The organism is Klebsiella sp. 141162, from assembly GCF_050600755.1.
Lineage (GTDB): Bacteria > Pseudomonadota > Gammaproteobacteria > Enterobacterales > Enterobacteriaceae > Klebsiella > Klebsiella aerogenes.
This window is the reverse complement of the sequence record NZ_JAQIRI010000009.1, coordinates 114224-169489: the sequence shown is the minus strand read 5'-3', so window position 1 is coordinate 169489 and position 55266 is coordinate 114224. Positions and strand designations below refer to the sequence as shown.

At 57.8% G+C, this 55266-nt stretch carries 57 protein-coding genes and 1 pseudogene (1 of these 58 running past the window's edge); 11 read left to right on the top strand and 47 right to left on the bottom strand.

Annotated elements, in window-relative coordinates; all coding sequences use genetic code 11:
* Positions 1-133: 133 nt before the first annotated feature.
* The 23 genes from PGR23_RS20690 to dagR all read right to left on the bottom strand — a co-directional run bounded on the left by PGR23_RS20690 (position 134) and on the right by dagR (position 21056).
* Complete coding sequence (locus PGR23_RS20690) at positions 134-463, bottom strand: DMT family transporter (RefSeq protein WP_004204123.1); 330 nt, start codon at positions 461-463, stop codon at positions 134-136.
* A 17-nt stretch (positions 464-480) separates the two neighbouring features.
* Positions 481-894 (bottom strand): DMT family transporter, encoded by a 414-nt coding sequence (locus PGR23_RS20685; protein ID WP_047043812.1) that lies wholly within the window; start codon positions 892-894, stop codon positions 481-483.
* Between the two features lie 31 nt (positions 895-925).
* Positions 926-1594 carry a hypothetical protein gene (locus tag PGR23_RS20680; RefSeq protein WP_396279967.1) on the bottom strand — a complete coding sequence of 223 codons (669 nt, stop codon included), beginning with the start codon at positions 1592-1594 and terminating at the stop codon, positions 926-928.
* Positions 1595-1606: 12 nt separating this feature from the next.
* The gene (locus PGR23_RS20675) at positions 1607-2227 is read right to left on the bottom strand and encodes a phosphate propanoyltransferase (RefSeq protein WP_396279966.1); all 621 of its coding nucleotides are present in this window, start codon (positions 2225-2227) and stop codon (positions 1607-1609) included.
* The gene (locus PGR23_RS20670) at positions 2224-2622 is read right to left on the bottom strand and encodes a BMC domain-containing protein (RefSeq protein WP_396279965.1); all 399 of its coding nucleotides are present in this window, start codon (positions 2620-2622) and stop codon (positions 2224-2226) included. The genes PGR23_RS20675 and PGR23_RS20670 overlap by 4 nt, the downstream gene beginning before the upstream one ends.
* Before the next feature lie 12 nt (positions 2623-2634).
* A complete protein-coding gene (gene cutD, locus PGR23_RS20665) occupies positions 2635-3582 on the bottom strand; it encodes a choline TMA-lyase-activating enzyme (protein WP_045395444.1) in 948 nt (315 codons plus the stop codon).
* An 85-nt stretch (positions 3583-3667) separates the two neighbouring features.
* Entirely contained in the window at positions 3668-7054 is a 3387-nt protein-coding gene (gene cutC, locus PGR23_RS20660; RefSeq protein WP_396279964.1) for a choline trimethylamine-lyase, read from the bottom strand.
* 133 nt (positions 7055-7187) lie between these two features.
* Positions 7188-8369 carry a 1-propanol dehydrogenase PduQ gene (locus PGR23_RS20655; RefSeq protein WP_396279963.1) on the bottom strand — a complete coding sequence of 394 codons (1182 nt, stop codon included), beginning with the start codon at positions 8367-8369 and terminating at the stop codon, positions 7188-7190.
* A 17-nt stretch (positions 8370-8386) separates the two neighbouring features.
* Positions 8387-8644 (bottom strand): EutN/CcmL family microcompartment protein, encoded by a 258-nt coding sequence (locus PGR23_RS20650; RefSeq protein ID WP_396279962.1) that lies wholly within the window; start codon positions 8642-8644, stop codon positions 8387-8389.
* A gap of 24 nt (positions 8645-8668) precedes the next feature.
* Entirely contained in the window at positions 8669-10270 is a 1602-nt protein-coding gene (locus tag PGR23_RS20645) for an acetaldehyde dehydrogenase (acetylating) (protein WP_047043819.1), read from the bottom strand.
* 53 nt (positions 10271-10323) lie between these two features.
* Positions 10324-10602 (bottom strand): BMC domain-containing protein, encoded by a 279-nt coding sequence (locus PGR23_RS20640; RefSeq protein ID WP_004146125.1) that lies wholly within the window; start codon positions 10600-10602, stop codon positions 10324-10326.
* A gap of 12 nt (positions 10603-10614) precedes the next feature.
* Positions 10615-10899 carry a BMC domain-containing protein gene (locus PGR23_RS20635; RefSeq protein WP_002442227.1) on the bottom strand — a complete coding sequence of 95 codons (285 nt, stop codon included), beginning with the start codon at positions 10897-10899 and terminating at the stop codon, positions 10615-10617.
* Positions 10900-10916: 17 nt separating this feature from the next.
* Entirely contained in the window at positions 10917-11195 is a 279-nt protein-coding gene (locus PGR23_RS20630; protein ID WP_012542984.1) for a BMC domain-containing protein, read from the bottom strand.
* A 446-nt stretch (positions 11196-11641) separates the two neighbouring features.
* The gene (locus PGR23_RS20625) at positions 11642-12160 is read right to left on the bottom strand and encodes a FidL-like protein (RefSeq protein ID WP_023322003.1); all 519 of its coding nucleotides are present in this window, start codon (positions 12158-12160) and stop codon (positions 11642-11644) included.
* Positions 12157-12960 carry a winged helix-turn-helix domain-containing protein gene (locus tag PGR23_RS20620; RefSeq protein WP_063416117.1) on the bottom strand — a complete coding sequence of 268 codons (804 nt, stop codon included), beginning with the start codon at positions 12958-12960 and terminating at the stop codon, positions 12157-12159. Before PGR23_RS20620 ends, PGR23_RS20625 begins: the two co-directional genes overlap by 4 nt.
* Positions 12961-12981: 21 nt before the next feature.
* Positions 12982-13566, bottom strand: coding sequence for a TetR/AcrR family transcriptional regulator (locus PGR23_RS20615; protein ID WP_015704263.1), 585 nt, complete (start codon positions 13564-13566; stop codon positions 12982-12984).
* Positions 13567-13732: 166 nt separating this feature from the next.
* Positions 13733-14479 carry a 2-dehydro-3-deoxy-phosphogluconate aldolase gene (gene dagF, locus PGR23_RS20610; protein WP_047043821.1) on the bottom strand — a complete coding sequence of 249 codons (747 nt, stop codon included), beginning with the start codon at positions 14477-14479 and terminating at the stop codon, positions 13733-13735.
* Positions 14466-15575, bottom strand: coding sequence for a D-glucosaminate-6-phosphate ammonia lyase (dgaE, locus tag PGR23_RS20605; RefSeq protein WP_396279961.1), 1110 nt, complete (start codon positions 15573-15575; stop codon positions 14466-14468). The genes dagF and dgaE overlap by 14 nt, the downstream gene beginning before the upstream one ends.
* Positions 15576-15578: 3 nt before the next feature.
* On the bottom strand, positions 15579-16439 hold the full coding sequence (locus PGR23_RS20600; RefSeq protein ID WP_162182316.1) for a PTS system mannose/fructose/sorbose family transporter subunit IID: 861 nt from the start codon (positions 16437-16439) through the stop codon (positions 15579-15581).
* Positions 16436-17185 carry a PTS mannose/fructose/sorbose/N-acetylgalactosamine transporter subunit IIC gene (locus tag PGR23_RS20595; RefSeq protein ID WP_015368463.1) on the bottom strand — a complete coding sequence of 250 codons (750 nt, stop codon included), beginning with the start codon at positions 17183-17185 and terminating at the stop codon, positions 16436-16438. The genes PGR23_RS20600 and PGR23_RS20595 overlap by 4 nt, the downstream gene beginning before the upstream one ends.
* A 25-nt stretch (positions 17186-17210) precedes the next feature.
* Positions 17211-17696, bottom strand: a complete 486-nt coding sequence (locus tag PGR23_RS20590) for a PTS system mannose/fructose/N-acetylgalactosamine-transporter subunit IIB (RefSeq protein WP_213317795.1) — start codon at positions 17694-17696, stop codon at positions 17211-17213.
* Between the two features lie 10 nt (positions 17697-17706).
* Positions 17707-18135, bottom strand: a complete 429-nt coding sequence (locus PGR23_RS20585; RefSeq protein ID WP_020079721.1) for a PTS sugar transporter subunit IIA — start codon at positions 18133-18135, stop codon at positions 17707-17709.
* Between the two features lie 119 nt (positions 18136-18254).
* The gene (dagR, locus tag PGR23_RS20580; RefSeq protein ID WP_396279960.1) at positions 18255-21056 is read right to left on the bottom strand and encodes a transcriptional regulator DagR; all 2802 of its coding nucleotides are present in this window, start codon (positions 21054-21056) and stop codon (positions 18255-18257) included.
* A 179-nt stretch (positions 21057-21235) separates the two neighbouring features.
* Here dagR and fosA point away from each other — a divergent pair, with 179 nt between their 5' ends.
* Positions 21236-21655 (top strand): FosA5 family fosfomycin resistance glutathione transferase, encoded by a 420-nt coding sequence (fosA, locus tag PGR23_RS20575; protein ID WP_047078040.1) that lies wholly within the window; start codon positions 21236-21238, stop codon positions 21653-21655.
* An 11-nt stretch (positions 21656-21666) separates the two neighbouring features.
* Here the strand turns inward: fosA and PGR23_RS20570 are convergent, their stop codons facing one another.
* Together PGR23_RS20570 and PGR23_RS20565 are read right to left on the bottom strand one after the other, a co-directional pair.
* Positions 21667-23517 carry a 3'-5' exonuclease gene (locus PGR23_RS20570; RefSeq protein ID WP_213797739.1) on the bottom strand — a complete coding sequence of 617 codons (1851 nt, stop codon included), beginning with the start codon at positions 23515-23517 and terminating at the stop codon, positions 21667-21669.
* 318 nt (positions 23518-23835) lie between these two features.
* Complete coding sequence (locus tag PGR23_RS20565; RefSeq protein ID WP_045395466.1) at positions 23836-25248, bottom strand: PLP-dependent aminotransferase family protein; 1413 nt, start codon at positions 25246-25248, stop codon at positions 23836-23838.
* 177 nt (positions 25249-25425) lie between these two features.
* Between PGR23_RS20565 and PGR23_RS20560 the strand changes: the two genes are divergently transcribed.
* The 4 genes from PGR23_RS20560 (at position 25426) to PGR23_RS20545 (ending at position 28331) form a co-directional block, all read left to right on the top strand.
* Positions 25426-25590: a DUF1127 domain-containing protein gene (locus PGR23_RS20560; RefSeq protein ID WP_064571553.1), complete on the top strand. Its 165-nt coding sequence runs from the start codon at positions 25426-25428 to the stop codon at positions 25588-25590.
* A 148-nt stretch (positions 25591-25738) separates the two neighbouring features.
* Positions 25739-26203 (top strand): MarR family winged helix-turn-helix transcriptional regulator, encoded by a 465-nt coding sequence (locus tag PGR23_RS20555; RefSeq protein ID WP_045395468.1) that lies wholly within the window; start codon positions 25739-25741, stop codon positions 26201-26203.
* Positions 26204-26209: 6 nt separating this feature from the next.
* Positions 26210-27277, top strand: a complete 1068-nt coding sequence (locus PGR23_RS20550; RefSeq protein ID WP_316423456.1) for an HlyD family secretion protein — start codon at positions 26210-26212, stop codon at positions 27275-27277.
* Entirely contained in the window at positions 27267-28331 is a 1065-nt protein-coding gene (locus PGR23_RS20545; RefSeq protein ID WP_045395472.1) for a DUF2955 domain-containing protein, read from the top strand. Before PGR23_RS20550 ends, PGR23_RS20545 begins: the two co-directional genes overlap by 11 nt.
* Before the next feature lie 116 nt (positions 28332-28447).
* Here PGR23_RS20545 and PGR23_RS20540 read toward each other — a convergent pair whose 3' ends face one another.
* From PGR23_RS20540 to PGR23_RS20525, 4 genes are all read right to left on the bottom strand, one after another.
* Positions 28448-29263: a PoNe immunity protein domain-containing protein gene (locus PGR23_RS20540; protein WP_396279959.1), complete on the bottom strand. Its 816-nt coding sequence runs from the start codon at positions 29261-29263 to the stop codon at positions 28448-28450.
* A 106-nt stretch (positions 29264-29369) separates the two neighbouring features.
* Positions 29370-29609: a DUF2164 domain-containing protein gene (locus PGR23_RS20535; RefSeq protein WP_045395479.1), complete on the bottom strand. Its 240-nt coding sequence runs from the start codon at positions 29607-29609 to the stop codon at positions 29370-29372.
* Positions 29610-29633: 24 nt separating this feature from the next.
* On the bottom strand, positions 29634-30878 hold the full coding sequence (mdtM, locus tag PGR23_RS20530; protein WP_396279958.1) for a multidrug efflux MFS transporter MdtM: 1245 nt from the start codon (positions 30876-30878) through the stop codon (positions 29634-29636).
* A 56-nt stretch (positions 30879-30934) separates the two neighbouring features.
* Positions 30935-32227 (bottom strand): DUF445 domain-containing protein, encoded by a 1293-nt coding sequence (locus PGR23_RS20525; RefSeq protein WP_430915652.1) that lies wholly within the window; start codon positions 32225-32227, stop codon positions 30935-30937.
* 54 nt (positions 32228-32281) lie between these two features.
* Between PGR23_RS20525 and PGR23_RS20520 the strand changes: the two are divergent.
* A pseudogene (locus tag PGR23_RS20520) lies at positions 32282-32644 on the top strand (ISNCY family transposase); the annotation flags it as partial.
* 166 nt (positions 32645-32810) lie between these two features.
* Positions 32811-34181: an NAD-dependent succinate-semialdehyde dehydrogenase gene (locus PGR23_RS20515; RefSeq protein WP_396279957.1), complete on the top strand. Its 1371-nt coding sequence runs from the start codon at positions 32811-32813 to the stop codon at positions 34179-34181.
* A 57-nt stretch (positions 34182-34238) separates the two neighbouring features.
* Here the strand turns inward: PGR23_RS20515 and yjiA are convergent, their stop codons facing one another.
* The 14 genes from yjiA to PGR23_RS20445 form a co-directional block, all read right to left on the bottom strand.
* Positions 34239-35195 (bottom strand): GTPase, encoded by a 957-nt coding sequence (gene yjiA / locus PGR23_RS20510; protein WP_396279956.1) that lies wholly within the window; start codon positions 35193-35195, stop codon positions 34239-34241.
* Between the two features lie 11 nt (positions 35196-35206).
* The gene (locus tag PGR23_RS20505) at positions 35207-35410 is read right to left on the bottom strand and encodes a YbdD/YjiX family protein (protein ID WP_002887451.1); all 204 of its coding nucleotides are present in this window, start codon (positions 35408-35410) and stop codon (positions 35207-35209) included.
* Positions 35411-35519: 109 nt separating this feature from the next.
* On the bottom strand, positions 35520-37670 hold the full coding sequence (locus tag PGR23_RS20500; protein WP_045395482.1) for a carbon starvation CstA family protein: 2151 nt from the start codon (positions 37668-37670) through the stop codon (positions 35520-35522).
* 300 nt (positions 37671-37970) lie between these two features.
* Positions 37971-38483: a 4-hydroxyphenylacetate 3-monooxygenase reductase subunit gene (locus tag PGR23_RS20495; protein ID WP_002887467.1), complete on the bottom strand. Its 513-nt coding sequence runs from the start codon at positions 38481-38483 to the stop codon at positions 37971-37973.
* Positions 38484-38502: 19 nt separating this feature from the next.
* The gene (gene hpaB / locus PGR23_RS20490; RefSeq protein ID WP_396279955.1) at positions 38503-40065 is read right to left on the bottom strand and encodes a 4-hydroxyphenylacetate 3-monooxygenase, oxygenase component; all 1563 of its coding nucleotides are present in this window, start codon (positions 40063-40065) and stop codon (positions 38503-38505) included.
* Positions 40066-40290: 225 nt separating this feature from the next.
* Positions 40291-41181, bottom strand: a complete 891-nt coding sequence (hpaA, locus tag PGR23_RS20485; protein ID WP_004182836.1) for a 4-hydroxyphenylacetate catabolism regulatory protein HpaA — start codon at positions 41179-41181, stop codon at positions 40291-40293.
* A 9-nt stretch (positions 41182-41190) separates the two neighbouring features.
* Complete coding sequence (gene hpaX, locus PGR23_RS20480; RefSeq protein WP_396279954.1) at positions 41191-42549, bottom strand: 4-hydroxyphenylacetate permease; 1359 nt, start codon at positions 42547-42549, stop codon at positions 41191-41193.
* A gap of 21 nt (positions 42550-42570) precedes the next feature.
* Entirely contained in the window at positions 42571-43368 is a 798-nt protein-coding gene (gene hpaI, locus PGR23_RS20475) for a 4-hydroxy-2-oxoheptanedioate aldolase (protein ID WP_047037808.1), read from the bottom strand.
* 10 nt (positions 43369-43378) lie between these two features.
* Positions 43379-44182, bottom strand: coding sequence for a 2-oxo-hept-4-ene-1,7-dioate hydratase (hpaH, locus tag PGR23_RS20470; protein ID WP_002887487.1), 804 nt, complete (start codon positions 44180-44182; stop codon positions 43379-43381).
* A gap of 137 nt (positions 44183-44319) precedes the next feature.
* Positions 44320-44700 (bottom strand): 5-carboxymethyl-2-hydroxymuconate Delta-isomerase, encoded by a 381-nt coding sequence (locus tag PGR23_RS20465; protein ID WP_015368431.1) that lies wholly within the window; start codon positions 44698-44700, stop codon positions 44320-44322.
* A 9-nt stretch (positions 44701-44709) separates the two neighbouring features.
* Positions 44710-45567 carry a 3,4-dihydroxyphenylacetate 2,3-dioxygenase gene (gene hpaD / locus PGR23_RS20460; protein WP_396279953.1) on the bottom strand — a complete coding sequence of 286 codons (858 nt, stop codon included), beginning with the start codon at positions 45565-45567 and terminating at the stop codon, positions 44710-44712.
* Between the two features lies 1 nt (position 45568).
* Complete coding sequence (hpaE, locus tag PGR23_RS20455) at positions 45569-47035, bottom strand: 5-carboxymethyl-2-hydroxymuconate semialdehyde dehydrogenase (protein ID WP_008807572.1); 1467 nt, start codon at positions 47033-47035, stop codon at positions 45569-45571.
* Positions 47032-47796: a fumarylacetoacetate hydrolase family protein gene (locus tag PGR23_RS20450; RefSeq protein WP_020079698.1), complete on the bottom strand. Its 765-nt coding sequence runs from the start codon at positions 47794-47796 to the stop codon at positions 47032-47034. The genes hpaE and PGR23_RS20450 overlap by 4 nt, the downstream gene beginning before the upstream one ends.
* The gene (locus tag PGR23_RS20445) at positions 47793-48425 is read right to left on the bottom strand and encodes a fumarylacetoacetate hydrolase family protein (RefSeq protein WP_004894500.1); all 633 of its coding nucleotides are present in this window, start codon (positions 48423-48425) and stop codon (positions 47793-47795) included. Before PGR23_RS20445 ends, PGR23_RS20450 begins: the two co-directional genes overlap by 4 nt.
* 287 nt (positions 48426-48712) lie before the next feature.
* On the opposite strand from PGR23_RS20445, the gene hpaR reads away from it, so the two are divergent.
* Entirely contained in the window at positions 48713-49153 is a 441-nt protein-coding gene (gene hpaR, locus PGR23_RS20440; protein WP_047078031.1) for a homoprotocatechuate degradation operon regulator HpaR, read from the top strand.
* Positions 49154-49156: 3 nt separating this feature from the next.
* On the opposite strand, the gene PGR23_RS20435 is transcribed toward hpaR, so the two are convergent.
* The 4 genes from PGR23_RS20435 to PGR23_RS20420 are packed head-to-tail and all read right to left on the bottom strand — an operon-like array spanning position 49157 to position 52713.
* Positions 49157-50419 carry an NAD(P)/FAD-dependent oxidoreductase gene (locus tag PGR23_RS20435; protein ID WP_047078030.1) on the bottom strand — a complete coding sequence of 421 codons (1263 nt, stop codon included), beginning with the start codon at positions 50417-50419 and terminating at the stop codon, positions 49157-49159.
* On the bottom strand, positions 50400-50663 hold the full coding sequence (locus tag PGR23_RS20430) for a (2Fe-2S)-binding protein (RefSeq protein WP_047078029.1): 264 nt from the start codon (positions 50661-50663) through the stop codon (positions 50400-50402). Before PGR23_RS20430 ends, PGR23_RS20435 begins: the two co-directional genes overlap by 20 nt.
* The gene (locus PGR23_RS20425) at positions 50660-51769 is read right to left on the bottom strand and encodes an NAD(P)/FAD-dependent oxidoreductase (RefSeq protein WP_430915651.1); all 1110 of its coding nucleotides are present in this window, start codon (positions 51767-51769) and stop codon (positions 50660-50662) included. Before PGR23_RS20425 ends, PGR23_RS20430 begins: the two co-directional genes overlap by 4 nt.
* A complete protein-coding gene (locus PGR23_RS20420; RefSeq protein WP_047078027.1) occupies positions 51766-52713 on the bottom strand; it encodes a 4-hydroxyproline epimerase in 948 nt (315 codons plus the stop codon). Before PGR23_RS20420 ends, PGR23_RS20425 begins: the two co-directional genes overlap by 4 nt.
* Positions 52714-53023: 310 nt before the next feature.
* Between PGR23_RS20420 and PGR23_RS20415 the strand changes: the two genes are divergently transcribed.
* The 3 genes from PGR23_RS20415 to PGR23_RS20405 form a co-directional block, all read left to right on the top strand.
* The gene (locus PGR23_RS20415) at positions 53024-53848 is read left to right on the top strand and encodes an AraC family transcriptional regulator (RefSeq protein ID WP_023288209.1); all 825 of its coding nucleotides are present in this window, start codon (positions 53024-53026) and stop codon (positions 53846-53848) included.
* A gap of 151 nt (positions 53849-53999) precedes the next feature.
* Complete coding sequence (locus tag PGR23_RS20410; protein WP_320482978.1) at positions 54000-54920, top strand: dihydrodipicolinate synthase family protein; 921 nt, start codon at positions 54000-54002, stop codon at positions 54918-54920.
* 14 nt (positions 54921-54934) lie between these two features.
* Positions 54935-55266, top strand: partial view of an aldehyde dehydrogenase (NADP(+)) gene (locus tag PGR23_RS20405; RefSeq protein ID WP_047078026.1) — the 5' portion only. 1273 nt of this gene lie beyond the right edge of the window; only the first 332 of its 1605 coding nucleotides appear in the window; its start codon is at positions 54935-54937; its stop codon lies beyond the right edge, outside the window.

Here is a 55266-nt window from a genome sequence, read left to right as displayed (position 1 = left end):
GGCCTGATGGTGCCCGGAATCGCGCTACCGACAAATGCCGAGGCGATGTCCATGTAAATCACGGCTCTCACCCAGCATGGTGAATGAGCCGGGCAAGGCGTAGCCGCCGCCCGGCAAGATAAACAAACCGTTGTTACATGGTCGAGAAGACGTTCATGATCACGCCGCCGGAGATAATTAGCGCCATGGCGATAATGGCCGCCAGGTCCGGCTTCTGCTTATAGAGGATCATGGAGCAGATCGTCACGCCGACGATACCGAAGCCGCACCACAGCGAGTAGGCTACGCCCACCGGGATGGTGCTCATCGCGCGGGTGAGGGCGAAGTAGCACAGGCCGTAGGCGCAGACCACCAGCACTGAAGGCGCCAGCTTGCTGAAGCCGTTGGTCTTTTTGATCATCGAGGTGCCGGTGATTTCGGAGCCGATAGACAGCGCCAGCCATAAAAATCCGAGATTAAACATAGGGTATTCCTTTCCTGTTAGTTGGCGATTTTCTTATCCATGGAGGCGACTGGCGTGACGGGTGCAGCCTCTTCGCTCTCTTCGGAACCCATCTTCGAGAACAGGTTCATGATAACGATGCCGCTGGCGATCACCGCCATGCCGATGATGGCGGCGGTATCCGGGTGCTGGCCGTAGAATGCCATTCCCAGCGTCGAAACCACCAGGATACCGGTGCCGGACCAGGTGGCGTACGCCAGGCCGACCGGGATATCTTTCACCGCCCTTGAGAGCGAGTAATAGCAGGTGCAGTAGAGCGCAATCAGCAGGCCGAGCAGCAGCATTTTTGTGCTGCCTTCGCTGCTACCGAACATTTTTAACGTCGAGGTTGCTGAGGTTTCGGAGAGGATAACCAGCAGCATCCATAACCAGCATTTTGTTTTCGAAGACATCGTTAAGCTCCAGGTTCATAGTTGGGTAAGGTCATATCTTTCTGTTTTTTAAATAATCAATGGCCGCATCGGTCAGCTGCGCGTGCGGAGCCGCCGCCAGCGCCGGATTATTCACCACGTCTGTGACGGTGAGATAACGGCGCGGTTCGCTGCTGGTGGCGGCAGGCGCGGTGGGCGCGTCCAGCGTCGCCAGCAGCTCATTCATGGTGCCGAGGAAGACGCCGCAGGCTTCCAGACGAGCCAGCGTGGCCTGCAGATGCCCGGTATAGGCGCTGTCGGCCTGCGCGCCGCGTAGCTGGTTGAGTTCGCTGAGCGGATCGCAGTGATAGCGCAGCGCCAGCACGGGAATACCCTTCAGCAGCGCCTCGTGCGCGCAGCGGGCGAGCGGGCTGCTGCGCGTGCCGTTCAGCAGGTCTGAAGCCAGCGGGTAATCGAGAAACGGCAGCAGTACCGCCCGCCACGGCGCCGACGGCAGGGCATCCTGCCAGGCCGATGACGGGATAATCTCGCCTACCTCTCGCCATGCGGCGGCGTCGGCGAGACCATCCTCCAGCGCGAGGCGCAGCGGGTAGCCGCAGCTTGCCAGGCGCTGGCGGATTGCCGCGCGGTAGCCGTCAGCGGCGGTCACCATCACCAGTACCGGCGGTTGCAGGCGCTGTAAAATCCGCGCGACTAAACCTTCAATCTGTTCGTCGGTCATGGCGAGCCTCCGTTAGCCGATGAGCGTCACCTGCGCGCCGTTTTTCAACCCGGCGGCATTGGCTTCTTCGGTGTCAATGTGAAACTCCAGCGCGAAGTCATCGCGCACCCGCACCACCACTTCATCGAAAGTCAGCTGGCGCTCGCCGTTGCTGCGCACGCTGACCTTCTGGCCATTGCTAACGTTGAGTCGGCGCGCGTCCTGCGGCGACATATGAATATGGCGCCAGGCGCAGATCACCTGCGAATGGAGTTCAACGTGGCCAGCGGGCCCAATCAGCAGCGCGCTGCCGGCATTCTCCAGCTGGCCGGACTCACGAACTGGCGCCTTAATCCCCAGCGTGAAGCAGTCGGCGCGCGACACTTCCAGCTGCGATAGCGGGCGGGTTGGCCCCAGCACGCGGACGTTGGTCAGCGAGCCCTTCGGCCCGACAACGGTCACGCACTCCTGGGCGGCGAACTGCCCCGGCTGGCGCAGCGGTTTGAACGGCGTCAGGCTGTAGCCTTTGCCGAATAGCGCCTCGACGTCCTTTTGCGCGAGATGAACGTGGCGGTTGGAGATCCCCACCGGGATCGCCGGCGCCGTTGCGCTCAGGCGAACGGTGATTTTTTCGCGAAGCAAGGTGTCGATCATGACTTCTTCCCTTTCTTCAGCGCCGGATGCTTATCTTCCGCTTCGTTCGGGGCGGCAGGCGGAACGATGGGTTCCGGGGCGGCGATAACCACAGGCTCGGCCGCTTTTTTCGCAGGCGACGGGTTGCCTTTGAGGTTGCTTAACGCTTCAACCACGCAGCGCTCCGGGCGGGCAATGACCAGCGACTTCACGGTGTGCTCGGCGCCAGCCACCGCCACGCCGCGCTCGATAGCGGTGTGGATGGCGCTGATTTCCCCTTCAAAGCAGACGCTCACCAGCCCGGAGCCTGGTTTGCGATAGCCAATGCAGGTCACTCCCGCAGCTTTACAGGCGGCGTCGACGGCCTGAATGGCGGCGACCCATCCTCGCGTTTCAATTACGCCTAAACTTTTCATGGTCGGCTCCTGTTAATGGCGGACTAAGCGAATATCAAAATCAAATTGCTGGAAGAAGGTTTCCAGCCGGTCCAGTTCGTCCGGTGAATAAGACGGGTCCTGGGTAATCGGGTAGGGCATATCCAGGCGTTCGTATTTTTTGCGCCCCAACTGGTGGTACGGCAGCATGTCGATGCGGCGGATATTCCCGCGCTTCGCCAGCTTCTGTACGTAATCAATGGCGCCGGTAATGGCGTCGAATGAGTCGTTGTAGCCGCGAATGAGCGGCATGCGCACAATCACATTGGCGCCGGAATCCACCAGCCATTCGAGATTGCGGCGGATCCCTTCGTTGCCGATGCCGAGCATCGCCTTGTGGTGTTCGCTGTTAATCTGCTTTATGTCGAACAAGAAGGTGTCGGTGACCGGCGCCAGCTTCTGGTAGTTGGCAAGCGGGGTGGTCCCCTGGGTTTCGACGGCGGTGTTAATCATCATCTTTTTGCATTCGCTAAATAAGGCGACGGCAAAATCGGTCTGCAGACTCATTTCGCCGCCGCCGATGGTCACGCCGCCGCCGGAGGAGATGTAGAAGTCGTAGTCCTGCATGATGATCTCCATCAGCTCGCTGACGGTGACGTCCTTGCCCATAATGTCCAGCGCGTTCTGGGTGCAAATCTCTTCGCATTTGCGACAGCCGATGCAGTCTTTGTTGCGGTCGACGAAGTGCTTCATTTCGCCGTTTTCTTCCGCCCGATAATGAATACCCGCCGGACAGACGCTGACGCAGTCGCCGCAGTTAATGCATTTGTCGTGCGAGAACATCACCTGGAACTGGCTGCTCAGCCCTTCCGGGTTGGCGCACCACGGGCAGCGAATGTTGCAGCCCTTAAAAAACACCAGCGTGCGAATGCCATCGCCGTCATAGATCGAATATTTCTGGATATTGAAAATTCGGCCCGTTAATTCTTGTTTTGCGATCACGCTTGCCTCCCGCTCCGTCCCGTTACGGGACGGAGAACTTCCGGTTATTTCTCAAATACAGCTCATTTAATTCTCTTTAAGAGAACTAGAACTTCTCAATCACCGTTCGGCTGATGATCTCGTCCTGGACCTCTTTGCACAGCTCAACGAAGTAGGCGCTGTAGCCGGCGACGCGAACGATCAGGTCGCGGTATTTCTCCGGCTCCTGCTGCGCCTTCTTCAGTACTTCGTTATCGACGTAGCTGAACTGCATCTGGCCGTTGCCGAGAATCGAGGCGGTACGCAGCAAGGTAATCAAGCCGTGGCGACCTTCCGGGGTATCCAGCAGCCCTTTGAGGAACTTGAAGTTGTGCACCATGCCGATGTTCATGGTTTCCACGTTCATCTTGCTGACCGACTTGATAATCGCCGTCGGGCCTTGTTTATCCGCGCCCTGAGTCGGGCTGATGCCGTCGGAGAGCGGCATCCACGCCAGGCGGCCGTTAGGCGTGGCGTTGGTCAGCTCGCCGATTGGCGTATTGTTGGAGATAGACAGGGTGCCGTGGCTCAGGGTCGAGTAGAGCATTTTGTATTTACGGCACTCTTTCTCGGTCCATTCGGTAATATCCAGCGCGTACTGGTCGACGTAGTTATCGTCGTTACCGTATTTCGGCGCGTTCAGGCAGTCGCGGCGCAGCGCTTCGTAACCTTCAAAGTTGGCCAGCAGCGCATCGCGGATCTGCTCAAGGGTGTATTTCTTCTCTTCGAACACCAGCTTGCGGATCGCTGCCATCGAGTCGACGTAGGTCGCCAGGCCGGAGAAAATCAGCCCCGGACCGTGGTTGACCATCGCGCCGCCTGCGGCGACATCTTTGCCGCTCTCCATGCAGCCTTCGACCAGCAGCGACATCAGCGGCTTCGGCGCCACATCGCGGTGGACGCGCTGGCTGATGACGGTGCCGATGGCCGACAGGCGCACGATGTGGGCGATCTGCTGTTTCACCGCCGCGTCGAAATCTTCGAAGGTGCGCAGGTCGCGCAGGTCGCCGGTATCCAGCCCCTGATAGCTATCGAACAGCACCATCCGCCCGCGGTTGAGCACGAATTCGATAGCGATAGGCCACTGGGTGTAGCCGGTGGAGGTCCACTGGTAGATGCGCCCGGATTTTTGCGGCTCAACGCAGCCCATCAGGCAGTAGTCGCGGGCGTCTTCAAAATCGAAGCCTTTGCGCAGCATCATCTTGATGTGGGAGTCATCAAAGTGGCAGGCCGGGAAGCCCATTCCTGCTTTCACCACGTCGACGATTTTTTCCATGTATTTCTGCGGCGACTGGTTGTGGATACGGCAGGCCAGCGACGGCTGATAAACCTTCACAAAGCGCACCGCGTCCATAATCAGGTAGGTCAGATCGTTACAGGCATCGCCGCCGCTACGTTTCTGGCCACCAACGGTGAGGTTGATAAACGGCTGATAACCTGCGAAATATTTCGCTCCCAGCTCGCTCGACATCCACATCAGTTCGGCACATTTGATGATGAACGCCTGCAGCAGCTCCAGCGCGCTGTCGTGGGTCAGACGGCCTTCGCGGATATCGGCTTCGAACATCGGGTAGCAGTACTGGTCGACGCGCCCCAGCGACAGCCCGGTCTGGTTCTCTTCGATTTCAAACAGTGACTCGACGGTCCAGATACTCTGCAGCGCTTCCTGCAGGGTCTTCGGCGGATTGGCCGGCACGTTTTCGTTGACGTCGGCGATGGTCAGCAGTTCGGCGCGGCGCTGGGCGTTTTGCTCTTTAGCCGCCAGTTCGCGGGCGTGGGCGGCGATGCGGCGGGCGTAGTTGACCACCCCTTCACAGGTTTCAATCGCCGCTTTGTAGTAGTAGATACGGTCGATATCTTCCGGGTTTTCCATGCTCAGGTTGGCCAGATGCGCCTCGGCATCGGCTTTAATGCCGTTCATCCCTTTGGTGAACAGCAGCACGTCGTAGCCCGGGCAGGTATCGCCGCCGCCGTTAATCTGGTGATAGGAGAGGTCGCTGACGAAGGTCTCGCCGCTGAAGGCCCAGACGCCGGCCTCACGGTATTGCGCTTCGCAAATCTCATCCAGCGAACGGCCTTCCCAGAACGGGACGATCTCTTCGCGAATGGTTTTTTTATCCGCTTCGCTGATTTCAAACGGATCCTGCGGACGGGTGCTCATGGTGTCGAGCTCATCGCGCACCCAGCGCCAGGCGATATCCGGCGAGAAGGCGCCCGCGCGCGGCTTGCCGCACGGATGGCCGACGATCAGCTCATCGTCCTGAATCAGAATCGGCGCGGTTTCGCAGGCGTGGCGGAAGGCTTTCGCCCGTAGCAGAATGGTTGGCATGCCCGGGTTGGCTTTGACCACTTCAGTAAAGGCCAGCGCGCGGTAGATAGAGACGCTCGGGCGTACCGTCAGGTAGTGGTTACGCAGGCGCTGCATACGCGGAGTTAAGCCTTCCATCGCCGGCGTGTCGGCACAGGCGGCGAAAGGCGCGTGGCTGACCTGTTGCGCGCCGCTAAACAGACGTACCGGCAGATTCAGCGCGCTGAGGTTGCGCTGGGCGCTGATAAACATCGCCGAGAGTTCGTTCACTTCGGCGTTATCAAAAGAGGCGCCGTGCAGTATGGCGTCGAGCATCGGATAGCCGTCAATGGCGCAGGCGGCGCGGACTTCGCTCAGTTCAGCCAGCTTGAACCACAGGCACTCCACGATTTCATAGGCCTGCTGGGTATTCAGCGCGCCGCTGTTGATATCGCGTTGGAAGTAAGGTAGTAGCGCTTTATCCGCCCCTTGCGGGTTAACCGCATAGCTGCCGTTATCCAGCTGTAACGCCAGCTGGAACAGATAGAACGCCTGGCAGGCTTCTTTGAAATTACGCGCCGGGTGGGCCGGAACGTGGTGCAGAATGGCCGCGCTATCGAGCAGCTCGGCTTTGCGATAAGCATTGGTTTCTGCGGCCGCCAGCTGTTCGGCGCTGTTGGCCAGATTTTGCGCCAGCGCTAACAGGGCGTCGCAGGCGTAGATGGCGGCGCGGCAGCCGTTGACTTCATCCATACCGCTGCGGCTAACGGCGCTACCGAGGGCGCGGGTTTTCTCTTCCAACTGGTGCTTAATCGCCAGCACGCCTTTTTCGACGACCAGGTTGTAGTCCGGTGAATCGAGATCGCTGTTGAGGTTGAGGAACTGGAATACGGATGGCCGATGCGCGGCGCTTTCATCATGGAAAATCGCCCCGTGCGGTTTACGGGTCTGGTTACCGACGATCAGTTCGTCGGCGCTGATGGTCAGCGGCAGCTGGCGCATCAGTTCATAGAAACGGCGAGCCGGTTTGACGGCGGCGGGAATGCCTGCGATATCGCTATCCAGCGCGCTGAGGATCGCGGCGTGCTCGGTGCACAGGGTGCTTGCCTGTGAGCGTAAACGGTCTGCCAGCACTTTGACGCGCGGCGTTAAGCTGTAGTGTGCCATGTAGTATTCTCCAGATGTTCTTTTTCCGCGGCTGATGACAACCCGGTTGTGGATACAGTGTCCGTATTCCTGCCGGGTGGCGGCTGACGCCTTACCCGGCCTACAAATAACTCAGCGATCACCCGGTTATTTGTTACCCGTAGGCCCGTGCAAGCGGAGCGCCGTCGGGCGATTCCAGGCAACCGGACCAGGCCCGGCGATAAAGCTCGGTTAACGCGTTAGCGTCCGGCGCGCGTGGGTTGGTTGGGGTACAGCTGTCGCGCAGCGCCTGGCCGACCATCTCCGGCAAACGGCGTTCGAATTCAGCCGCCTCAATGCCGGCGTTGCTAATGCCGGAGGGCATGCTCATCTCTTCTTTTAAAGCCTGAATGGCGACCAGCAGGCTGGCGACGCCCTGGCGCGGCGAGGCGGCTGGCAGATCAAGCAGATGCGCCAGACGGGCATATTTCGTTGCCGCAAGGGTGTCGCACTGGCCGTTGAAATCGGCGTTCCAGGCGACGACTTGCGCCATCAACAGGGCGTTGGCGCGGCCATGGGGTACGCGGAAGACGCCGCCGAGGGCGTGCGCCAGGCTGTGGGTTATTCCAAGCGACGCGTTGGTGAAGGCCATCCCCGCCATGCAGGAGGCGTTATGCATCTTTTCGCGCGCCTGCAGGTTGTCGCCGCTGCGCCAGCAGGTTGGCAGATAGCGGAATACCTGCTGCACCACTTTCTCCGCCAGCGCGTCGGAAAAGTCGCTGGCGGCGCGAGAGACGTAGGCTTCCAGAGCGTGACACAGTACGTCCATGCCGGTGTCGGCGGTAATTGCCGGCGGCACCGAAGCCACCAGCGCTGGGTCAAGAATGGCGATATCCGGTAGTAGCGACGCATCCACCAGCACCAGCTTCTCCGCATTGGCTTTCACCACCGAAAAGGCGGTGACTTCCGAGCCGGTGCCGCTGGTGGTGGGGATGGCGACGAAGCACGGACGGGGACGGTTGTCCTGCGGACGGGTCTGCGCCAGGGAGAAAATAACCGCTTTGGCGGCATCGATTACCGAACCGCCGCCGAGCGCGATAACCAGATCCGGATAGTGGTTATCCATCAGCTTCATGCCGCGCACCACGGTGGCGATATCCGGATCCGCCACTACGTCGTCCCACATCTGCCAGGCGATCCCGCGCTGGCGCAACAGGGCGGTGACGCGCTCGGCGAGGCCAAACTTCACCATCGCTTTATCGGTCACCAGCAGTACGCTGCGGGCGGAAAGTTCGTTCAGCACCGAGAGGGCGTCCTGACCGAAGCAAATCCGCGGTTTCAGTAAAAATTCACTCATTGGGCTATTCACTCCTGTTAGGCGTCCCGAAACACGTTCTCGACAATGGCGACCACCGACATCGCTTTGTAGCGGTCTTTATTGAGCGCGAAGTACTCTTCCGCCAGCACGATGTCGTGCATGCCGGCGCCGACGTTATCGACGGCGACCCAGATCTGGTCTTTCATCGGCTGCTGTTTGTCATCTAAGCGGGTGATCAACAGCAGGTTGCTGCCGCGTAGCTCATCGCATTTCTGCGTGGCGACGACATGGCCGGTTACCTTTGCGAGAATCATCGTTTATCGCCTTATATCAGTGCGTTACTTAGCGAGGCGCTCCAGCACCTGGCGAATAACGCGTTCCACGTTTTGTTCGTTGATTTCACCTTCCATACTGGCGGCGCCTGCGCTGGCGAAACGGTCATCGTTGCCTGCGGAGCACGCAGGCGCGGCATTGGCCGGAGCGTTGAAACGCACGTCATCAAGAATGCTGCGCTGCGGATCGCTCGCCGGAGTAACGATGGTCGGCTGGGGCTCAGGGCGGCTGCCCGGCGCGCGAAGCTCGTCAATCGAACGCACGCCATAGCCGACTTTGCGGATATTGAGCAGGTTCATCGGGCCGACGTTGTCGGAGCTGGAGCCGCCGCCGACCGCGCCGCAGCCGAGGGTCAGCGCCGGAGAGATGTTGGTGGTCGCGCCGATACCGCCGAGCGCCGCCGGAGTATTAATCAGAATGCGGTTGACCGGTTTTTCGAGGCAGAACTGGCGGATGACGTCCTGATTACGGGTGTGGATCACCAGCGTATGGCCCAGTCCTTCGTTGGTCAGCAGCTCCACCACGCGGTGGCAGGCGGCTTTCCAGTCTTCTTCCACGTACAGGCCGAGTACCGGGCACAGTTTTTCGCGCGAGTAGGGGTTTTTCGGCGATACGGTGGTTTGCTCGGCGATCAGCACTTTAGTGCTGGCCGGTACGCAGAATCCCGCCATCTGGCTGAGGTATAGCGCGGTTTTGCCGACCACTTTCGGGTTGATGGTGCCGTTCGGGCGCAGCAGCAGCGCCGCCATTTTTGCCGCCTCATCTTCATTCATGAAGTAGACGCCCTGCGCTTCCAGCTCGCGGTGAACCTCGTCGTAAATGCAGCGTTCGACGATAATCGACTGCTCGGAGGCGCAGATCACGCCATTATCGAAGGTTTTACTGGTGACGATATCTTTCACCGCGTGGTGGATATCGGCGCTGCGTTCGATAAACGCCGGGCCGTTACCCGGGCCGCCGCTGATGGTCGGGGTGCCGGAAGCGTAGGCCGCCCGCACCATGCCTTCGCCGCCGGTGGCGAGGATCAGCGACACGTCTTTGCTGTGCATCAGTTCGGAGGTGGCTTCGAGCGTTAACTGGGTGATGCCGTCAACGCTGCCTGCCGGGGCGCCGGCCGCTTCTGCCGCGCGTTTGACGATTTCAATCGCCTTCCAGCTGCACTGACGCGCGCCCGGATGCGGGGAGAAGATAATGGCGTTGCCGGCCTTGAGGGCGATCAGCGCTTTGTAGATAACCGTAGAAGTTGGGTTAGTTGAGGGGACCAGCGCGCAAATCACGCCGAGCGGCACGCCCACGTCCATCACTTTTTTTACCGGGTCGTCATGAATGATGCCAACGGTCTTCATATCTTTGATGGCGTCGTAGACGCGCAGCGAGGCGAAACGGTTTTTCAGCACTTTGTCCTGCCAGTTGCCAAAACCGGTCTCTTCCGCGGCCATTTTCGCCAGCGCTTCGGCGTGGTGCGCTGCTTCCTGGGCCACGTTTTTCACGATGGCGTCGATTTGCTGTTGCGAAAAGGTGGCCAGAATCGCCTGCGCCTTTTTGGCGTTGCGCACCAGTTCCCGCGCGTTCTGCCGGGACTGCAAATCGTTATCCAGTTCAATCATGAGTCTATCCTTCATCAGACGAAAAGAGTGGAGACGGGGCGCGCCCTGTCAGGTCATGCTTTGTGCTGCGCCGCGATTTTTTCGATGTCGTTATGTGGACGCGCAATGACGCGAGAACTGACGACTTCGCCAATGCGTTTCGCCGCTTCCACGCCGGAGTCGACCGCCGCGTTGACCGCGCCGACGTCGCCTTTCACCATTGCGGTGACGAGGCCGGAACCGACGTTTTCATAGCCGATAAGCTCGACGTTGGCGGCTTTACACATCGCGTCCGCGGCTTCAATGCAGGCCACCAGACCTTTGGTTTCGATAAGACCAAGCGCTTCTTTCATCAGGATTCTCCGTTAGTCCGCAATCTTGTAATGCGAGACGATTTTGTTGATGTCGTTATGCGGACGGGCGATAACCAGCGAGGTCACCACTTCGCCGATGCGCTGCGCCGATTCCACACCGGAATCCACCGCCGCTTTCACCGCGCCGACGTCGCCTTTCACCATCGCGGTGACAAGGCCAGAGCCGACGTTTTCATAGCCGATAAGTTCGACGTTGGCGGCTTTACACATCGCATCCGCCGCTTCAATGCAGGCCACCAGACCTTTGGTTTCAATCAGACCTAATGCATCACCCATTTGCGTTCTCCTGGCCTTCAGGCCTTGTGTTTAATGACGATTTTGTTGATGTCGTTATGCGGACGCGCGATGACCAGCGAGGTCACCACTTCGCCGATGCGCTGCGCGGATTCCACACCGGAATCCACCGCCGCTTTTACCGCGCCGACGTCGCCTTTCACCATCACGGTGACAAGGCCAGAGCCGACGTTTTCATAGCCGATCAGTTCGACGTTGGCGGCTTTACACATCGCGTCCGCTGCTTCAATACAGGCCACCAGACCTTTGGTTTCGATAAGCCCCAATGCATCACCCATCGTGATTTCCTCCAGAACAGGTTTTGTTATTCGGGAAAACCGTCCGCGTAACGGCATCAACACGCGGAAGCGGCGTTCGGGGTTCACTATAGGGAATGGGGAAAGAAGTGAAATTTAAATCCATGAGGATGAATATTTTAGGTTTTTACTCTGTGATTTAGCCTTATTTAGCCTTCCATTTATCTGTTCGTTCTGTTTTATGCGTGTTGATTTTTATGATGATATGGCGCTTTTTTAGGCTATTTATCGGCGGGAGATGAATGTTAATAAGATGCTAATTACTTGCCAGCGGTTAGTAATATAGCCACGTGATAATTGTGGGTATGCGCAAGTTTTGGCGTCGAAGCTAAATGCAAAACGTGCGCTTTTAGCATCGTGGAAAGAGGGGGCAATAACGGAGCGTGAGCGAGGGCGCATTTTCCTCGCGGCGATACAGAGGGGACGGGTTAGTTAAGCGTGCTGCCGGACTTCAGCGTGCAGATGTAGAGCGGTGAGTTGATAGAGCTCAGCAGGATAGCTTTGTCGTTAAGCTTCTGCGCGTTGAGGAACAGGCCATCGTGGCTGTCGGACATCTCGCGCATGAAGTAGTCAAAGATGACATTCGGCGATTCGTCGATGGACGAGGCGCTGGATTCCCATTTTTTAATGCGGTAGTGGCGTTCGGTTGCCGAGATACGTTGGCTGGTGTAGCTGAATTTGACGTAGCGCTGCAGGTAGAGCCAGCCGGCGGCGGAGTCGGTATAGCCTTCCACCACCATCGAACCGTTACCGTTGGCGGCAAAATTAAAATGGATATTGCCGTTCACATTCTCTTTTTCCATGTTTTCAAAACGCATGATCGCTTTGGTGGAGCAGCTCATCACGCCGTCGTTGGCATCCGGCAGCAGGCGCCAGGCGCTAAACCCGGCGGCGGCGATAAATGCAAGGGCGGAGAGGGCGAAAAAGGTGCGGGGCGCGAGTCTCATTGCGGCTTCCAGGAGTAGTAAAAGTAGTTATCGCAATAGCTAAATGGGTTGTCTTCGTGCATCGCGCAGTGGGCGAGAAATACCCGGCCCAGGCCGTTAGTCTCCAGCCGGTCGCCGTAGAAGAAAACGAAACGCTCCCCCGGCTTGCAGCTGAGCTTCAGCCGCTGACGCACCTCATCAAAATTCTTACCATAGGCCGTGGCCGAGACCGAACGCAGCATTTCATCGCTGGCCAGCAGTTCGCACTGGCTGTGGCTCATCAGCGTCAGATTGATTGGCCGGGCGACGTGGGTGCCGGCGAGACTAAATGCCACCAGCAGCAGGGCGATGAGCAGCAGACAGCCGCCGGCCAGATACCAGCACATACCGCGCGCATGTAGAGAAGCGGTGGGCGGCGTTGGCGCCGCAGCGGGGGCGGCTTCATCAGGCGTATCGCATGTGAGAACGGCATCGGCGGGCGTCGGCTCGGCGTCGAGCAGTTCGATGCTGAGATCCTGATTCAGCTGCAGCATGCCGCGCGACACGGTGACAATAATGTTATCGATATCGTAGTGGCGGAAGGTTTTGCGCAGCATGCTCAGGTATTGATTGAGATTGCTGTTGGATGAGGTTAAGCCGTTATCGTCCCAGACCTTTTTCAACACTTCATCGCGACTGACAACGCCGGTATGGCGAAGAAAGAAATAGAGCAGCGCGTTGGCGGTAATGGATAGCTGACTATCCGGCTCATTGCCGCCCGGTAATGTTAGGGTGCCGTCCGTTGCGTCATAAATGAGACGGGCATTGATGTTGTAGCGCATCGCGGCCTCACTCTACTCGCTTCACGCGGGAAGCGTCATTTTTGTCAGATCGTTTACCAGCGCCTGGCGGTGTTCGCTGCTCATGGTGCGCCCTTCGGTCAGTTCCGATAACCAGATGCCGTCGGCGGCGTAGCGCACCAGCGTGCCGGTCGGGCCGTTGTCGAGCGCATCGCCCTGCGCCAGATGATCCAGCATCCAGTCGCGCCAGCATTTTCGCAGCACCGGTTCGTCCGGCATCGCCAACGACAGCACCATCAGCTGGCGGCTCTCGTGGGTATCCGTCAGCTCCGGGTTGGACAGATAGCGCAAATAGGCGCGGGTAAAGCGTCCATAAGCGATGTTATCGGCGGCCATCAGCTCGCTAATCGCCTTTTCCATAATCGCCAACAGCCGGGCGAACAGGGCGAAAATCAGCGCCTGTTTATTGGGAAAATGGTGCATGAGCCCGCCTTTGCTGACACCAGCTTCGCGGGCGACGGCGTTTAGCGACAGGGCGGCAATACCATCCCGACCGGCGATCATCGCTGCGGATTCAAGCAGTTGACGATGCAGACGGACGGGGTCTTTTTTACGATGCTGGGCTTCCATGTTCATGGCCCGAATCATACCGACCAGACGGTATGATTATTCTTGATCGCTATCAATATGAGAGGGCGCTTCGGACGGCGGGATGTCGTTATTGCGTGGAGGCTCACAGATTGACAGTGACCTTCAGCAGATCAGGAAGTTAGCGCGTGCGGTAATAGTGGCCTATACCGCACGCGCGGGGGGATTAATCGACCAGTTCCTTGACGATGTTCATCAGAGCATGGACATCTTGCGGGCGGGTATTGCCGCTTTGCGGATCGATAATGGAACTATAAATATGCGGCATGACCTGCGCGACGCCGGCCTGCAGGCAGGTTTGTAGAATCAGCGCAAAGTTATCGAGATCGATGCCCCCGGTGGGCTCAATCAGCGTCATACCGTTTTCTACCGCGCTTTGGGCGAGCGCTTTCAGCTCCGCCAGCGACTTTTCGCCGCCCATCGGGAAAAATTTAGCCGCATGCGCGCCCATATCCTGCATCATTCTGACCGCCGCATCGCAGGATACCTGGGCCGGAATGCCCTGGGCGCTGCGCACGCCGGTGGAGATGCGTACTTCACCGGGCGTGCCGCTGGGGCTGACCAGCGCATTAATAAAGGTTTGCTGGCCGCCGGTCGCCGCCAGCGCCCCGGCGGCAAAGCCGCTGCCGGTGAAGGTCTGGTTGACGTGAGCGGGGTGGACCTGCGCGGCGATCATTGCCGCTTTGTAAAACTGCGCCGGATCGCCGGCGCCGAGACCGACGGAAATAGAAGGCACTTCCGCCATCCAGCGGCGCACTTCTGCAACGCCTTGTTCGACGCTGGTAAATTGCGCCGAGAGTACGCCAATCACCGCGTGCCCTTCAGCGGCGTCATAGATTTCCCGGGCGTTGGCGATGTCCTTCGCCAGCACGTTAATCGCCACCCGCTGGCGATAAAAGTTAATCCGCTGCATGCTGCGTAATCTCCTGTAAGCGCGTGACGATGAGCGACATTTCTCCTTCTCCGACGGTGCGAGGGTCAAGGCTAAAATGACCCTCATGCAGATAGTAGCGGCGGGCGTAAATAGCGATATCGCCGCCGCGTAGCTGGGCTTCAACCTCACGGGCGCTCAGTCCCAGTTCATTGGCGTCGACGCTGACCCGAATGCGCCAGATGGCGCGCCCGGCTTCATCCTGCTCGATTACGGCGCGCAGGCCGCGTAGCGCGGATATCGTTTCGGCGTACGGGCGCAGCGCGGCGGCGTCGGGCGCCGGTGCCGCCGTCCGGTAACGGTCCAGCGCGTAAACGAGACCGACCATATTCTCTTTGCCGATTTTCATCGCCCGCGCGATGCCGTGGTGCTGGGCTTTACAAGCGGCGATCCAGTTGCGCTTGCCGCTAATAAAGCCTGAGGTTGGGGCGTTAAAGGCTTTCGCCCCGCTGTAGATAACCATGTCCGCGCCGCTGGCGACCCACTGGCGCAGATCCTCTTCGGCGGCGGCATCGACGATCAGCGGCAGATTATGCTGGCGGGCGACCTGCACGAAATCGTCAATACCGAGCATCCCTTTTTGCACGCAATGGTGCGATTTCACATACAGAAGCGCCGCCGTGCGTGCGTTCACCGCGCTCTCCAGCTGCCAGCGTGCCGCCAGATTGCTGGAGCCGACTTCGACAATGCGCCCGCCGCCGAGGCGGATAGCGCTGGTGATTGGTGCGCCGTAATCGACATTATGCCCGCGCAGTATCACTATCTCGTTCGGCCACTGGCTGCTGTCCGGCATCTGCGCCACCTTTTCCGGCTCGCCGCGGGTGATCGCCGCCGCGACGGCGATGGCGATACCGGCGGAGGCGCAGGAGGTGATATAGCTGTCTTCCGCGCCGGTGTGGGCGGAAACCAGTTCGCCCGCGCGGTCGGTTAATTTATCGATTTCGACGAAGGCTCCCGCCGCCTGCGCGGTGGCCTGCATCACTTGCGGGTCGACGGCGGACACGCCGAGGATGGTCATTTTGCCGCAGGCGTTAATCACCCGTTTTAAGCCCAGTTGCTGGTAGATATTGCCGTTCATGATTTACAGCACTCCCAACAGCGAGCAGACGATGCTGATAGCGACTATCGACAGTAAAATGGTGGTGTAGCGCGGCCCTTTTTTCAGTAAGTAGAAATAGATAGCGAACACCGCCGCCAGCGGCAGCAGGCCGGGGGCAATCGAGTCGAGGATCTGCTGGACCACCACTTCCGAGCCTTTAAGCGCGCTGATTTTCAGCGGGGTAGTGATTTTGACATAGCTTGCCGACAGCGCGCCCATCATGATGAGACCCAGCACGTTGGCGCCGTAAATCAATTCTTTAATTCGCCCCCCTTGCAGCAGGCCGATAATGGAGTCACGGCCCAGGGTGTAGCCTTTATGCACCAGTCCGTAGCTTATCGCCATGGTGATCGCCGGGTAGAGGATCAGCGGGGCGATCCCGCCGAACGCGCTGCCGCTGGCGGCGAAGGGGATGAAAATGGCAATCAGCAACGGCATCACCGCGGCCCAGATAATCGAGTCGCCCATCCCGGCCAGCGGGCCCATCAGGCCGGTTTTTATCCCGGTGATTGAAGCGTCGCTGATCGGCTCGCCGCGGGTTTTCTGCTCCTCCATGGCGATGGAGATACCCTGGATAACCGAGCCGAAAGTTTGCTCCGAGTTAAAGAAGTTCAGGTGGCGTTTGAGCGCCTCGGTCTGCTCCTCTTTTTCCGGGTACAGCTTTTTGATAATGGGCGTCATTGAGGCGCAGAAAATCAGGCTCTGCAGACGTTCGTAGGAGCTGGATACCTCCGCCCCCAGCCAGTAAATCAGCCAGGCTTTGGTGATATCGGCTTTGCTCAGCGCCTGGGTTTCGCGGGCGCGTTCAACCAGTTCATGTTCCATTACATCGCTACTCATCATGCAGCTCCTTCATTTTTGGCCAGGCCTTTAATCAGGAAGGCGACGCAGGTACCGAAAATCGCCATCGCCATGATGTCCACCTTCAGGTAGAGCACCGCGAAAAATCCGCCGATAAACCACGGCAGCAGGCTCTTTTTGCCGATCACCATGATGGTGATGGCAAATCCCAGCGCCGGCAGGATACCGCCCATAATTTCAAAGGAGTGGGTCAGCCAGTGCGGCATCAGTTTGAGGAATTTTTCCACTACGCTTTGGCCAAAGTAGTTGGCGGCGAAGACCACCGGGAAGCGCAGCACCAGCCCCAGCAGCGCCGGATAGATAAAGGCGCAGCGCATGATGCCCGCCATGTTGGCGCTTTCGGCGTGTTTGTCGGCCATGTGCACCCACGCGGCGTTGAGCGTGCGGCGCAGCTGATCGAGGAATACCCCGATGACGCCAAACGGGATCGCCAGCGCGATCGCCAGGTTGGGCTCCATCCCGGCCTTCACGGCGATCGGAATGGCGATACAGGCGGCCAGCGCCGGGTCCGACGGCACGTTGCCGCCCGGCGTGGAAGTCACTCCAAGATAGACCAGCTGCATACCCGCGCCGATGATCATCGCGGTTTTCATATCGCCCAGCAGCAGGCCGACGAATACTGCGATCACCACGGGTTGCAGCAACATGGCGGAGAAGGTATAGCCTAAACGTAATCGGGCGAACCAGTAATACAACCCCATCAGGCTCGCAAAAAGTAAGGTATCCATAGTTTTTTACCTTTTTATCAACTGGTTAGAATTTTTTCAGGATGTCGTCCAGTGACTGTGGTTTATCTTCCGGGATGGTCTGAAAGAACACCTGAATGCCGCTATCCTTCAGAGCGCCGAGGATGCCGACATCTTTTTCATCAAGGGTGATGTTCTGGAATACGGCCTTGCGGTTCGGCCCGCCGCCCAGCCCGCCAACCTGAATCGTCTGCACGTCAAAGCCCAACTGGACGGCTTCCTGAATGGCCGATAGCGACGGGAATAGCACCAGCACATTGCCATCGCCGAGCTGATTCTCTTTCCAGGCGGCGGCGAAGCTGGCGTTGCCGTAACAGTCGACTTTGATGTTCGGCGGCGCGGCCATTAAATAGATATTTTTCATAAACGGATCGGCATCCAGCTCGTCGCTGACCACGGCGATACGATTGGCCTGCGACTGGCCGACCCATTTGGTGACGACCTGACCGTGGATCAGACGGCTATCGATACGACATAAAACGATTTTTGCCATGATGGGCTCCTTAAGAGGTTAACTGGTTCACGTGGGCGACAACGTCGCGGCAGCTGCTGCGTCCTGCTTCGACCAGCGCATCAACGCAGCCGGTGAGCGGACCCTGTTCGCGCAGATCCAACGCCTCCAGCAGCAGCGAGGCGTTGAGCCCGCAGACGACGGCGATGGGGTAATCCGCGCTCAGGCGCGCGGCGACGTTGGAGGTGGTGCCGCCGAGAAAATCGGTCAAAATCAGCGATCCTGCCGGCATCGCCTGCACGGCCGCTTCGACGCGCTGATAAAACTCGCCGAGGGTATCGACCGGCATAAGCGCTATTTCGCTGACGCCGGCGATTTCGCCGGTCACCATGCGCAGACTGTCGCAAAGTTGCGTGCCCCAGCCGCCGTGCGTCAGCAGCAGAATTTGGGGTAACTGGGTGGTAGGTTCAGTGGATGACAAAGTGGCCTCCTGGCGCCGAATCGTTGACGCACTAATAAGAGCAAAGCGCGTGCCACAATTTGTGTCATCTACCGAAGAGGACAAGGCTGGCGGGCCGCAAAGCCGCGCCAGAACAGGCGTTAACTAAATAATAATTCGTAGATATAAATGTACTCGGCATCGGATAAACGGATGGCGTAGGCCTCCTCAACCGGATGGAAAGCCGATTTGATGACACTAAACGCCTGAGCGTCCATATCCGGCCGCGTTTCCAGCGCCATCTGTAACGGTTTACGGTTGATCACGATACGCTCGACCATACAGCAGCAGTGGATCAGAAAGCGTAGTGTCACCTGGCGGTTAGGCGCGATGGCCAGCGTGTTCCTGAGCTGATTCAGGATCCCTTCCATTTCTTTTAATATGCGCTGCGGATTGAGCACCGAAATATGGTTGATAATGCTTTCCATAGTCAGGGCGCTGATAAACCGTGAAGCGCTGCGCTCCATCTCCAGACGGCGCTCGCTGCTGGACAGATCGGGGGTCAGCAGGCTGAGCACCAGCTCCGGCCCCTGCTCGGAAAACAGCTCCTCCAGCGAGATAAACGGGATATCGGGCAGCCCCGGCTGGAATGTCCCGACAATACCCGCCAGCCGTTCATGCGCCCTGATTGCCTGCTGTAGGCGCTCCGGGCTGCGAACTTCGTTGTAATCGAGGATCACCATCCGGGTATCCTGCGACATCAGCTCGCCAAAGCTCTCCTCCAGCACCTTTTTGATTTTTTCCGCCGTGCCCATGCCGGTAATGCAGGAGATAACCAGCACCTTGCCGGCGTTCTCCTGCTGCGGCGTGCACAGCTGGCTAGCGATGCCTTTTTCCTGCATCAGATTGACCAACCGCGGCAGGTCGCCGGTTTCGTAGCTGAGATCGAGACCGATCTCCAGTAGGCTGGTCAGGGTGATATTCGGCATCAGCAGGACATCGATCTGGAACAGTTTGCTGATGGTGCTGCCGAAATGGACCAGCGATCCGATGTCGACCATCAGGATCAGCCGCTGCCAGCCTTTGCTGTGGATCAACTGGATCAGCTTTTCCAGCGTATCGTGCACCGATTGTTCGAACGGCATGTCGATAGCGTTGAACAATTCGCGCTCCAGCACCCGATTGACGTATTGCGCCATGCTGGTGGCCGTGGTGGCGCCATGGGCAATGAGGATCGCCCCGCAGTCCGGGCTGGCGCTGATGCGCTGGCGGTAATGGCGGCACTCTTTGAGGAACAGGCACAGCCAGACCACCTCGGTGGCCGGACACTGGATATGCAGCAGATCGTTGATCTTCTTGCACAACAGAGTGGCGTTATCGTATTCATCTTTGCAGCGATCGAGGATCAGGCTCGAAGAGTATAACTGCGGGATCAGGCCGCGTTGTACGTAGCTGATGAGAGCGAGAAAGTGTTTACGCAGCGGGTTGACCAGGTTTTCCGGCAGGGCGAAGCCGAGTACCTGCTCAACGTAGCCGATAAGCAGGGTCACGCGCTCCTCAATCCGATCGCCATAGCGTGGCGCGTGGCTGGCGTTATCGCGGCTGTAGAGGCCATATTCAAAAATCGAGCTGAGCTTATTTTTAAGAATCGCCAGCGTCTCGGCGGGCGGCACGTTGCTATTGCGCAGGTTAACGTATTCGCGGGTCAGGAAGCTGTAGAACAGATCGCTCTCCTCGACGCTGTCATCGGCCGCCGAACTTTTCAGCTGCGGAAGAGTTCGGGCATCGATGTTCAGCAGGGGACGGCCGTTAAACAGCGCATCGACCAGCTGTCGTTGCTCCGGCGTGGCATTGATCAGGCCGTCCGCCAGTTTGCTGTCCAGCAGCAAAACTTCGTTATTGGCCGCCATTCCCGACGCCCATGCCTGGGCGCATAAAAACTGGATATCGCTTTTGAGCTGACCGATGTTGCCTTCCAGCGGCTTGTTCAGCAGCCACAGCAGCAAAGGTTTATCTACGCTTACCGTGCGTTCGATCTTGCGACTTTCACGCTGTAAAAAGCCGATGATCAGTTCGATTTGCTCTTCTACCGTACGCTGGCGGATGCCGGGTAGATCGATGGCGACCTGGATACGCCGCTGAAAGGTACGTAATAGCGATGAGCTGACGGGCTCGGTGGTGGCGCAGATCAGACGTACGGCGATATTGCGCGCCGGACCACTGGCGCCGAGCGGGCGATATTCGCCTTTATCCAGCAGCGAAAAGAGCTTTTCCTGCCCTTCATAGGGCAGGCGATGTACTTCATCCAGCAGCAGATAGCCGCCGTCGGCCTGTTCGATTAGCCCGCTTTTGTTTTCCGTCGCCCCGGTAAAGGCGCCCTGACGGTGGCCAAAGAGATGCGATGACAGCAGCTCCGGGTTGTTGGCGTATTCCGCGCAGTTGAAGTAGACCAGCGGCGGCCGTTTTTCGCCGCCATGCTCGCAGGCGTAGCGGTGCATCAGTTCGGCAAAAAAGGTTTTGCCGACCCCGGAAGGGCCGGTCAGCAGGACGTGCAGCCCGTGGGGATACAATACCGCGGCTTTCCCTTTTTCCACGGCATCGTGCAGGCTGCGATCGTGGCCGATCAGCATGGCGAACGGGTCGACAGCCTCATTGTTATCTTGCGGCTGCGGCAGGAGATCGGCGAGAGTCGCCGGCTCGCGTTCGCTTTCCGTCAGCGTACGGTCGAGCAGCGTTTCCGTCGTCCGGCGATGTAAAAAGAACACCGGGCGGCCGCGCGTTTTAATCACCAGCCCGTCACTCCACAGCTGATTGAGATCTTTACTCACCGAGTTGCGCGCCAGCCCGAGGTTAAAGCCGATTTGCTCTGCAGTGAAGGCGTTTGAGCCCCTGGCTAAATCGTCCAGCGTGACGGCCTGGCTCAGCCTCTCCAGCTCCCGCAGTACTATCTCAATACGTCTCATCTCGTTACCGGGTTGTTCAATGTCGATAGTTGAGAACATACACTATTACGCGGCGTCAGAAAGAGACCGGGGGCGAAGTTGGCGGCCATAACGATATCTACAGAGTGTCCTTTCACTGCCACAATGGTGGTTTAGGGTGGGATTGGATATGGTTAGCGCATCTCACCGGAGGAACAGATATGTTGAGCGGATTAAATCACCTGACCCTGGCGGTCAGCCAGCTGGCGCCGAGCGTGGCGTTTTATCATCAGCTACTTGGCATGACGCTGCACGCGCGCTGGGATAGCGGCGCGTATCTTTCCTGCGGCGATCTGTGGCTGTGCCTGTCGCTGGATCCGCAGCGGCGCGTCACTCCGCCGGAGGAGAGCGACTACACCCATTATGCCTTTAGCATCAGCGAGGCGGATTTTGCCAGCTTTGCCGCCCGTCTTGAGGTCGCTGGCGTAGCGGTATGGAAGCTAAACCGTAGCGAAGGCGAATCGCACTATTTCCTCGACCCCGACGGCCATAAGCTGGAATTGCACGTCGGCAGCCTCGCCCAGCGCCTGGCCGCCTGTCGCGAGCAGCCGTATAAGGGGATGGTGTTTTTTGACGAGTGATGTCGTTACTGCTATACATCCTCGGATAATCGGTTATAGGTCGAGATTAAATGACGGCTGAGTATATTTTTTTGATACAGTGTTACGAGTAAATTATTAGTCGCACGAGTGAAGCCAACATAGAGTCGTTTGAGCTCGTCGCTGAGATCATCCTCATTACCCATGATGTTCGAGCTATCAATCACTGCGACTGAATGGAACTCCAGGCCTTTACTACTAGGCAGGGGAATAATAGAAACAAAATTACGTTGTGGTGAGTAATTTTTTTTATCATCCTGATTTGATATAAAATAATACGGAATTTGTGATTGTATTAATTCATTTACTAATTCATTAGAAAGATGAGCAGTTGAAGGGCACAAAATAGCCATATCGTTCCAGCTAACACCTTTTTGATGCTGTTGATTTAACCATTTTATTGTATGAATAATTTCTTGTTGATGGGTATCGAATGAAAACATGATTGGATACTTACCAGTCAACCCACCAGCATCGGGTTTGTGATATTTAAATTTATCATCAATATGAGCATTCAAATAGTCAAATGTAATACTGGTAGCAAAATGAAGTATCTGTTGTGTATTTCTATAGTTAATATCAAGAATGGTTGTGCGACCCTGGGCTTTGATATCTACGCTGGAGAGAGTAAAGTCAAGAGAGCTCTTTTTCTGATAAATAGATTGTGCATCGTCATATAGAAATAATAAATAGTTGGTCTTGCTGTCAACCATTCCTGAAAGTATTTTTAACCAATCTTGTTTAAAATCATGCCCTTCATCAATCAATACCGCGCTGTATTGTTCTGCTTCGATTGTTCTATTTTGAAAGCCAGTAATAACAGCCTGCTCAAGGTTTTCTACAAAATTATACTTTGAGTTAGGAAGAATGTTTTTAATTTTAGCTTGCTTATAACACCAGGCATGAAAGTTTGTAATTTCTATTGGAACGTTAAGTCGGTGATTATTTATTATGGATTTTAATTTCTGGGCTAACATTATATTATAACAAACGACAAGAATAGGCTTATTTAACTCGTTATCTTTCGCCAGATGTAAACAACGATAAAGAAGGATTAAGGTTTTTCCTGAACCGGCTACGCCGTGAATTACTCGATGTCCCTCACCGAGACTTCTGGCTAGTAATTCCTGTTGCGTATCCATTATTTTTAGAATGTTCGGTGTTTTTAAAACGTAAGTTTTGGCGGGGGTATTCTCTATCTTATCGAGAGCATGAGTGATGCGGATCTCAGGATATAAATGCCAACGTATACGATCTATTTGGTGTTTGCTAATCCCTTTTGGGAATGAATGTTTGATGAGAGAGAATAAACGTAATGATATTTCTTCTGATGACATAAATTCTGTAATTTCATCTTTGCAAATCACGATATCAGAAGGAAAAATATCACTATCTAAAAAATATTTATCTAACTGTTTTCGTGTGATATTACTGAAATAGACACCATGCCCATAGGGCGCACAAAATTGTCCCTTATATCTATCGTCGTTTTGAATAAGCTGTGGGTCACGCTTGAGATAGTTAATTGCGCCATAAGAATATTGTCTAACTTGTTCTATTGGGTTGGTTAAAGGGATGTCGCCATTAGACGTTTCATATATAACCTGTGTTTTATTAGCCGATTTTATTTTTGAAACATACCAGTCCTTAACTTCAATGAAAAGTAGGCCTCTCTGAGGATCCATGATAATGAAATCTGGATGCGTTTGTTTTTCGCCTGTTGGAATGTCATACCAGCAAGTACAATTGCCACTCAGATTACTTTCTAAAATTCGTGCAAGGCGTTTTTCTCCGGCAGTAATTTTGTTACCGCAGCTACCGATGGTTGGAATGATTGTTGCCATTGTATTCTCAGCTAATTTTATAACTATGCTTGTGTTTTATAAGCAAATAGTCATGTCTTTAACGACTTTATTTAAAGTGTCACCATGTATTTATGGAGTAATATATATGTGTGTTTGCATTTTTGCACCACAAAAAATGTCATAAAACAATAAATAAAATATAATATCAGTGAATTTCTTGGTTGTTTGTATTTGTTATTTGAATGTATGGGGTAATATGTTTCTCTTCCCGGAGGCGGCGCTTGCCGCGCCTTTTCCGGGCTACCGGCCCTGTAGCCCCGGTAAGCGTCAGCGCTACCGGGGATAACAGACAAAGCCTCACTCCATCGCCACCTTCACCGCTTCCCCCAGCTTGACCATCACCTCTTTATGCTTCTCGATCGGCGGCAGGGCGCAGTTGATCCTTAAGCAGTTACGATATTTCCCCGATGCCGAAAACAGCGAGCCCGGCGCGACCTGGATCTTCAGCCGACACAGCTGCTTGGCGACGCAGACCATATCCACCTGCTCTGGTAGCTCGACCCACAGCATAAAGCCGCCTTTTGGCCGGGTGACGCAGATGCCGCAGGGGAAAAACTCCCGCAGCCAGCAGGTGTAGATCTCCATATTACGCTGATAGATCTGCCGCATCCGCCGCACGTGGCGGTGGTAATGGCCTTCGCGAATAAAGTTACAGGCCGCCAGTTGGGTTGAAGGGACGTTAGTGCCGCTGGCGGCGTACTTCATCTGCAGCAGACGATCGTAGTAGCGCCCGGGGGCAATCCAGCCGATGCGCAGGCCGGGGGCGATGGTCTTGGTAAACGAGCTGCAAAGTATCACCCGACCGTCGATATCCCATGAATGAATCGTACGCGGGCGCGGGTATTCCGTCGCCAGCTCGCCGTAAATATCATCTTCGAAAATCACGATATCGTGGCGCTGGGCAAGGGACAGCACCGCGCGTTTGCGCGCGTCAGGCATGATGTATCCCAGCGGATTGTTGCAGTTAGGCACCAGGATCACCCCTTTGATTGGCCACTGATCCAACGCCAGCTCTAAGGCCTCGATGCTGATCCCGGATTCCGGATCGGTTGGGATCTCAATGGCTTTCAGCCCCAGGCCGCGAAGTATCTGCATGGTGCCGTAGTAGCAGGGGGATTCGACAGCGACGATATCGCCGGGGTGGCACACCGACAGCAACGCCAGCGATAATGCGCTGTGGCAGCCGCTGGTGATCAGCAGATCGTCGGCGGTGACGACCGATCCGCCGTCGAGCATCAGGCGGGCGATCTGTTCGCGCAGTTCGCGACGCCCGGCCAGCTCGTCGTAGTTGAGCACTTCGCTGAGGTTATGCTGAATTGCCCGGCTCAGTTCGCGCCAGATAGGCTTAAGGCTCGGCTGGGTGACGTCCGGCGAACCGCCGCCGAAGGTAATGATCGATTTATCATTGCGCGCATCGAGCATGGTCAACACCTGGTCCCACTGGGTGATCTCCACCGGGCGCTGCACCGGGCGCGACATCGTCGGTACCGGCGCCTGAGCTTTACGCGGGGCGACGAAATAGCCGGAGCGCGGCTGCGGCACGATCAGCTGTTGCTGTTCCAGCGTCTGGTAGGCCTGCTGAACGGTACTGATGCTGACGCCATGCTCCTGGCTCAGGCTGCGCACCGACGGCAACTTTTCGCCCTGGCGATACAGCCCTTGTTCGATACGTTCTGCCAGCAGACTGGCCAGATGTTGATAACGGGTCATGCTGTATCCTTAGTAATTGCCATACAGATAGATAAACCAGTACAGATGGCGGTCAAAAATGGGGCATGGTGTACGTTTTAGCCAATCTGTATGTTAAAGAAAAGTGTTTTGTGAATCTGTATTGTTCAGGCCCGGATCCGTGAAGATAAAGCCTCTGGCAAGGCGAGGAGGTAGAGGATGGAATTTCACGAGAATCGGGCAAAACAGCCGTTTATCGGCTGGGTATTTCTGGCGCGAGCAATTAGAAAATGGTGGCTTCGTGGGCAAACGCGCAAAGTATTGCAGCGAATGAGCGACGAACAGCTGAAAGATGTCGGGTTGCGCCGGGATCAGATCAATTAAAAAGTGCTTTTTTGTAGCCCCGGTAAGCGTCAGCGCTACCGGGGAATTACATTCACAAAATTTATCAATTGATGCTTCTACTCCCATCGTTTCTTGATACTTACCATGATAAGTATTATTTTCCCCACAGCTAAGTGAGGAAAGTAACATGACCGAAGACGAACTGTTTGCCCGCCGCCCGATGGGGATGCGCATGGCGATGGTGGTGCGCCAGTGGCGCGCGATTATCGACAGCGCCATTACCGATACCGGCCTGACCCAGTCAAGCTGGACGGTGCTGATGCAGCTGCATCAGCTGGGGTGCAACGTCTCGGTAAGCGAACTGGCGGAAGTGCAGGGTATTGAGCTGCCGCCGCTGATGCGCACTCTCACGCAGCTGGAAAAGCAGGGGTATCTACTGCGCTCAACATCGCCATACGACAAGCGCATTCGTCTGCTTACGCTGACGGTAGAAGGCCGTACAGTCCTGGAAAAGCTGAACCGCGTGATTGAAACCTATCAACGGCGCGTGACGGAAACCATCCCCGATGCGGACCTCGACACCTTCAGCGCCACGTTAAATCAAATCGCCTGCAACTTGCGGATTATCCGCGAAGAAGATAACAAGATCTAAAACACTATGATGACGCCAGAACAAAAATTTGCCCGCTGGGTAAGGGTAAGTATTGCCGCTTTCCTGGCGATATTCGCCTGGTTTATCGTTGCCGATATCTGGATCCCGTTGACCCCGGACTCCACCGTGATGCGCGTGGTGACTCCGGTCTCGTCGCGGGTCTCCGGCTACGTCTCGCACGTCTACGTGCATAACAATAGCCAGGTGAAAAAGGGCGACCTGCTGTATGAGCTCGATCCCACGCCATTCATTAATAAAGTTGAAGCGGCGCAAATCGCCCTTGAACAGGCCAAACTGAGCAACCAGCAGCTGGATGCGCAAATCGCCGCCGCTCGCGCCAACCTGCGCACCGCGCAATATACCGCGCGTAATGACAAAGTCACCCTCGACCGTTACCAGCGCCTGAGCACCATGCAAAATGTGTCGCAATCGGATCTCGATAAGGTGCGCACGACATGGCAGACCAGCGAACAATCGGTCAGCGCCCTGAATGCGCAAATTCAGAACCTGTTGATCCAGCGCGGCGAGCGCGACGATAAGCGCAACGTAACGCTGCAGAAATACCGCAACGCGCTGGAAGAGGCGCAGCTCAATCTCGGCTGGACCCAGGTTCGCGCCGAGACCGACGGTATGGTCAGCAACCTGCAGCTTAACCCGGGAATTTACGCCACCGCCGCCACCGCCGTGCTGGCGCTGGTTAACAACAACACCGATATCGTCGCCGACTTCCGCGAAAAAAGCCTGCGCCACACGGCGGTGAATACCGATGCGGCGGTAGTGTTCGATGCCCTGCCGGGTAAAGTCTTCCCGGCGCACGTGACCAGCAGCGACGCCGGTATTCTTGCCGGTCAGGAAGCGGTGAATGGCCAACTGTCGCAGCCTGAGCAGTCCACCCGCTGGGTGCGTGATGCGCAGCGCATGCGGATCCACGTCGCACTGGATCAACCGCTGGATAAGCCGCTGCCGACCGGCGCCCGCGCTACGGTGCAGTTGTACAATAGCGACGGCCCCTTCGCCCGCACCTTTGCCGGCCTGCAGATCCACCTGGTGAGCTGGTTGCACTATGTCTATTAACACCCTGGCGCACGTCTTTACCCCGCATGGCAATATCGTCTACACGGCCAATGATTTTCGTCAGACGGTACGCATTGCCGTCGCCGGGACCATCGCGCTGAGTATTTCGACTTTCTACGACGTGCAGTACGGCGTGTTTTTCGTCGTTTATCCGCTGATGCTGATGTCGCTGGTGCCGGTGTTTAACCGTCACGTCGCCCGACAGTTTGTGTTCAGCGCGGCGGTCAATTGCGTCGAAATGGTGCTCATCGTCGGCTATCTGTCGCAGTGGCCGGTGATAATGACGTTAGTTGTCTTTGGTCTGTATGTGATGCGCTTTCGCTTTATGAGCCAGGGGCCGCTGTTCTTGCTGGGGTCGATGGGCGTGGTGTGCCAGAGCACGATGCTCAATTTTATGAGCTATCCCTCCAGCAACTGGCACACGCTGATGTTCTCCAATATGGAGGCCTGCGTGATGGCGGTGGCGCTGAGCGCATTGCTCCATTACCTGATCCCGGATGTCGAACCGCGTAAGCCGCCGCCGCGCATAGAGAAAGACGCCGCGCGGATCCGCCATGAATCGCTGCTTTCCGGCACGGTCGCGACCATTATCTTTGTGATCTTTCAGATCTGCGATCTGAGCGATTCGCTATCGGCGCTGATGGCCGGGGTGCTGATCCTGTTTCCGATGCACTATCGCGGCGCGGTGATAAGCTCGATATGGCGTGTGGCGGGGGTCGTGCTGGCTTGTCTGTACATTCTGGTGGTGCAGCTGATTATCTATGATTTCAGCAACCACATGATCCTGATGATGCCGCTGATTGGTCTTGGTCTGGCCTTTAGCGCCCGCCTGCACGTGATGGAAAAAGTGGGCGCGGGCGTGGGTTTCGCCAGCATTACTACTATCGGTATTATGTTTGGCCAGAACCTGCATCCGAATCAGGATCTGGTGTTCAGCGACCTGTACCGTATTACTTCGGTCACGGTCTCGCTGGTGGCGACGCTGACCATGGTGTTTCTGGTCCATCGGGTACTGAACTGTTTTGCGCCGACGCGTTTTGTGGTTACCGATTAATCCTCCTGCGGGAAGCGGGCGATGCAGCGCCACGCTTCCCGACAAGGTTAATAGACTTTCTTTCTGTTGAAGTGTTGCCCGGTTGATACTGCTTTGAAAAGCCGGTGATACCTTGATTATACGTGAGTATTCACGCGCAAACTGCGGGCATAATTAACCATATCTTTAGGATAATAAATGTAGTGATGCAACGTGGTGTCATCAATTCCCTTTAAATAAGCAACGGCAGCAGCTTCAAAGCACCAATAGCCGTGAAAAGAGCAACAGTCGCGAGAATCACCGTGCTGCCTGATATGAGAGCCAAAATAGGTATTTCCTGCTTTACGTAGCCCGTCATACCATCCATGCAGATAATCATTAAGATTTTTTAATGTGGCTTTCTCGGTTTTGGCATGAATGGCTTTAAATAATGGGGTTCTGAAGCTAAGCGTTCTGGGTGTGGTTGCCGTCGTGATTGGATAACCCGGGCGGTATAACGCAATCAGGCTATCAATAGATTTTTCAGTATCGTCATACAAACTAAGGTCAGCGGCGGTAACAATAATATCAAACCAGTCTCTTCTATCGCTTAATATACTGAATCCAATGAAGTTAGGTAAGAACTCAGTTTCCATAAATCTACAAAAGATTGTCAGGTCAATCATTTTTCTGGGGTTGCTTTTTTTATGCTTTTCGATAAAATTGATGGCTGATTTTGTGTACTCAATAGCCTGATTCATACCATTCAATATACTGATTATTGGTTCTCCAGCTGTATAATCAAGAATAGCTAGCGAATAATAGAGATGCGCATGTAGTTCAGTATTCGGATTTTCTAATTCATCTATCATCTTCTTTGATTCAGCTAGCAGCCAATTATACCCTTCCTTTTTATAAATATAGAAATCTTCGTGCAATAGATTCTGTCGGCGCTGTTGCTCAAATTCAGACATAGGTCCCTCTATGTTGTAGGATGGATTTTATTTGTGTAAGCAATATGCAGCATATCGAAGCAATGATGATAATGCTTACATTGATATTATATCCATCCTGACGGCGTTAATAGACCTTCTTCAAATCCATCTCTTCCTGAATGCGCTCGCTCCATGCCAGATGGGTGCGGATGGCTTCCTCAATACCGGCGTTGTAGAACAAAGGCCCCAGCTCTGTGGCGATAAAGTCGACAAAAAACTCGGCGTCGAACTGTTCCAGCTCCAGGTTAAAGGTCTCTTCGCAGTACTTGCTTAGCCGCTCGCGTAGCAGATCGCGCTGCGCCGGGCTGAGTTCAATATCGCTCATGCGTGGTTAATCTCGGTGAGTTAGTCAGGATTGTCGGGCTTCGATGACCGCCTCTGAACGCTGGCGCAAATTACGGAGTAACCCCGCCAGACAGCAGGCGGCGACGATCCCGGCGGCTACCGCCAGCAGGTGGAACGGCAATCTGCCGCCATGGAACCATAACCAGCGCGCGCCTTCAATCGACAATGCGCTGACGCTAAGGATCACGATATTCAGCGAGGCGGAAACGGTGCCTTTCGGCAAGTTGTTGGAAAACAGGGTAAAACGGAACAGCGTCGGGAAAATCAGCCCGATGCCGAAGGCGTAGAAACAGGTGCCGAGCACCGACCACAGCCAGACGTGCGGCCACGTCAGATTACCGATAATCAGGATCGCCAGGCCAACCATCTGGATGGGAACGGCGCTTAACACAAAGCGTGGGCGAGTCGGGTCTTTCACCCAGCGCGCCACCGACAGGTTAGCGATAATCACCGCGCTGAAGACCGGCACCTGGCTCCAGGCAAACTCGCTGGTGGTGAGCCCGCCGGCGTCCATTAAAATCACCGGCGATACTGCCACCCAACTCATCAGCGGAATATAGCTCAGCGCCAGCGTGGCGGCGCCGAGTAAAAAGATGCGGTTGCGGAAGACGTCGCGAAAATCGCACATCACGCCGAGCGGGCTAAACGGCACGTCGCCGCGACGCACCGTCTCCGGCATGTTAAACAGTAAACCCAGCCAGGCCACCAGCCCCATCGCGGCGATAATGCCAAACAGCGCTTTCCAGTGGATAAAATGCATCAACGCCGCACCGGAAAGCGGGCCGACGATCGGCGCCACCAGCACGATGGAGGTAATCACCGCCATCAGCTTGATTGACCGCTTTTCGTCAAAGGCCTCCTGCACGGTGACGTAGCCGACGGTGGCGATAAAACAGATGCTGGTGCCCTGCACAAAGCGGGCAATCAGGAACTGGGTCATTGAGGTCGTCCACAGGGTGGCGAAGCAGGCGAGGGCAAAAATCAGCGCGCCGCTCAGCAGTACCGGTCGGCGGCCAATACGATCGGAAAGCGGTCCCAGCAGCCACTGTAGCGCCATCCCACCGGCCATATACAGGCTCACCGAGGCCGGAGCCAGCGCCACATCGGCGTTAAAATCCCGTACTACGTGCAGTATCCCCGGCTGGATGAGATCGGTGGTCAGGTAGGCGGAAAAGTCATACAGGATCAGCGCCATCGGAAAGAACAGCGATGCGCTGTAGCGGGCGCTCAATCGCGAAATCCATGACATAACCTTCTCCTTGCCGTCGGGTATTCATCGTTCGAATGGTTATGATGCTACCATTGTCAGCCGATATGCAGATGCAGCAGCGCCGGAATTTGCGATAACAGCCACAGGCCGAGGCCGATAGTGCCGCCGACCAGCGTGCCGTTGATGCGAATAAACTGCAGATCCTTGCCGATGTTGAGCTCGATCTGTCGCGACATATCGCGCGCGTCCCAGCTTTTGACCGTATCGCTGATATGGCGAGTGAGGAAAGCGGAGAATTCCGGCGCCACCCGATGCGCCGCCTGCTCCAGATGCTCATTCAGCGATTCACGCAGCGCGTCGTCGCGCACCAGCGTTTCGCCGAACCACTGACCGGCCTCGGCGATCCGCTGCTTGATGCGCGAATCGTCACTGCTGATATCGTTTTTCACCCAGCCGCGCAGATCCGCCCACACCTCGCCGAGATAGCGATTAAAGGTCTCATCGTTTTTCAGATACGCTTTGATGTTATCGGCTTTTTGCGCCATTTGCGGATCGGATTTCAGATTGTCGATTAGCTTCTGCGCCGCGCGGTCGAAGGCCTGACGAATCTGGTGCGTGCGGTCCTGAGTGACCTCATCGAGCAGCGTATTCACCGCGTCAGTCACCATTTCGGCGCTGTGCTCGCCAAGCCACTCGGTGGGTAACAGTTTGGCCTTCAGCGGATGTTCGGTCTCCAGCCAGTGCACGATACCGCGGGCGATAAAGGCGCGGGAGCTGTCGCGCTGTAGCAGGGCGATTAGCTGGCTTATTAGTGAATCCAACAGCTTTTGATGACGGTTATCGCGGGTTAGCCCCTCCAGCATCATGGCGCTGGTCTGCGTCAGGTCGACCTTATCGATAGCCTTGTGCACCGCGCGCCGCAGCAGACGCTGAATACGGGTGTCATCGGTGAGCTCGAGAAAACCGCTCATCACCTGTAGCAGATGTTGACCCACACGGCGGGCGTTTTCGGGCTGGCTGAACCAGTTGCCGAGCATCAGGGCCGGTTCATAGCGGTGGATCAGCGCCACCAGAGATGGGGTATCAAGAAACTTCTCCTGCACGAAATGGCCAAGATTATCGGCGATCCGGTCTTTATTACGCGGGATGATCGCCGTATGGCGGGCGACAAACGGCAGCGGAATGCGGCGAAACAGGGCCACCACCGCAAACCAGTCGGCCAGCGCCCCGACCATCGCCGCTTCGGAAATAGCCTTCAGCGCGCTGACCCACGGCGTCGGCGGTAGCAGCAGCGTAGTGATAAACAGCGCCGCCGCAATGAGCAGCAGCGACAGCGCCAGCAGTTTGGCGCGTTTTAATTCAGCGAGTTTTTCCATAGGTTTAAGCATATAACCTGACGGCGAGGTCATGCAAAAATTGGCACAACTTACTATACGCGCGGGTCAATTTTACTTAGCGGTTACGCTAATGACAGGCAGCTAAAAACGCTATTTAATTATTTGCTGCAAACTGGCAACGTGCGCCGCTTCGGCCGGTTTATTCGCGAAGTCGCGCATCGGGTTCCTCAGCATAGGGAGAGATTGATGACCATCGCCGAAAGATTACAGGAAGTTGGCCGCAGAAAAGGCAAACGTGAAGGGCGGCTTGAAGGATGGCAAGAAGGTAGACAAGAAGGTAGACAAGAAGGGCAGCACGCCGAAGCGCAGCGAATTGCGAGGATGATGCTTGCCGACGGTATTGCACCTGAAACCGTACTGAAGATCACCGGTCTGGACGCCGAAGAAATAGCCACGTTATCACATTAATGATGCCGTTATGCCGGGGCGCTCCAGGGACGTCCCTGCTATCCACCCTCATGGAATATTCCGGATATACCTAACTTTACCCGCATCGTCAGCTATCTCGACTACCCTTAATATCCTTAGCGGCATTTTTGACTGCGTTAATAGCGATAACAAGGAGACATGCGATATGGCTTATCAGACAGTGAATCCTGCGAATAACCAGCTAATTAAGAGCTATCCCGCACACAGCGATGCGGACGTGGAGGCGGCGCTAAAACAGGCCAATGCGCTTTATCATTCTGCATGGGCGAAAGGCGATATTGCGCAGCGTCTGCCGGTGTTGCATAAGCTTGCCGATCTTATCGACAGCCGGGCGGAGGAGCTGGCGAAAATCGCCAGCCAGGAGATGGGGAAGCTCATTAAACAGAGCCGCGGCGAGGTCAAACTCTGCGCGCAGATCGCCCGCTATTATGCCGACAACGCCGAACGGTTCCTGGCGCCGGTGAAGTATCCCTCCGAGTCTGGCGAAGCCTGGGTTGAGCATCATCCCATCGGCGTCTTAATGGCGGTGGAGCCGTGGAACTTCCCCTATTACCAGTTAATGCGCGTGCTGGCGCCAAATCTGGCGGCCGGTAACCCGGTGATTGCCAAACATGCCAGCATCGTTCCGCATTGCGCCGAGACCTTCGCGCATCTGGTGCGCGAGGCTGGCGCGCCGGAAGGGGCGTGGACCAATCTGTTTATCTCCCAGGATCAGGTGGCGAAAATCATCGCCGACGATCGGGTGCAGGGCGTGGCGCTGACCGGTTCGGAAAAAGCGGGCGGCATCGTAGCGGCGCAGGCGGCGAAACATATCAAGAAAGCGACGCTGGAGCTGGGCGGCAACGATGTGTTTGTAGTGCTCGACGATGCCGACCTGGAACGCGCGGTGAAAATTGGCGTACAGGCGCGGCTGAACAACGCCGGGCAGGTTTGCACCGCCGCCAAGCGCTTTATTTTGCATGAAAAGATCGCCGAGCCGTTCCTGAGCAAGTTTAGCGATGCCTTCCGCCAGGTGAAGATCGGCGATCCGCTCGATGAAAGCACTACGCTTGGCCCACTTTCCTCGAAAGATGCGCTGGAAACCTTAAGCAAGCAGGTCGACGAGGCGGTGAAGCATGGGGCCAAATTACACCTTGGCGGCAAGCCGGTTTCGGGCGAAGGCAACTTCTATGAACCCACCATTCTGACGGGAATTACCCGTGATAACCCTGCGTACTTCGAGGAGTTCTTTGGCCCGGTGGCGCAGATTTACGTGGTGAAAGACGATGATGAGGCGATTGCGCTCGCCAACGACTCTCACTACGGCCTGGGCGGCGCGGTGTTCAGTCAGGACATTGAGCGGGCGAAGCGCATGGCTTCGGGGATTGAAACCGGCATGGTCTATATCAACTGGTTAACGGATACCGCGCCGGAGCTGCCTTTTGGCGGCGTGAAGCGTTCCGGCTTTGGCCGCGAGCTCTCCGACCTCGGTATCAAAGAGTTTGTGAATCAGAAGCTGGTGGTCGTTCGCCGCTAAACCACCCTGCGCGCAATATCCCTCTCCCATCGGGAGAGGGTAACCTTTTTGCCGCGGCTATTTGCGTAGCCCGGCAAACGCGGCGCGGATTTCTTCTTCCGGCAGTTGAATGCCGATAAATACCAGCGCGCTGTGCGGCGTTTCATCGCCCCACGGGCGGTCCCAGTCGGCGCTGTAGAGGCGCTGCACGCCCTGGAACAGCAGGCGATTTGGCTCGCCGTCGATCCATAGCATGCCTTTATAGCGCATCAGTTGCTCGGCGAAGGAGAGCAGCAGGTTTTCCATCACCCGTGACACCTCACTGATATCCACCGGATAGTCGAGCTCGACCACAATCGACGAGACGTCGTTCTGTTTTTCCGCCACGAAGTGAAAGCGCGGTGTGGCGCTGACAACCTTCTCTTCGAGCATAAAACCGCTGGTATTAAAGAGCAGGCTTAAATCGATATCGCCGTGGATGACGGTATAAATTGGCGCCCGCGCGTTGATGCGCGCCAGCCGTTCGCGCAGCTTTTCGGTGTCGCCGGCGACATCGGTTTTGGTTAACAGAATCCGGTCCGCGTAGCCGACCTGCGACTGGGCAATGGTGAACTGATCCATCTGCTGGTCGGCATGGACGGCGTCGACCAGGGCGATCACGCCGTCCAGCAGATAGCGTTCGCAAAGCACCTCGTGGGAGAAAAAGGTCTGGATAATCGGCCCCGGGTCGGCCATGCCGGTGCACTCAATCACCAGTCGGTCGAAGGCAATCTCGCCGCGATCGCGGCTGTCGAGCAGATCGAGCAGGGCATCCTCCAGTTCGTTGGAGCGCGTACAGCAAATACAGCCGTTGGTCAGGGTTTTAATCTGCGTGGCGCGATCGCCGATCAGCTGGTCGTCAACGGACACTTCGCCAAATTCATTTTCAATCACGGCGATTTTGAAACCGTGCTGCTCATTAAGGATGTGGCGCAGCAGGGTGGTTTTTCCCGCGCCGAGAAAACCGGTTAATAGGGTGACTGCAATCGGTGCCATTATTGCCTCCATTAACAGCAGCGTACGCCGCCTTTGCCGTCGCCGCCGTAGCGGGCCTGCTGGCGTTCGCGGAAGAATTCTTCATAAGTCATGTACGGCTGATCCGGATGGTTGGTTTGCATATGGGTGACGTAGTTGTCGTAATCCGGAATGCCGATCAGCATTTTTGCCGCCTGACCGAGATATTTTTTTGCCTGACCTAAGTTACCAAACATTGTGAGTTCCAGATAACGAATAAAGCCGGATGGCGGCTAGCGCCATATCCGGCCTACGTTAATGCGCTTTTGGTAGGCCGGATAAGCGTAGCGCTATCCGGCATCAGGGTTAATGATGTGACGAGGTTTTCACGCCGCCTTCCGGTACCGGCACATACGGAGTCTCTTTGTCGGTGCGCACCTTATTGTTGCGGACATTGAGCCAGGTTTTGATGCCGTAGAAGATGATGCTGTACACCACCACCAGGAACAGGATGCTCAGGCCGGCGTTGGTGTAGTTGTTAACCACGATATGGTTCATGTTGGCGACCTGCTGCGCGGTCAGCTCGCCGCCGGCGGCAATCTTCTCTTTATACTGCTGAGCCATAAAGAAGAAGCCTTCCATCTGCGGGTTGGTGCTGAACAGTTTCAGACCCAGCGCCCAGGTGGTGCACAGCAGCAGCCACGCAGCCGGAATAACGGTAACCCAGATATATTTGGTGCGCTGCATTTTGATCAGCACCACCGTGCCGAGCACCAGCGCCACCGCGGCCAGCATCTGGTTAGAAATACCGAACAGCGGCCACAGGCTCTTCACGCCGCCCAGCGGGTCGACCACGCCCTGATACAGCAGGTAACCCCACAGGCCGACGCAGCCCGCGGTACCGATAATACCGGCGACCAGCGAGTCGGTTTTTTTCAGGAACGGCACGAAGTTACCCAACAGATCCTGCAGCATAAAGCGGCCTGCGCGGGTACCGGCATCCAGCGCGGTGAGGATAAACAGCGCTTCAAACAGGATACCGAAGTGGTACCAGAAGCCCATATCCGCCATCGGGATGATTTTGTGGAACACGTGAGCGATACCGACGGCCAGCGTCGGCGCGCCGCCGGCGCGGTTCAGTACTGAAGGTTCGCCGATATCTTTCGCCGTCTGCAGGATCTGCTCAGGTGAAATCACGAAGCCCCAAGAGCTGACGGTCGCCGCCGCGTGGACGGTCACTTCTTTCAGCTGTGCGGCGATCATCGCCGCGTTTTCACCGCCCATTTCGTGCAGGTTTGGCATGACGATGCCAAGGCCCGCCGGCGGGGTGTTCATCGCGAAGTAGAGACCCGGTTCGATAATTGATGCCGCGACCAGCGCCATGATGGCGACGAACGACTCCATCAGCATCGCGCCGTAGCCGATAAAGCGGGCGTCGGTTTCGTTGGCCAGCAGCTTCGGCGTGGTACCGGAGGCGATCAGTGCGTGGAAGCCGGAGACCGCGCCGCAGGCGATGGTGATAAACAGGAACGGGAACAGCGCGCCTTTCCACAGCGGGCCGGTACCATCAATGTACTGGGTCACTGCCGGCATTTTCAGGTCCGGGTTGAGGATAACGATCCCCAGCGCCAGGCCGACGATCACGCCGATTTTCAGGAAGGTGGCCAGATAGTCACGCGGCGCCAGAATCAGCCATACCGGCAGCAGCGCGGAGATAAACGCGTAGCCAATCAGGGTAAAGGTGATGGTGGTGTCTTTAAAGGTCAGCGCCGGGCCCCAGTACGGGTCGTGGGCAATGATGCCGCCAAACCAGATAGACGCCACCAGCAGCACGATACCGATAACCGAGACTTCACCGACGCGGCCAGGGCGCAGGAAGCGCATATAAATACCCATAAACAGCGCGATAGGCACCGTCGAGCAGACGGTAAAGACGCCCCACGGGCTCTCCGCCAGCGCTTTCACCACGATGAGCGCCAGCACCGCGAGGATGATGATCATAATCAGGAAGCAGCCGAACAGGGCGATAGACCCCGGTACCGGCCCCATCTCTTGTTTAATCATCTCGCCCAGCGAGGCGCCGTTGCGCCGCGAGGAGATAAACAGCACCATGAAGTCCTGTACCGCGCCCGCCAGCACCACGCCGGCCAGCAGCCAGAGGGTGCCCGGCAGATAGCCCATCTGCGCGGCCAGTACCGGGCCGACCAGCGGGCCGGCGCCGGCAATAGCGGCGAAGTGGTGGCCGAACAGCACGTAGCGGTTGGTCGGCACGTAGTTCAGGCCATCGTTATTAATGACCGCCGGCGTCGCGCGCGTTGGGTCAAGCTTCATCACCTTCTGCGCGATGTACAAGCTGTAATAACGGTAGGCGACGAGGTACACGGAAACCGACGCGACGACGATCCACAGCGCACTGACGTGCTCACCGCGGCGCAACGCGACGACTGAGAGGCAAAATGCCCCGATGATTCCAAGAATCACCCAGGGTATGTGCTTGAGTAGTTTTTTGGTATCCATAGTAAAACCTGGCGTTAATTAGATTAATAATTGGCCGAAGCCGTCTGGTTTTGTGTTTGGGTTGGTGGAGGTATTGATTAGCTAGGCTAGCGTCGATCTTGCCAGAACTGCGCGCGCGTAAAGTTGGGTAAATGAGTGAGTGGTTGTATGGGGGGTTAAGCGGTCGCTAGCTGGGGTAAGCGGTTGGCTATGAAGTGAACAGGAGATAAATATGTGATTGAGATCACAGGGTATTATGACCGGGAAGATGGTCATGAAAGATAAGGCTCCTCCCCGGGCGGAGAGGAGCAGACGAGGCCATTACACCGCGACTTCCATTTCCATCATCACCGGATGGAAACGGCGTTTAAAGTAAATCAGGCCGTGCCCTTGCGGGCTCAGGGTAATATTGCGGATCTCCACCAGATACACCAGGTGGGTACCAATGGTTTGCACCTGGCTTATCTCGCCTTCGAGGCTGGCCAGCGAGCCTTTCAGCACCGGCTGCCCGAGCGCGCCCTGCTGCCAGCCGCTGAGGGCAAACCGCTCTTCCATCGTCACCCCGGTCATCCCGGCGAAATGACGGGCCATGATTTCCTGTTCGTGGTTCAGCACGTTGATGCACAACTTGCCGTTGCCCTGAAAGACCGGGTTCATCGCGCTGTTGGCGTTGATACAAACCATTACCGATGGCGGCGTATCCGTCACCGAGCAAACTGCCGTGGCGGTAATGCCGCAGCGGCCGGCTTCGCCTGCGGTGGTGACAACGTTAACCGCCGCCGACAGGCTGGCCATGGCATCGCGAAAACGCAGGCGTTGTTCATCTAATTGCATTATGACCTCCCGCTGTGAATTACTTCAGCAGCTTATCCAACATGTTGATATCAGCGTTATTGTGCAGATGCGGCACCGTCCAGCCGTTCTGGTCGTACTCGGACAGGCAGCGGTCAACCATCGCCATCATTCTGTCCATATTGCCGGAGCTCTGCGCCTGACGCAGGCACTGCAGGCGAATTTCATCCTGGCTACCGGAGTAGTTGATTTCATACAGTTCATGACGGCCGCCGAATTCGCTGCCGATCGCGTCCCACATTAGTTTGAGGATCTTGATACGTTCAACGTGATCCATACCGTTGGAGCCGCGCACGTACTTCGCCAGATACTGGTCGATCTGCGGGTTGTTCAGATCGCGGGCGCTGGACGGCAGATAAATCAGGCCGCTGGTGACGTTACGCTCGATGATGTTCTTGATCTTGGCGTAGGCCATCGGCGCCATCACGCGATAGGTCTGCAGCGCGGCGTGATCCGGCAGCCATGCGCCGTTGACCCACGGCGTCGCTTCCGAGCACATAGAATCGCTTAACGCCCAGAACATGTTGCGCCACGCCACCACTTCGCCAAGGTCGGCCTGCACGCCGCGGAATTCGAGGGTGCCGGTACATTCCAGAGAACGCTTCAGCAGGGCGGTGATAAAGTCCAGTTTTACCGCCAGGCGCACGCAGGCCTGCAGCGGGTACATGCGGGCGAAACCGCCTTCCATGGTCCAGCGGCGGCAGCGGTCAAAGTCGCGATAAATCAGTACGTTCTCCCATGGGATCAGGACTTTATCCATTACCAGAATCGCATCGTTCTCGTCGAAACGGCTGGAAAGCGGATAGTCGTACGGCGAGCCGGTCGCACCGGCGACCATCTCATAGGAGGCGCGGGAGATAAGCTTGACGCCTTCGGCATCCATCGGCGCGACGAACATCAGCGCGAAGTCCGGGTTCTCGCCCATCACCTGCGCGGAGCCGAAGCCGATCATGTTGTAGTGGGTCAGCGCTGAGTTGGTGGCGACCACTTTCGCGCCGCTGACGATGATCCCGGCATCGGTCTCTTTTTCCAGCTTGATGTAGACGTCCTTCACTTCATCGGCCGGCTTGTGGCGGTCGATCGGCGGGTTGACGATAGCGTGGTTAAAGTACAGGCCGGTTTCCTGAATGCGGGTGTACCAGTTGCGGGCGTTCTGCTCGAACTGGCCGTAAAACGCCGGGTTGGCGCCTAGCGCGCAGCCGAAGGCGGCTTTGTAGTCCGGGGTGCGGCCCATCCAGCCGTAGCTTAAGCGCGACCACTCGGCGATGGCGTCGCGCTGCTGGCGCAGATCGTCGGCGCTTTTCGCCACGCGGAAGAATTTATGGGTGTAGCCGCCGCTACCGGTATCGGTGCCCCAGCACAGGGAATCCTGCATCTCCGGTTTGTGCAGCGCATCGTACAGCTGAGCGACAGAAGCCGCGGCATTACGGAAGGCCGGATGCGTGGTGACATCCTTCACGCGCTCGCCGTAGATATAAATTTCGCGGCCATCCTGCAGGCTTTTTAAATACTCTTCGCCAGTTAACGGGCGTTTCGCGTCGGCGCGGAAATCTTCAGGTTTCATAGGGGCCTCTTCAGTATTTATCGGAATAATGATGTTAAATATATGTTTTGTTTTTGTTGTTTAATTGAAGCGGTTATTGCGCTTGTCGTGAAGGGACGTTTGCGACAACGGCGGGTACTTTTCAGGCGGGAGTGAATTTTGTGATCTCTGCAGCTTTTGGCGGGCGGCGCGGCGCTGACAGGCCCTATGGACCGTAGCCCCGGCAAGCGCGGCGCCGCCGGGGTATTACGACACCGGTACTTTTTGCGCCCGGTAACTGCTTGGCGAGCAGCCGACCTGGCGGCTAAAAAAGCGCGCAAAATAAGCGGGATCTTTAAACCCCAGTTGCCAGGCTATCTCATTGACCGCGCTATCGGAAAACAGCAGCAGCCGCTTCGCCTCGCGTAGCTGGCGGTCGAATATCAGCCGCTTCGGGGGGCGGTTGGCGAAGCGGCGGCAGATATCGGTCAACCGCGATTCGGTCAGATGCAGCTCGTTGGCGTAATCCGGTACCGTCCAGTGTTGATGAAAGTGGCTGTCGATCATCTGGTTAAAGCGCTGGAATAATTTCAGCTCGCCGCGCATCCCGCTGGCGGCATGATCGTCGAGCCTGGCGTTGCGCAGCAGCAGGGTAAATACCGCCTGCGCCAGCAGCGCCAGGGTATGCTCGCGCCCCGGCAGCTGAGCGGTAGATTCACGGCGAATCAGCTGCCAGTAGTGCGCCAGCGCCGCCAGCTCGTCGGGTTTATCCGCCAGCGACAGGCAGATCCCCGGCAGGCCGAAGGTCTCCCGCGTGCCGGGATAAAGTACCTCCAGCAGCGGCCAGATGAGTTCTTCGTGCACCGTCAACACGTGACCATCGCTATCGGACTCGGTAATAAAGGCGTGCGGCACCGAAGGCGGCGTTATCACAAACAGCGGCGCCTGCACCGAGTAGCGATGGTCATCAAGCTGCAGCTCAATCTGCCCGGTATCAAGAAAGTGCATCTGAAAATAGCGGTCGTGGCGATGCGCCTGCATGTCGCGGCCAAAAAAGGCCGCCATACGGGCAAACGACTGATAGTGCACCTCTTCGGTACCCAGGCTCTCGTCGTAATCTTTATTGATATCGATGTTGGCGATTGAATGCTGACACATACCCGCTCCTTAGTGGCCTTTTTGCGCCGCTAAGCCCGGCGCGGCGGCGGCGGCATCGCGCTGGCTCATCGGAATGCGGGTGAGCACCAGCGCGCCGACGATTAGCAGCCCGGCGACAAACCACAGCCCGGAGCTAAAGCTGCCGGTGGTATCGCGCAATATGCCGATCAACAGCGGGCTGACGGCAGAGCCGACGTTGCCGATGGCGTTGATCACCGCCAGTGCCACCGCGCGCGATTGCAGGCTGATCACCCGATCCGGGGTGGTCCAGAAAATGGCCATCGCGGTAAAGGATCCCACCGAGGCCATAACAATACCGATCAGTTGGATCAGGCTGTGGTGGGTTGCCGAAGCCAGCAGCCAACCCGCCGCGGCGAACAGGTAGGGCAGGATGGTATGCATCTTGCGCTCTTTGCGGCGGTCGGAGCGGCGACTCCACCAGATCATGCCGAAAATGGTGCAGAACTGCGGGATCGCCGCCAGCAGGCCAATCATGATGTTGCTGCTGCCGGTGTTGAAGCTCTGCAGGATCTGCGGCGTCCAGATATTAATGGCGCTGAGGGTATTGGTCAGGCAGAAGTAGGCGAGGGTATACATCAGCACCGCTGGCGTCAGTACTTCGCGCAGCGTGGAACGCGGCGAAGCCGGGACGATCGCCGCATGTTCCCGTTCGCGATCGATCATCGCCTTCAGCGCCTGTTTCTCTTCATTATCCAGCCAGTTGGCTTTATCCGGCGTGTCGTTGAGGAAGAACCAGGTGACGACGCCGAGCACCACCGACGGCAGGCCTTCCAGCAGAAACAGCCACTGCCAGCCCTTCAGGTTCCACAGGCCGTCGAGCGCCAGAATATAGCCGGAAAGTATCGAGCCGAGCATCATGGTCACCGGCATGGCGATCATAAACAGGGCGTTGGCGCGGGCGCGATGGTAGGCCGGAAACCACCAGGTCAGATAGACGAGGATCCCCGGCAGAAAGCCGGCCTCGGCGATGCCGACCAGCATCCGCAGGATGTATAGCGTATGTGGATTGGTGGCGAACATGGTGCAGGTCGAGGCGATCCCCCAGACCACCATGATCCCGGCGATCCAGCGGCGCGCGCCGACTTTCGCCAGCATGATATTGCTGGGGATCCCGCACAGCACGTAGGTGACGTAGAACAGCGTCGCCGCCAGGCCGAACATGGTGGAGGTCAGGCCGAGATCTTTGCCCATCGTCAGGCCGGCGAAACCGATATTAATTCGATCCAAAAATGAGAAAACAAAGAGAACAAACAGGAAGGTGATCAGGCGGCGGAACAGCTTTTTGATCACCCGGTTTTCTACTTCAACGGCTTTATTATCATTGTGTTGCAGGGTAGAGGTAGTCATGTTGCGCTCCACATTATCCGTTCAATAGACGGATTTATTGTTATCGGTTGTGGTCGTTGCGGTGTGGGTAAAACGGGCCGCCAGCGCTTCTGCGCCGCGGGCCAGCAGGGTGGTATCGACGCCGACGGCGACGAACAGCGCGCCCAGTTCGAGATAGCGTTTCGCCAGTTGTTCATTGGCCATCAGGATCCCCGGCGCCTTGCCGGCCTGACGGATTTGCTGGATGGCATCTTCGATGGCGGCCTGCACTTCCGGGTGCTGCGGATTGCCGCCGTGGCCCATATCGGCGCTGAGATCCGCCGGACCGATAAACACGCCGTCCACCCCGTCGACATCGAGGATCTGCGGCAGATTTTTCAGCGCTTCGCGGGTCTCAATCTGTACCAGTACGCACATGGCGTCGTTGGCCCGGTGGATATAGTCCGGGACGCGATTCCAGCGCGAGGCGCGGGCCAGCGCGCTACCGACGCCGCGGATGCCGGCAGGCGGGTAGCGGGTGGATCTGACCGCCAGCCGCGCTTCTTCGGCATTCTGCACCATCGGCACCAGCAGGGTTTGCGCGCCGACGTCCAGTAGCTGTTTAATTTGTACCGGATCGTTCCACGACGGGCGCACCACCGGCTGGCTGGGGTAGGGCGCGATGGCCTGAAGCTGGGTCAGCACCGTTTGTACATTGTTGGGCGCGTGTTCGCCGTCGATCAGCAGCCAGTCGAAGCCCGCGCCGGCCAGCAGTTCGGCGCTGTAGCTGCTGCACAGCCCAAGCCACAGGCCGATTTGCGGACGCCCGGCCTTGAGCGCCTCTTTAAATGCGTTGTTCATGTTGCTCTCCTCAAACAAAGCGGCAGCTGATGGCGCCCATGTTGCCGTAGTCGACGTGGAAGGTATCGCCCTTGCGCGCCGGGACCGGGCGGGTGAACGAGCCGCCGAGGATAATCTGCCCGGCTTCGAGCTGGACATCGTACGGCGCCAGCTTGTTGGCCAGCCAGGCCACGCCGTTGGCCGGATGATTAAGCACGCCCGCGGCGACGCCGGTCTCTTCAATCACGCCGTTGCGATACAGCAGGGCGGAGATCCAGCGCAGGTCGAGCTCGTCCGGTTTAATCGGCCGGCCACCGAGGATCACCCCGGCGTTGGCGGCGTTATCGGAGATAGTGTCGAACACTTTGCGCGGACGCTGGGTTTCCGGGTCGATGTTGTGGCAACGCGCGTCGATAAGCTCAAGCGCCGGGATAACGTAGTCGGTGGCGTTGTAGACATCAAACAGCGTGCAGTTCGGGCCGCGTAGCGGTTTGGCCAGCACGAAAGCCAGCTCGACTTCGATACGCGGCACGATAAAGCGGTCGGTGGGAATATCGCTGCCGTCGTGGAAGAACATATCATCGAGCAGCGCGCCGTAGTCCGGCTCGCTGATCTGCGAACTGGCCTGCATCGCTTTAGAGGTCAGGCCGATCTTATGGCCTTTGAGCACGCGGCCTTCGGCGATCTTCATTTCGACCCATTCGCGCTGGACGGCGTAGGCGTCCTCAATGGTGATCGACGGATAATCCAGCGAGATCGCGCGGATCTGTTCACGCTGTTTTTCGGCCTGGTTCAGCCGCTGGGCAATCAGGGTTCGGGTCTGTTTATCGAGCATAGTGATTCCTGTGGCATTACCGGAAATGTGCACAATCGAGTAGCCCGGGCGAGGCGTTTACGCCGACCCCGGGGTGGCCCGGAGCAAACCCCGGCGTCGCGTTGCTCGGCCGGGCTACCTGCTTGAGCCTCGATGTATTATTTAAATAACGCGTGCACGTTGTTCTGTTTGTAGTTCAGCGTCGGGTCGAGCTCTTCCATGGCGAACGACAGCGCCAGATAACGGCTCTCCATCAGCGCGGCAAAGTGGGCCTTGATCAGTGCAAACAGCATTTCGCCCACCTCCTGACGGCTCTCCAGGCTACGGCCGGCGCCGATCTTCAGGGTCATATGCACGAAGGCGTAATCATGCTTGCCGTCGGCCATCTGCCAGGTATCCAGCCAGTGGGCGCGGCTGCGAATACCGCCAATCGGAAAGATGCCGGTGGCGGCCAGCGCCTCGTTGACTTTGGCGAACAGCCCCGGTAAATCGGCCTGTTCGCGGATATTGTCGCTACACTCGGCGATAAAATGCGGCATGGGGCCTCCTTACGCCTGCGCCGGCAGCGGGAACACGGCGTTAACCTGGCCGGTACCGGAGCTGGCGAATAGCTCGGTGATAAACTCCACCTTGCCGTCGTATTTATCCCAACCCAGCAAGCCGAGCAGCATCACCGTGTCGTGCATGTTGCCTTCGCCGTAGCAGTAATCGGCGTACTCCGGCAGCATGGTGCAGAACTCTTTGAATTTGCCTTCGCGCCACAGCTTCACCACGCGCTCATCCATCTGATGGTCAAACTCGCGGGTATAGCTGTTCATGCCCTCTTCGGCGCGCTGGTCGTCGATAAAGCGATGCGACAGCGAACCGCTGGCCAGCACCGCCACGGTGCCGTCATATTTGTCGATGGCCTTGAGGATGGCCTCGCCCAGCTTGCGGCTGTCGGCAAAATCGTGAACGGTACAGAAGGCGGAAATGGACACCACTTTGAAATGCTTATCGCTATTCATGTAGCGCATCGGCACCAGGGTGCCGTATTCCAGCTTCAGGCTCGGAATATTGTGCGCTTTGGCGCGTACGCCAAGCTTGACGGCCTCGTCGGCAATCAGGTGACCCAGTTCCGGGTTGCCGTCGTAGTCGTAGGTCATGTCGCGAATAAAATGCGGCAGTTCGTTACTGGTGTAGATGCCCTGGAAATGGTCGGCACAGTTGATGTGGTAGGCGCTGTTGACCAGCCAGTGGGTGTCGAACACGATAATGGTATCGACGCCCATTTCACGGCAGCGCTTGCCAATTTCTTTATGTCCGTCGATCGCGCCCTGACGGCAGCCGTGGTTTTTCCCCGGCAGCTCAGACAGATACATCGACGGCACGTGAGTGATTTTTGCTGCTAACGCTAACTTACCCATATCAGACTCCCCATTTCGGGATCGGATGGTCGCCCATCGAGATGCAGACGTTTTTCATTTCGGCGAACACTTCAAAGCTGTACTCGCCGCCTTCGCGGCCGGTGCCGGAGGCCTTCACGCCGCCGAACGGCTGACGCAGGTCGCGCACGTTCTGGGTGTTGACGAACACCATTCCGGCTTCAATACCGCGCGCCAGACGCAGCACTTTGCTGACGTCCTGGGTCCAGATGTACGACGCCAGGCCGTATTCCACATCGTTGGCCAGGCGCAGCCCTTCCGCTTCATCTTTGAACGGCAGCAGGCAGGCAACCGGGCCAAAAATCTCTTCCTGGGCGACGCGCATGCGGTTGTCGACATCCGCCAGTACCGTCGGGCGCAGGAAGTTGCCGGCTTTCAGATGCGCCGGCAGATCGGACGGCTTATCCGCGCCGCCGGCCAGCAGGGTGGCCCCCTCTTCGATACCGAGGCGAATGTAGCCGGACACTTTCTCCCAGTGCTGCTTGCTAATCAGCGCGCCGACCTGGGTATTCGGATCGGTCGGATCGCCTACGCGCAGGCGGTTGGCGCGCTCGGCGAAGCGCTTGACGAACTCCGGATAAATACTCTGCTGAATGAAAATGCGTGAACCGGCGGTGCAGCGTTCGCCGTTGATCGAGAAAATGGTGAACAGCGCGGCGTCGAGCGCGCGCTCAATATCGGCGTCTTCAAAAATCAGCACCGGCGATTTTCCGCCGAGCTCCATGGAGTACTTTTTCAGGCCGGCGTTCTTCATAATGTTGCGGCCAGTGGCGGTGCCGCCGGTGAAGGAGACGGCGCGCACATCATGATGGCGTACCAGCGCGTCGCCAGCGGTGGCGCCATAGCCCTGCACCACGTTGAGCACGCCAGCCGGGATCCCGGCTTCCAGCGCCAGTTCGCCCAGACGATCGGCGGTCAGCGGCGACAGCTCGGACATTTTCAGCACCGCGGTATTGCCCAGCGCCAGGCACGGCGCCACCTTCCAGGTGGCGGTCATAAATGGCACGTTCCACGGCGACACCAGCGCGCAGACGCCAACCGGCTGCACGAGGGTGTAGTTAAGCATCTTGTCGTCGACCGGATAGGTCTTGCCGTTCATCTGCTGGCATACTTCGGCGAAAAATTCGAAGTTATGCGACGCCCGCGGGATCAGCACGTTTTTGGTCTGGTGGATAGGCAGGCCGGTATCGGCGGTTTCCATCGCCGCGATCTCCGGGACGTTCTGATCGATCAAATCGCCCAGGCGGCGCATCAGGCGCGCGCGCTCTTTCATCGGCAGGTTAGCCCACTTCGGGAAGGCCTCTTTCGCCGCCGCTACCGCCTGGTTGATTTCGGCTTCGCCGCCGGAGGCGACTTCAGCCAGTACCTCGCCGGTGGCCGGGTTGGTGGTATGAAAATAGTCTGCGCCGGCAACGTTTTTACCGTTGATCCAATGGTTAATCTTTTTCATGACAGTGTCTCCTCATACGCTTGCTGGCTGATGATATGGTTGACCAGGCGGCCCACGCCCTCGACTTCAACGATCACCTCATCGCCCGGCACCACATCGGATAGCCCTTTCGGCGTGCCGGTGGCGATCATGTCGCCCGGTTGCAGGGTCATAAATTCGCTTAAATAAGCGATGAGGAACGGGATGCTGAAGATCAGATCGGCGGTGGTGCCCTGCTGGCGCAGTTCGCCGTTGACCCAGGTGCGTAGGGCCAGATTATGCGGATCCGGGATCGCCTCTTTGGCGACGATCCACGGGCCGATCGGCGTCAGGGTGTCGCGGCTTTTCACCCGCAGGTTCGGGCGGTAGTAGTTTTCCAGATAGTCGCGGATCGCGTAGTCGTTGCACACGGTATAGCCAGCGACATAGTCCATGGCCTCGGCTTCGCTGACGCGGCGCGCGGTTTTCCCGATCACCACCACCAGTTCGGCTTCGTAGTGCATGTATTCGACGTTATCCGGGCGTACCGACTGCTGCTGGTGGCCAATAAAGGTGTTCGGCGCTTTGATGAACACCAAAGGTTCGGTTGGCGGTTTAAACTCCAGCTCGCTGGCGTGATCGGCGTAATTCAGCCCCAGCGCGAACAGCGTGCCGTCGGCGGGCGGCAGCCAGCGGAATTCACCTTCTTTCAATACCGTGCCATCGTGCAGGCGCACTTGGTCGCGTTCATCGACCAGCACGTCGCGTACCTGTCCTTGCCATTCAATGCGTGCCTGTTTCATGCCAGCTCTCCTTCTGCGACAACCGGGTTTTCGAGCGCCGGGAAACCGTCGGCGAGAATACGTACGCGGTCGCCGGGGCGCAGCGTGACGCGGGAGTGGGGCGTGCCGATAAGGATCGCGTCGCCGGGATTGAGGGTGGCGAACTCGCTCAAGGCGCTCAGCAGCTGCGCGGCGCTACGCTGCAGATCGCCGGTATGCCAGCTATCCGCCTCGCGGCCGTTGATTTCGGTGATGATGGTCAGGTTATCGACGTTGCGCACCGCCGACAGCGCGCCGATGGGGCAGAAGCCATCACGGCATTTGGCCTTGATCGCCGGGCGATAAAAACTCTCTTCCGGCAGGCTAACGTCGTTAGCCAGCGCGTAGCCGGCGATATAGTTCGCCGCCTCTTCCGCCGCCACTTTACGCGCGGTTTTGCCGACAATCAGCGCCACCGTCGCGCCGCTTTGTACGGTCTCGCCCTGCGGATGGGGAATGGCTTCGCCATCGCCAATCACGGTATTACGGGGTTTGATGAACCAGACCGCGGTTTTCGGCGGCGTCTTGTAGGGGGCCTGTTGAAACGCTTCGCGCCAGGCGTCGAGCTGGCTGCGATGATTGAGCGCAACGGCGAAGATGGTACCTTTCATTCACCACTCCTCTGGTACTGATTTCGGATTCGAAGGGATTTCATTAATATGTTAATGATCATCTTTTATTCTTTGCGCGAAGGTTTGGCAAATAGAAGTGAATGTTTTGTGATCGGATTAACACAATATTTACATGTTTTTTATTTATATCTTATATATCAATTATATATATTTATTTTTGATAGCGACTGGTACTTTTCAGGTGCAGAAACCGGTTGTACATGGCAGGATTAGGGCTAATTATTAAAGTGTTAATAAGTTTTGGTTAGCGTTGTTGAGGGGATACCATGCATGATTCATTAACCATTGCGCTGCTGCAGGCGCGAGAAGCGGCGATGGGCCATTTCCGGCCGATCGTTAAACGCCACAACCTGACCGAACAGCAGTGGCGTATTGTGCGTATCCTTGCGGAAAACCCATCGATGGATTTTCACGACCTGGCCTGGCGCGCCTGCATTTTGCGCCCCAGCCTGACCGGGATTTTGACGCGCATGGAACGCGACGGTTTAGTGCTGCGCTTAAAACCGGTCAACGATCAGCGCAAGCTCTACCTGTCGTTAACGCCCGCCGGGCTGGCGCTGTATGAGAGCGCCCAGGCGCAGGTGGAAGAGGCCTACCGGCAGATAGAAGCGCAGTTTACGGAGGAAAAGATGCGCCAGCTGACCACGCTGTTGGAGGAGTTTATTGCGCTTGGCGTCCCTGCCGCGCGCGGTGATGAAGAAGAGTAGCGGTTACGGCTCGGCGCTCGGCCGGGCGAGGGCAATAAGCGTTTCCGCGCGGGCGGGGGCCAGCGGTTCTCTCGGCTGCGGCAGCGGCCAGCCGTACAACCAGCGGGCGCTGGCGGCGCAGGTGCGCCCCTGACAGGCACCCATTCCGCAGCGCTGGGTGAGTTTGGCCTGCGGCCAGCCCCCGGCGGCGTCAACATCGCCGCAGCGCACATCTTCGCAGCGGCACAGCAGGCTCTCCGGCGTTGCGGCGTTTTTCAAGGACTCCCTCAGCCGGAAGGTACGGTTGATTGCTGCGGCGAAACGCTGCCAGCGGGCGCGGCGGGCAAATAACGCCTGCGCTTGACGGCTGGCCCCGGCGGCGGCAAAACCGGCGATTTCGCCCTCCGCCAACGCCAGTTCGCTACCGCCGAAACCGGTGCACTCGCCGGCGGCGTAGATATCCTCGATGCTGGTCTGCTGCCAGCGGTTAACCTGTATCGCCTCCTGCGCCGTGGCGCAGCCGAACAGCAGTGCCGTCTCGATATTGGGTATCAGCCCGTAGCCGATAGCCAGTCGATCGCAGGCGATAGTCCGCTCGATGCCGCGCTGGCGAAGCGTAACGGCTTCCAGCCGCGTTGTACCGTGAGCGCGGATCGCCTGCGCGCCGCTAAGATAGCCTTTCGGGGCCAGCGTCGCTAACTGGCGCAGCTTCTGCGGCCAGCGCCACAGACCGCTGGCGAAGCGCAGCAGCGTCGGGAGCGGCGCTTGCTCAATGATATTCGTCACTTCGCCTCCGGCCTTGTTCACCGTATCCGCCACCGCCAGCAGTAGCGGACCGCTGCCGGCAATCACCACCTTTTCACCTTTCAGCGACAGCCCCTGTTTGATTTGCGCCTGTAGGCCGCCCGCGCCGGTCACGCCGGGTAAGGTCCAGCCGGGAAAGGGCAGCGACAGCTCGCGCGCGCCGCAGCAGAGGATCAGTTTCTGCCAGTAAACCACGCCGCCGCCGTCGGCGGTTTCAAATAGCACGCTGTGCGCGGAGGGGCGGGCAATCAGCCGCGCGCCGTTCACTACCCGGATGGCGGCAGACGCGGCGATGGCGTCGCGGTAGCGCCGGGCCAGGGCGGGTAGCGTCGCCTGCGGACCCGCGCGCCAGATTTGTCCGCCAGGGGCGGGGTTATCGTCGAGGATGATGACCTGTTTATCGCAGGCGGCGGCGGAGAGCGCGGCCGCCATGCCGGCGGGGCCGGCGCCAAGGATTAAAATGTCACAGCGCAGCGTGTTCATCGCGGCTCCTTTCTATTTGCATACCGGCCCGGCACAGGGTCTGGCAGGCCAGCACCCGACGGCCATCGACGGCGATCCGGCACTCCTGGCAGACGCCCATGCCGCAAAACGGCGCGCGGAGCTCGCCGTTAACCGCCTGGCGGGTGGTGGGGTCGCCGGTCAACGCCAGCGCCGCCGCCACGCTGATCCCTTCCGGCACCGTCAGAGGCTGGCCATCGACGGTGATGTTGAGAGTGGACTTCATGCAATCGCCTCCTGTTGACACAAACGAGCCGGGAGCCAGGCGTCGGGCGCCAATGGGCAGCGTTCATCGAGGATCTGCGCCGCCAGCAGTTCGGCCGTGGCCGGAGCGGTGGTGACGCCCAGCCCTTCATGGCCCAGCGCTAACCATACGCCACGGCGAGCGGGGTGCGGGCCGATCAGCGGGTTGCCATCCTGCGAGGCGGCGCGCAGACCGCTCCAGCAGCGGATAATATTCAACGTCGCCAGCGCCGGCACGAAGTGGCGGGCGCGATCGAGCATCTGCGCCAACAGAGGCAGATCCAACTCGCGCTCGCGGTTATCAAACTGACGCGAAGAGCCAATCAGCAGCTGGCCGGTGGGCCGCGGCTGAAGGTTAAACGCCACCGAGGTGCCGCCGCCGTGGGCGCTGGCGCCGTAGCCCAGTTCAACCAGCTGGTGCTGCACCCGCGGCCGGTAGCGATCGGTAATCGCCAGTTGGCCTTTTTTCGGTCGCAGCCAGTTTTCCGCTAACAGCACATTGGCTTCAAGGCCGCAGGCCACCACGATCGCTCGCGCCTGTAGCCGTTGGCCGCTGGCGAGCAGCACCTGCGGCTCTTCAATCGTCTGTACGCTGTCGCGCAGGCAGGTAAGATGGTCTCCGGCATCGGTAATCAACCAGCGGGCGACGTTCGGCGCGTAGACGATGCCATCGCCCGGCACCCATAGCCCGCCGGCCAGCCCGCCACGCAGCAGCGGCTCGCGCCCGGCGATCTGCTGCGGAGTCTGGAGTTCTCTGTGCACCTGATGGCCGGCCATCCGCCGCTGTTTTTCGTCGGCGACGGTCATCTCTTCTTCGCTTTCCGCCAGCCACAGCGTGCCGCAGCCGCGCCAGGCGCAATTGTCGGGCATCCGTGGCGTGATAGCGCGCCAGCGTTCCAGCGACCACGCCGACAAGGCAAGCTCGGCGGGGTCATCATCCATGCACACCAGATGGCCCATACCGGCCGCCGTGGCGCCGGGCTGACCGTTATCGATAAGCGTCACGCTCTGCCCCCGCTTCGCCAGCTGCCACGCGCAGGCGGCGCCGATGATCCCGGCGCCGATCACGATGACATCGCTCTGCTTCACGGCGCGATCCCCCAGCAGAAGGGATCGTCAGGGTTGAGGATCAATTGGTTATCGCCGCAGACCCAGGCTTCGCCGCGGATCGTTGGGATGATGCCTTCAGCGGTGCGCTGGTAGCTGGCGGTAAACTGGCTGCCGATGATGCTGGCCTGACGCCATATTTCCCCTGGCTGCAGCTTGCCATCCTGCGCCAGACAGGCCAGCTTGGCGCTGGTGCCGGTACCGCACGGCGAGCGATCCCAGGCCTTTCCCGGGCAGAGTACGAAGCTGCGGCTGTCGGCGGTATCGTCATCGGCGAAGAGTTCGATATGGTCGATAACGCCGCCGTCGTCGCCGCGGATCCCCGCTGCTTCCAGCCCCTCGCGCACTGCCCAGGCGTAGTCGGTGAGCTGTGGAATTTGTTCGGGGGTAATGGCGAACGGGTGGTCGTTAATCAGGAAAAACCAGTTGCCGCCCCAGGCAATATCGCCGATGACGGGACCCAGCGCGGTTTCAACGCGGATCTGTTTTTTCCAGCGACGGGCCGGGACGTTTTGCACCGATACGCTGCTATCGTCGTGCAACGTGGCGCTTACGTCGCCGACCGGCGTTTCAATCAGATGTACGCCGGGCTTGATACGCCCAAGCCAGGCCAGCGAGGCGATAAGCCCGATAGTGCCGTGGCCGCACATATTCAGAAAACCGGCGTTGTTGAAGAAAATCACCCCAGCGGTAGCCGCCGCCGAGACCGGTTTGCACAGCAGCGCGCCGACCAGTACGTCATTGCCGCGCGGTTCGAGAATGGCCGCCTGACGCCAATGGTCGAAGTCGCGGGCGAAGCGGTCGCGGCGCTCCGCCATGCTGCCGTCGCCGAGGTCGGGGAAGCCGTCAACGATCAGGCGGGTCGGTTCGCCGCCGGTATGTGAATCGATAGCTCTCAGCGTAATAGGGGGGCGTGGCGCGGTCATCAGACTCTCCGGAAGTTAACAACATGTTTCATCATGCTGGCGCAACCTTTCCCGGCCTGCTTGAGCGCTTTCGTCAGAGAAAATGACGAAATCTGCATAGTAATGAGAGCGGTATATTTCTATTTCACATAGTTATTTCTTATTAATCATTTGCTTAATGCTGTGGTAAACCGAAAGTGACCATTGCGCCAGTGGCTAAATCAGGGGAAGGCGTAAAGCGGATCCAGGATCGCAAATCCAGCGCTTGCTGCTTGTGGTGTTAACGGAAAGTGAATAAATATCCTTCGGTCACTTACCATGAGGAGGCCTTATGATCGGTGTTTCTGATGCGGCGCCGCCGCGCGCGGTTAACCAACCTGAGCTGGCCGTCGATGAGCTGAGCCAGATCTGCGAAGGGCTGGCGCGCCAGCGGCCGGAAAATATGCCGGCGCTGCTGAATGCGCTGGCGCTGATTGCGCCCTTGCTCAATGCCATTCCTAATGTGGTCTTTTTTATCAAAGATCGCCAGGCGCGTTATTTGTTGGCGAACCTGACGCTGGCCCGCCGCTGTGGTTTCAAAAGCGTCTCCTCGCTGCTGGGCAAAACCTCCGCCGATGTCTTTCCTTCCGCGCTGGGTCAGGGTTATACCGAGCAGGATCTTCGGGTACTACGGGAAGGCGTGACCCTGCGCGATCAGCTGGAAATGCATCTCTACAATGGCCGCGAGCGCGGCTGGTGCCTGACGCAGAAATTGGCGCTACGCGATATCAGCGGCCAGGTGATCGGCATGGCCGGGATCTCGCACGATCTGCAGGAGGCCCACGCCCGCCATCCGGCATGGCAGCGGCTGGCGATCGTCGACGATCATATCCGCCGCCACTATCACCGGCCGATCGCCATGGAAGAGTTAACCGCCTTAAGCGGGATGTCGATTGCGCAGATCGAACGCTACTGCAAGCGGATCTTTCATCTCACCCCGCGGCAGATGATCCACAAAGTGCGGCTGGAAAAAGCCACCGAACTGCTGGCTGGCGATACGCCGATTACCGATATCGCCCTGCAGTGCGGCTATACCGATCACAGCGCTTTTAGCCGCCAGTTCAAGGCGATGACCGGCTCGACGCCGCGCGATTTTCGCCTCACGCTGCTCGGATAAACGCTGGCTCACACTTTTGCCGACTGTGCTAATTTCGTCATCGTATTGAGGGAAAACCGACAAGCCGCCGGTTCCGCGACACGTCAATCTGTCAGTGAATATTCACCATTCATTCACTTTGACTTAACAAAATGACGACAAGGAACCGAGCATGAGCAAAAAAGCGATTCACTGGAGCGGCGTATTCCCGGCGGTCAGCACGCAGTTTCGTAGCGACTACTCCCTCGATTTAGACGCCACTCACGCGGTGATGAAAAACCTGGTGAAAGATGGCGTTTCCGGGCTGGTGGTGTGCGGCAGCGTAGGTGAAAACACCTCGCTGAGCACCGATGAAAAACTGCAGATTATCGAGGTGGCGAAGGATGCCGCCGGCGGCAAAATTCCGGTCATCGCCGGGGTGGCCGAGTTCACCACCGCCTTTGCCCAGAAAATGGCGAAAGAGGCGGAGCGCGTCGGCGTCGACGGGATCATGGTGATGCCGGCGCTGGTCTACTCCTCAAAACCGCATGAAACCGCGGCCCACTTCCGCAGCGTGGCGAGCGCTACCGACCTGCCGATTATGGTCTACAACAACCCGCCGATTTACAAAAACGACGTGACGCCGGACATTCTCGCCACCCTGACCGACTGCGACAACATCGTCTGCTTTAAAGACTCCTCCGGCGATACCCGCCGCTTTATCGACCTGCGTAACACCGTTGGCGACCGCTTCGTGCTGTTTGCCGGGCTGGATGACGTGGTGGTGGAAAGCATCGCCGTCGGCGCGGAAGGCTGGATCTCCGGGATGTCCAACGCCTTCCCGCGCGAAGGGGAAACGTTATTCCGTCTCGCCCGCCAGCAGCGTTACGAAGAGGCGATGGCGCTGTACCGCTGGTTCATGCCGCTGCTGCATCTCGATGCGCGTCCGGATCTGGTGCAGTGCATCAAGCTGTGTGAAGAGTTGCTGGGTCGCGGCAGCGCCATCACTCGTCCGCCGCGTCTGGCGCTGGAAGGCGAAACGCGCCAGCAGGTGGTGACGATCGTTGAACAGGCGCTGGCGACTCGTCCGACGCTGCCGGATGTCGGCCTCTGAGCACAGGAGTCAATATGAATGCATCTCAGACCACGGCGGGACGGCAGTTTATTGCCGGACGCCGCATTGCCAGCGGTGAGGCGACGCTATTGAGCCTGCGGGCGGTGGACGGCGAAGCCACCGGCCACCGCTTTTATCCGGCTTCACGCGAGGAAGCCGCTCAGGCCGCAGAAGCCGCGCAGCAGGCCTTTGCCGTCTATTCACGAACCACGCCGCAGCAGCGGGCGCGCTTTCTCAACGCCATTGCTGATGAACTGGATGCGCTGGGCGAGGCGTTTTTTGCTATCGCCGGACAGGAGACAGCGCTGCCGCTGGCGCGGCTGCAGGGTGAACGGGCGCGCACCAG

Excerpts from the sequence above, each read along its gene's own strand:
- PGR23_RS20495 (WP_002887467.1), bottom strand. The coding sequence starts at position 38,483 with ATGCAATTAGATGAACAACGCCTGCGTTTTCGCGATGCCATGGCCAGC.
- PGR23_RS20600 (WP_162182316.1), bottom strand. The coding sequence starts at position 16,439 with ATGATGAGTAGCGATGTAATGGAACATGAACTGGTTGAACGCGCCCGC.
- hpaR (WP_047078031.1), top strand. The coding sequence starts at position 48,713 with ATGCATGATTCATTAACCATTGCGCTGCTGCAGGCGCGAGAAGCGGCG.
- PGR23_RS20640 (WP_004146125.1), bottom strand. The coding sequence starts at position 10,602 with ATGAAAGAAGCGCTTGGTCTTATCGAAACCAAAGGTCTGGTGGCCTGC.
- PGR23_RS20430 (WP_047078029.1), bottom strand. The coding sequence starts at position 50,663 with ATGAAGTCCACTCTCAACATCACCGTCGATGGCCAGCCTCTGACGGTG.
- PGR23_RS20415 (WP_023288209.1), top strand. The coding sequence starts at position 53,024 with ATGATCGGTGTTTCTGATGCGGCGCCGCCGCGCGCGGTTAACCAACCT.
- PGR23_RS20675 (WP_396279966.1), bottom strand. The coding sequence starts at position 2,227 with ATGATCGACACCTTGCTTCGCGAAAAAATCACCGTTCGCCTGAGCGCA.
- PGR23_RS20525 (WP_430915652.1), bottom strand. The coding sequence starts at position 32,227 with ATGCTTAAACCTATGGAAAAACTCGCTGAATTAAAACGCGCCAAACTG.
- hpaX (WP_396279954.1), bottom strand. The coding sequence starts at position 42,549 with ATGACTACCTCTACCCTGCAACACAATGATAATAAAGCCGTTGAAGTA.
- mdtM (WP_396279958.1), bottom strand. The coding sequence starts at position 30,878 with ATGTCATGGATTTCGCGATTGAGCGCCCGCTACAGCGCATCGCTGTTC.
- PGR23_RS20420 (WP_047078027.1), bottom strand. The coding sequence starts at position 52,713 with ATGACCGCGCCACGCCCCCCTATTACGCTGAGAGCTATCGATTCACAT.
- PGR23_RS20595 (WP_015368463.1), bottom strand. The coding sequence starts at position 17,185 with ATGGATACCTTACTTTTTGCGAGCCTGATGGGGTTGTATTACTGGTTC.
- dagR (WP_396279960.1), bottom strand. The coding sequence starts at position 21,056 with ATGAGACGTATTGAGATAGTACTGCGGGAGCTGGAGAGGCTGAGCCAG.
- dagF (WP_047043821.1), bottom strand. The coding sequence starts at position 14,479 with ATGCAGCGGATTAACTTTTATCGCCAGCGGGTGGCGATTAACGTGCTG.
- PGR23_RS20505 (WP_002887451.1), bottom strand. The coding sequence starts at position 35,410 with ATGTTTGGTAACTTAGGTCAGGCAAAAAAATATCTCGGTCAGGCGGCA.
- PGR23_RS20565 (WP_045395466.1), bottom strand. The coding sequence starts at position 25,248 with ATGACCCGTTATCAACATCTGGCCAGTCTGCTGGCAGAACGTATCGAA.
- PGR23_RS20515 (WP_396279957.1), top strand. The coding sequence starts at position 32,811 with ATGGCTTATCAGACAGTGAATCCTGCGAATAACCAGCTAATTAAGAGC.
- PGR23_RS20435 (WP_047078030.1), bottom strand. The coding sequence starts at position 50,419 with ATGAACACGCTGCGCTGTGACATTTTAATCCTTGGCGCCGGCCCCGCC.
- PGR23_RS20630 (WP_012542984.1), bottom strand. The coding sequence starts at position 11,195 with ATGGGTGATGCATTGGGGCTTATCGAAACCAAAGGTCTGGTGGCCTGT.
- PGR23_RS20500 (WP_045395482.1), bottom strand. The coding sequence starts at position 37,670 with ATGGATACCAAAAAACTACTCAAGCACATACCCTGGGTGATTCTTGGA.
- PGR23_RS20550 (WP_316423456.1), top strand. The coding sequence starts at position 26,210 with ATGATGACGCCAGAACAAAAATTTGCCCGCTGGGTAAGGGTAAGTATT.
- PGR23_RS20685 (WP_047043812.1), bottom strand. The coding sequence starts at position 894 with ATGTCTTCGAAAACAAAATGCTGGTTATGGATGCTGCTGGTTATCCTC.
- fosA (WP_047078040.1), top strand. The coding sequence starts at position 21,236 with ATGTTGAGCGGATTAAATCACCTGACCCTGGCGGTCAGCCAGCTGGCG.
- hpaE (WP_008807572.1), bottom strand. The coding sequence starts at position 47,035 with ATGAAAAAGATTAACCATTGGATCAACGGTAAAAACGTTGCCGGCGCA.
- PGR23_RS20625 (WP_023322003.1), bottom strand. The coding sequence starts at position 12,160 with ATGAGACTCGCGCCCCGCACCTTTTTCGCCCTCTCCGCCCTTGCATTT.
- PGR23_RS20570 (WP_213797739.1), bottom strand. The coding sequence starts at position 23,517 with ATGGCAACAATCATTCCAACCATCGGTAGCTGCGGTAACAAAATTACT.
- hpaI (WP_047037808.1), bottom strand. The coding sequence starts at position 43,368 with ATGAACAACGCATTTAAAGAGGCGCTCAAGGCCGGGCGTCCGCAAATC.
- dgaE (WP_396279961.1), bottom strand. The coding sequence starts at position 15,575 with ATGAACGGCAATATCTACCAGCAACTGGGCTTAAAACGGGTGATTAAC.
- yjiA (WP_396279956.1), bottom strand. The coding sequence starts at position 35,195 with ATGGCACCGATTGCAGTCACCCTATTAACCGGTTTTCTCGGCGCGGGA.
- PGR23_RS20535 (WP_045395479.1), bottom strand. The coding sequence starts at position 29,609 with ATGAGCGATATTGAACTCAGCCCGGCGCAGCGCGATCTGCTACGCGAG.
- PGR23_RS20450 (WP_020079698.1), bottom strand. The coding sequence starts at position 47,796 with ATGAAACAGGCACGCATTGAATGGCAAGGACAGGTACGCGACGTGCTG.
- cutC (WP_396279964.1), bottom strand. The coding sequence starts at position 7,054 with ATGGCACACTACAGCTTAACGCCGCGCGTCAAAGTGCTGGCAGACCGT.
- PGR23_RS20650 (WP_396279962.1), bottom strand. The coding sequence starts at position 8,644 with ATGATTCTCGCAAAGGTAACCGGCCATGTCGTCGCCACGCAGAAATGC.
- PGR23_RS20645 (WP_047043819.1), bottom strand. The coding sequence starts at position 10,270 with ATGATTGAACTGGATAACGATTTGCAGTCCCGGCAGAACGCGCGGGAA.
- PGR23_RS20445 (WP_004894500.1), bottom strand. The coding sequence starts at position 48,425 with ATGAAAGGTACCATCTTCGCCGTTGCGCTCAATCATCGCAGCCAGCTC.
- PGR23_RS20560 (WP_064571553.1), top strand. The coding sequence starts at position 25,426 with ATGGAATTTCACGAGAATCGGGCAAAACAGCCGTTTATCGGCTGGGTA.
- hpaD (WP_396279953.1), bottom strand. The coding sequence starts at position 45,567 with ATGGGTAAGTTAGCGTTAGCAGCAAAAATCACTCACGTGCCGTCGATG.
- PGR23_RS20540 (WP_396279959.1), bottom strand. The coding sequence starts at position 29,263 with ATGTCTGAATTTGAGCAACAGCGCCGACAGAATCTATTGCACGAAGAT.
- PGR23_RS20615 (WP_015704263.1), bottom strand. The coding sequence starts at position 13,566 with ATGATTCGGGCCATGAACATGGAAGCCCAGCATCGTAAAAAAGACCCC.
- PGR23_RS20410 (WP_320482978.1), top strand. The coding sequence starts at position 54,000 with ATGAGCAAAAAAGCGATTCACTGGAGCGGCGTATTCCCGGCGGTCAGC.
- PGR23_RS20635 (WP_002442227.1), bottom strand. The coding sequence starts at position 10,899 with ATGGGTGATGCATTAGGTCTGATTGAAACCAAAGGTCTGGTGGCCTGC.
- PGR23_RS20465 (WP_015368431.1), bottom strand. The coding sequence starts at position 44,700 with ATGCCGCATTTTATCGCCGAGTGTAGCGACAATATCCGCGAACAGGCC.
- PGR23_RS20590 (WP_213317795.1), bottom strand. The coding sequence starts at position 17,696 with ATGGCAAAAATCGTTTTATGTCGTATCGATAGCCGTCTGATCCACGGT.
- PGR23_RS20555 (WP_045395468.1), top strand. The coding sequence starts at position 25,739 with ATGACCGAAGACGAACTGTTTGCCCGCCGCCCGATGGGGATGCGCATG.
- hpaH (WP_002887487.1), bottom strand. The coding sequence starts at position 44,182 with ATGCTCGATAAACAGACCCGAACCCTGATTGCCCAGCGGCTGAACCAG.
- PGR23_RS20670 (WP_396279965.1), bottom strand. The coding sequence starts at position 2,622 with ATGAAAAGTTTAGGCGTAATTGAAACGCGAGGATGGGTCGCCGCCATT.
- PGR23_RS20620 (WP_063416117.1), bottom strand. The coding sequence starts at position 12,960 with ATGCGCTACAACATCAATGCCCGTCTCATTTATGACGCAACGGACGGC.
- hpaA (WP_004182836.1), bottom strand. The coding sequence starts at position 41,181 with ATGTGTCAGCATTCAATCGCCAACATCGATATCAATAAAGATTACGAC.
- PGR23_RS20655 (WP_396279963.1), bottom strand. The coding sequence starts at position 8,369 with ATGAGTGAATTTTTACTGAAACCGCGGATTTGCTTCGGTCAGGACGCC.
- PGR23_RS20690 (WP_004204123.1), bottom strand. The coding sequence starts at position 463 with ATGTTTAATCTCGGATTTTTATGGCTGGCGCTGTCTATCGGCTCCGAA.
- PGR23_RS20680 (WP_396279967.1), bottom strand. The coding sequence starts at position 1,594 with ATGACCGACGAACAGATTGAAGGTTTAGTCGCGCGGATTTTACAGCGC.
- PGR23_RS20545 (WP_045395472.1), top strand. The coding sequence starts at position 27,267 with ATGTCTATTAACACCCTGGCGCACGTCTTTACCCCGCATGGCAATATC.
- hpaB (WP_396279955.1), bottom strand. The coding sequence starts at position 40,065 with ATGAAACCTGAAGATTTCCGCGCCGACGCGAAACGCCCGTTAACTGGC.